Source organism: Nostoc sp. (genome assembly GCF_036919555.1).
Lineage (GTDB): Bacteria > Cyanobacteriota > Cyanobacteriia > Cyanobacteriales > Nostocaceae > Nostoc.
The window spans coordinates 1-57,671 of the sequence record NZ_JBALCS010000022.1 but is presented as its reverse complement, the minus strand read 5'-3'; the positions used below and the strand labels follow the sequence as shown (position 1 = coordinate 57,671).

General features: G+C 41.6%; 55 protein-coding genes and 1 pseudogene (1 of these 56 running past the window's edge). 27 read left to right on the top strand and 29 right to left on the bottom strand.

Annotated features, from left to right (window positions below; translation table 11 throughout):
* Nucleotides 1-104, bottom strand: partial view of a DUF29 domain-containing protein gene (locus tag V7K36_RS07950; RefSeq protein WP_335114651.1) — the 5' portion only. It extends 361 nt beyond the left edge of the window; 104 of the gene's 465 nt are visible here — the first part of the coding sequence; its start codon is at nt 102-104; its stop codon lies off the left edge, out of view.
* Between the two features lie 565 nt (nt 105-669).
* Here V7K36_RS07950 and V7K36_RS07945 point away from each other — a divergent pair.
* Nucleotides 670-1,356, top strand: coding sequence for a glycoside hydrolase family 24 protein (locus V7K36_RS07945; protein ID WP_335114737.1), 687 nt, complete (start codon nt 670-672; stop codon nt 1,354-1,356).
* Nucleotides 1,357-1,363: 7 nt separating this feature from the next.
* On the opposite strand, the gene menH is transcribed toward V7K36_RS07945, so the two are convergent.
* From menH to metG, 5 genes are all read right to left on the bottom strand, one after another.
* Nucleotides 1,364-2,179, bottom strand: a complete 816-nt coding sequence (gene menH, locus V7K36_RS07940) for a 2-succinyl-6-hydroxy-2,4-cyclohexadiene-1-carboxylate synthase (RefSeq protein ID WP_335114649.1) — start codon at nt 2,177-2,179, stop codon at nt 1,364-1,366.
* Nucleotides 2,180-2,578: 399 nt separating this feature from the next.
* Nucleotides 2,579-2,980: a metal-sensitive transcriptional regulator gene (locus tag V7K36_RS07935; protein ID WP_335114648.1), complete on the bottom strand. Its 402-nt coding sequence runs from the start codon at nt 2,978-2,980 to the stop codon at nt 2,579-2,581.
* 132 nt (nt 2,981-3,112) lie between these two features.
* Nucleotides 3,113-4,321, bottom strand: coding sequence for an LPS export ABC transporter periplasmic protein LptC (lptC, locus tag V7K36_RS07930; RefSeq protein WP_335114646.1), 1,209 nt, complete (start codon nt 4,319-4,321; stop codon nt 3,113-3,115).
* A complete protein-coding gene (locus tag V7K36_RS07925) occupies nt 4,321-4,950 on the bottom strand; it encodes a LabA-like NYN domain-containing protein (protein WP_334825812.1) in 630 nt (209 codons plus the stop codon). Before V7K36_RS07925 ends, lptC begins: the two co-directional genes overlap by 1 nt.
* Nucleotides 4,951-5,115: 165 nt before the next feature.
* Nucleotides 5,116-6,720: a methionine--tRNA ligase gene (gene metG, locus V7K36_RS07920; RefSeq protein ID WP_335114645.1), complete on the bottom strand. Its 1,605-nt coding sequence runs from the start codon at nt 6,718-6,720 to the stop codon at nt 5,116-5,118.
* Between the two features lie 388 nt (nt 6,721-7,108).
* Here metG and V7K36_RS07915 point away from each other — a divergent pair, with 388 nt between their 5' ends.
* Nucleotides 7,109-7,834, top strand: coding sequence for a lysophospholipid acyltransferase family protein (locus tag V7K36_RS07915; protein WP_334825816.1), 726 nt, complete (start codon nt 7,109-7,111; stop codon nt 7,832-7,834).
* 78 nt (nt 7,835-7,912) lie between these two features.
* On the top strand, nt 7,913-8,734 hold the full coding sequence (locus V7K36_RS07910; RefSeq protein ID WP_335114643.1) for an alpha/beta fold hydrolase: 822 nt from the start codon (nt 7,913-7,915) through the stop codon (nt 8,732-8,734).
* A 67-nt stretch (nt 8,735-8,801) separates the two neighbouring features.
* On the opposite strand, the gene V7K36_RS07905 is transcribed toward V7K36_RS07910, so the two are convergent.
* Nucleotides 8,802-9,059, bottom strand: coding sequence for a hypothetical protein (locus V7K36_RS07905; protein WP_335114641.1), 258 nt, complete (start codon nt 9,057-9,059; stop codon nt 8,802-8,804).
* A 153-nt stretch (nt 9,060-9,212) separates the two neighbouring features.
* On the opposite strand from V7K36_RS07905, the gene V7K36_RS07900 reads away from it, so the two are divergent.
* Nucleotides 9,213-10,670 carry a helix-turn-helix domain-containing protein gene (locus V7K36_RS07900; RefSeq protein ID WP_335114639.1) on the top strand — a complete coding sequence of 486 codons (1,458 nt, stop codon included), beginning with the start codon at nt 9,213-9,215 and terminating at the stop codon, nt 10,668-10,670.
* 56 nt (nt 10,671-10,726) lie between these two features.
* Nucleotides 10,727-11,998, top strand: a complete 1,272-nt coding sequence (locus V7K36_RS07895; protein WP_335114637.1) for a tetratricopeptide repeat protein — start codon at nt 10,727-10,729, stop codon at nt 11,996-11,998.
* 100 nt (nt 11,999-12,098) lie between these two features.
* Here V7K36_RS07895 and V7K36_RS07890 read toward each other — a convergent pair whose 3' ends face one another.
* Both V7K36_RS07890 and V7K36_RS07885 read right to left on the bottom strand, forming a co-directional pair.
* Entirely contained in the window at nt 12,099-12,374 is a 276-nt protein-coding gene (locus V7K36_RS07890) for a DUF3349 domain-containing protein (RefSeq protein ID WP_335114635.1), read from the bottom strand.
* A gap of 2 nt (nt 12,375-12,376) precedes the next feature.
* A complete protein-coding gene (locus V7K36_RS07885; protein ID WP_335114633.1) occupies nt 12,377-12,784 on the bottom strand; it encodes a DUF1308 domain-containing protein in 408 nt (135 codons plus the stop codon).
* A 164-nt stretch (nt 12,785-12,948) separates the two neighbouring features.
* On the opposite strand from V7K36_RS07885, the gene V7K36_RS07880 reads away from it, so the two are divergent.
* The gene (locus V7K36_RS07880) at nt 12,949-14,115 is read left to right on the top strand and encodes an EcsC family protein (RefSeq protein WP_335114631.1); all 1,167 of its coding nucleotides are present in this window, start codon (nt 12,949-12,951) and stop codon (nt 14,113-14,115) included.
* Nucleotides 14,116-14,767: 652 nt separating this feature from the next.
* Nucleotides 14,768-15,856 carry an aromatic ring-hydroxylating dioxygenase subunit alpha gene (locus V7K36_RS07875; RefSeq protein ID WP_335114629.1) on the top strand — a complete coding sequence of 363 codons (1,089 nt, stop codon included), beginning with the start codon at nt 14,768-14,770 and terminating at the stop codon, nt 15,854-15,856.
* A 386-nt stretch (nt 15,857-16,242) separates the two neighbouring features.
* Here V7K36_RS07875 and V7K36_RS07870 read toward each other — a convergent pair whose 3' ends face one another.
* The 7 genes from V7K36_RS07870 to V7K36_RS07840 form a co-directional block, all read right to left on the bottom strand.
* Entirely contained in the window at nt 16,243-16,611 is a 369-nt protein-coding gene (locus tag V7K36_RS07870; RefSeq protein WP_335114628.1) for a hypothetical protein, read from the bottom strand.
* Between the two features lie 324 nt (nt 16,612-16,935).
* Nucleotides 16,936-17,088 carry a DUF3368 domain-containing protein gene (locus V7K36_RS07865; RefSeq protein WP_335114735.1) on the bottom strand — a complete coding sequence of 51 codons (153 nt, stop codon included), beginning with the start codon at nt 17,086-17,088 and terminating at the stop codon, nt 16,936-16,938.
* Nucleotides 17,089-17,229: 141 nt separating this feature from the next.
* Nucleotides 17,230-17,430, bottom strand: coding sequence for a hypothetical protein (locus V7K36_RS07860; RefSeq protein WP_335114626.1), 201 nt, complete (start codon nt 17,428-17,430; stop codon nt 17,230-17,232).
* Nucleotides 17,427-17,672 (bottom strand): UPF0175 family protein, encoded by a 246-nt coding sequence (locus tag V7K36_RS07855; protein WP_335114624.1) that lies wholly within the window; start codon nt 17,670-17,672, stop codon nt 17,427-17,429. Before V7K36_RS07855 ends, V7K36_RS07860 begins: the two co-directional genes overlap by 4 nt.
* A 15-nt stretch (nt 17,673-17,687) precedes the next feature.
* Entirely contained in the window at nt 17,688-17,858 is a 171-nt protein-coding gene (locus tag V7K36_RS07850; RefSeq protein ID WP_335114622.1) for a hypothetical protein, read from the bottom strand.
* Between the two features lie 346 nt (nt 17,859-18,204).
* Complete coding sequence (locus V7K36_RS07845) at nt 18,205-18,519, bottom strand: hypothetical protein (RefSeq protein ID WP_335114621.1); 315 nt, start codon at nt 18,517-18,519, stop codon at nt 18,205-18,207.
* Between the two features lie 115 nt (nt 18,520-18,634).
* Nucleotides 18,635-20,611, bottom strand: a complete 1,977-nt coding sequence (locus V7K36_RS07840) for a heavy metal translocating P-type ATPase (protein ID WP_335114619.1) — start codon at nt 20,609-20,611, stop codon at nt 18,635-18,637.
* A gap of 249 nt (nt 20,612-20,860) precedes the next feature.
* Between V7K36_RS07840 and V7K36_RS07835 the strand changes: the two genes are divergently transcribed.
* The 8 genes from V7K36_RS07835 to V7K36_RS07800 all read left to right on the top strand — a co-directional run bounded on the left by V7K36_RS07835 (nt 20,861) and on the right by V7K36_RS07800 (nt 29,875).
* A complete protein-coding gene (locus V7K36_RS07835) occupies nt 20,861-22,198 on the top strand; it encodes an Nramp family divalent metal transporter (protein ID WP_335114617.1) in 1,338 nt (445 codons plus the stop codon).
* Nucleotides 22,199-22,579: 381 nt separating this feature from the next.
* Nucleotides 22,580-22,963, top strand: a complete 384-nt coding sequence (locus V7K36_RS07830; protein WP_334830586.1) for a hypothetical protein — start codon at nt 22,580-22,582, stop codon at nt 22,961-22,963.
* Nucleotides 22,964-23,674: 711 nt separating this feature from the next.
* A complete protein-coding gene (gene pipX, locus V7K36_RS07825) occupies nt 23,675-23,953 on the top strand; it encodes a transcriptional coactivator PipX (protein ID WP_334830588.1) in 279 nt (92 codons plus the stop codon).
* Nucleotides 23,950-24,618, top strand: coding sequence for a YggS family pyridoxal phosphate-dependent enzyme (locus V7K36_RS07820; protein ID WP_335114615.1), 669 nt, complete (start codon nt 23,950-23,952; stop codon nt 24,616-24,618). The genes pipX and V7K36_RS07820 overlap by 4 nt, the downstream gene beginning before the upstream one ends.
* Before the next feature lie 633 nt (nt 24,619-25,251).
* Nucleotides 25,252-25,851 carry a cell division protein SepF gene (locus V7K36_RS07815; protein WP_334942664.1) on the top strand — a complete coding sequence of 200 codons (600 nt, stop codon included), beginning with the start codon at nt 25,252-25,254 and terminating at the stop codon, nt 25,849-25,851.
* A gap of 314 nt (nt 25,852-26,165) precedes the next feature.
* On the top strand, nt 26,166-26,984 hold the full coding sequence (proC, locus tag V7K36_RS07810) for a pyrroline-5-carboxylate reductase (protein ID WP_334942665.1): 819 nt from the start codon (nt 26,166-26,168) through the stop codon (nt 26,982-26,984).
* Between the two features lie 10 nt (nt 26,985-26,994).
* Nucleotides 26,995-27,171 (top strand): hypothetical protein, encoded by a 177-nt coding sequence (locus tag V7K36_RS07805; protein ID WP_335114613.1) that lies wholly within the window; start codon nt 26,995-26,997, stop codon nt 27,169-27,171.
* Nucleotides 27,172-27,199: 28 nt separating this feature from the next.
* Nucleotides 27,200-29,875 carry a DEAD/DEAH box helicase gene (locus V7K36_RS07800; protein WP_335114611.1) on the top strand — a complete coding sequence of 892 codons (2,676 nt, stop codon included), beginning with the start codon at nt 27,200-27,202 and terminating at the stop codon, nt 29,873-29,875.
* Nucleotides 29,876-30,173: 298 nt separating this feature from the next.
* Here V7K36_RS07800 and V7K36_RS07795 read toward each other — a convergent pair.
* Nucleotides 30,174-30,299 (bottom strand): annotated as a pseudogene (locus tag V7K36_RS07795) (glycerate kinase); the annotation flags it as partial.
* 164 nt (nt 30,300-30,463) lie between these two features.
* Between V7K36_RS07795 and V7K36_RS07790 the strand changes: the two are divergent.
* Nucleotides 30,464-31,099: a restriction endonuclease subunit R gene (locus tag V7K36_RS07790; protein WP_335114609.1), complete on the top strand. Its 636-nt coding sequence runs from the start codon at nt 30,464-30,466 to the stop codon at nt 31,097-31,099.
* A 72-nt stretch (nt 31,100-31,171) separates the two neighbouring features.
* Here the strand turns inward: V7K36_RS07790 and V7K36_RS07785 are convergent, their stop codons facing one another.
* From V7K36_RS07785 to V7K36_RS07755, 7 genes are all read right to left on the bottom strand, one after another.
* A complete protein-coding gene (locus tag V7K36_RS07785) occupies nt 31,172-31,393 on the bottom strand; it encodes a hypothetical protein (RefSeq protein ID WP_335114607.1) in 222 nt (73 codons plus the stop codon).
* A gap of 1 nt (nt 31,394) precedes the next feature.
* Nucleotides 31,395-33,950: a beta strand repeat-containing protein gene (locus tag V7K36_RS07780; RefSeq protein WP_335114605.1), complete on the bottom strand. Its 2,556-nt coding sequence runs from the start codon at nt 33,948-33,950 to the stop codon at nt 31,395-31,397.
* Between the two features lie 359 nt (nt 33,951-34,309).
* Nucleotides 34,310-34,585 (bottom strand): transposase, encoded by a 276-nt coding sequence (locus V7K36_RS07775; protein WP_335114733.1) that lies wholly within the window; start codon nt 34,583-34,585, stop codon nt 34,310-34,312.
* Nucleotides 34,586-34,623: 38 nt separating this feature from the next.
* Entirely contained in the window at nt 34,624-34,863 is a 240-nt protein-coding gene (locus V7K36_RS07770) for a hypothetical protein (RefSeq protein WP_335114603.1), read from the bottom strand.
* An 11-nt stretch (nt 34,864-34,874) separates the two neighbouring features.
* Entirely contained in the window at nt 34,875-35,369 is a 495-nt protein-coding gene (locus tag V7K36_RS07765; protein ID WP_335114601.1) for a helix-turn-helix domain-containing protein, read from the bottom strand.
* A gap of 355 nt (nt 35,370-35,724) precedes the next feature.
* A complete protein-coding gene (locus V7K36_RS07760; protein WP_335114599.1) occupies nt 35,725-36,777 on the bottom strand; it encodes a glycerate kinase in 1,053 nt (350 codons plus the stop codon).
* A 15-nt stretch (nt 36,778-36,792) separates the two neighbouring features.
* Nucleotides 36,793-37,125, bottom strand: a complete 333-nt coding sequence (locus V7K36_RS07755; RefSeq protein ID WP_335114597.1) for a DUF565 domain-containing protein — start codon at nt 37,123-37,125, stop codon at nt 36,793-36,795.
* Nucleotides 37,126-37,850: 725 nt separating this feature from the next.
* On the opposite strand from V7K36_RS07755, the gene V7K36_RS07750 reads away from it, so the two are divergent.
* Together V7K36_RS07750 and V7K36_RS07745 are read left to right on the top strand one after the other, a co-directional pair.
* Nucleotides 37,851-38,486 carry a hypothetical protein gene (locus V7K36_RS07750; RefSeq protein ID WP_335114595.1) on the top strand — a complete coding sequence of 212 codons (636 nt, stop codon included), beginning with the start codon at nt 37,851-37,853 and terminating at the stop codon, nt 38,484-38,486.
* Between the two features lie 544 nt (nt 38,487-39,030).
* Complete coding sequence (locus V7K36_RS07745; protein WP_335114593.1) at nt 39,031-40,935, top strand: ArnT family glycosyltransferase; 1,905 nt, start codon at nt 39,031-39,033, stop codon at nt 40,933-40,935.
* Between the two features lie 61 nt (nt 40,936-40,996).
* Here the strand turns inward: V7K36_RS07745 and V7K36_RS07740 are convergent, their stop codons facing one another.
* Entirely contained in the window at nt 40,997-44,239 is a 3,243-nt protein-coding gene (locus V7K36_RS07740) for an ATP-binding protein (RefSeq protein WP_335114731.1), read from the bottom strand.
* Nucleotides 44,240-44,914: 675 nt separating this feature from the next.
* On the opposite strand from V7K36_RS07740, the gene V7K36_RS07735 reads away from it, so the two are divergent.
* From V7K36_RS07735 to V7K36_RS07695, 9 genes are all read left to right on the top strand, one after another.
* Nucleotides 44,915-45,496 (top strand): KaiA family protein, encoded by a 582-nt coding sequence (locus V7K36_RS07735; protein ID WP_335114591.1) that lies wholly within the window; start codon nt 44,915-44,917, stop codon nt 45,494-45,496.
* Between the two features lie 104 nt (nt 45,497-45,600).
* Entirely contained in the window at nt 45,601-45,915 is a 315-nt protein-coding gene (gene kaiB / locus V7K36_RS07730; RefSeq protein WP_335114589.1) for a circadian clock protein KaiB, read from the top strand.
* A 77-nt stretch (nt 45,916-45,992) separates the two neighbouring features.
* On the top strand, nt 45,993-47,555 hold the full coding sequence (gene kaiC / locus V7K36_RS07725; protein ID WP_335114587.1) for a circadian clock protein KaiC: 1,563 nt from the start codon (nt 45,993-45,995) through the stop codon (nt 47,553-47,555).
* Nucleotides 47,556-47,659: 104 nt separating this feature from the next.
* Nucleotides 47,660-49,957, top strand: coding sequence for a TolC family protein (locus V7K36_RS07720; RefSeq protein ID WP_335114585.1), 2,298 nt, complete (start codon nt 47,660-47,662; stop codon nt 49,955-49,957).
* Between the two features lie 400 nt (nt 49,958-50,357).
* Nucleotides 50,358-51,461: a C1 family peptidase gene (locus V7K36_RS07715; RefSeq protein ID WP_335114583.1), complete on the top strand. Its 1,104-nt coding sequence runs from the start codon at nt 50,358-50,360 to the stop codon at nt 51,459-51,461.
* 118 nt (nt 51,462-51,579) lie between these two features.
* Nucleotides 51,580-51,957 (top strand): hypothetical protein, encoded by a 378-nt coding sequence (locus tag V7K36_RS07710; RefSeq protein ID WP_292770842.1) that lies wholly within the window; start codon nt 51,580-51,582, stop codon nt 51,955-51,957.
* Nucleotides 51,958-52,080: 123 nt separating this feature from the next.
* The gene (locus V7K36_RS07705; protein ID WP_334830625.1) at nt 52,081-52,590 is read left to right on the top strand and encodes a hypothetical protein; all 510 of its coding nucleotides are present in this window, start codon (nt 52,081-52,083) and stop codon (nt 52,588-52,590) included.
* Nucleotides 52,591-53,121, top strand: a complete 531-nt coding sequence (locus V7K36_RS07700; RefSeq protein ID WP_335114581.1) for a GNAT family N-acetyltransferase — start codon at nt 52,591-52,593, stop codon at nt 53,119-53,121.
* Nucleotides 53,122-53,158: 37 nt separating this feature from the next.
* Nucleotides 53,159-53,938, top strand: coding sequence for a photosystem II S4 domain protein (locus V7K36_RS07695; RefSeq protein ID WP_334830627.1), 780 nt, complete (start codon nt 53,159-53,161; stop codon nt 53,936-53,938).
* 130 nt (nt 53,939-54,068) lie between these two features.
* Here V7K36_RS07695 and V7K36_RS07690 read toward each other — a convergent pair whose 3' ends face one another.
* The 4 genes from V7K36_RS07690 to V7K36_RS07675 all read right to left on the bottom strand — a co-directional run bounded on the left by V7K36_RS07690 (nt 54,069) and on the right by V7K36_RS07675 (nt 57,434).
* A complete protein-coding gene (locus V7K36_RS07690; RefSeq protein ID WP_335114579.1) occupies nt 54,069-54,845 on the bottom strand; it encodes an SDR family NAD(P)-dependent oxidoreductase in 777 nt (258 codons plus the stop codon).
* Nucleotides 54,846-54,951: 106 nt separating this feature from the next.
* On the bottom strand, nt 54,952-55,509 hold the full coding sequence (locus tag V7K36_RS07685) for a hypothetical protein (RefSeq protein WP_335114577.1): 558 nt from the start codon (nt 55,507-55,509) through the stop codon (nt 54,952-54,954).
* 292 nt (nt 55,510-55,801) lie between these two features.
* The gene (locus V7K36_RS07680; RefSeq protein WP_335114575.1) at nt 55,802-56,038 is read right to left on the bottom strand and encodes a hypothetical protein; all 237 of its coding nucleotides are present in this window, start codon (nt 56,036-56,038) and stop codon (nt 55,802-55,804) included.
* A 790-nt stretch (nt 56,039-56,828) separates the two neighbouring features.
* The gene (locus V7K36_RS07675; RefSeq protein WP_335114573.1) at nt 56,829-57,434 is read right to left on the bottom strand and encodes an exopolysaccharide biosynthesis protein; all 606 of its coding nucleotides are present in this window, start codon (nt 57,432-57,434) and stop codon (nt 56,829-56,831) included.
* Between the last annotated feature and the right edge of the window lie 237 nt (nt 57,435-57,671).

Sequence of the window (57,671 nt, the reverse complement as noted above, 5' to 3'; positions counted from 1 at the left end):
TCAATATCTTTGTTTTCTAATTGTTTAAGTGTTGTTTCTACCCATAAATAATAATCTTCGTCGTAAAGGGTAGGTTCAACAGATTTTAATATTTCTGTTGTCATAGCTAATCGCTGGGAAAATTAACTATCTAATTATAACATAGGTAGGCGTAGCTCTTTCTCCTTCATCAACAAAAAGCGATCGCCTTAAGTTTCAGCCTATCATCAATAACAACTAATGTGATTTTGAGGAGGATGATTTTATTGGATCAGTTTTTTGCCATAAGCTAAAAAAATCGTTATGGAATCGTCAAAGTTCTAAACAACAGATTGAAGAATAATTCAGCTATTCTGAATTCAGGAGTCAGAATCAATAATAACAGAATAAATATCTCGGTTATTTCAGATTACCTGTAATTATAAGTTATATTTTCGATATATCTCTTTTTCAAGTTCAAGCTTTTATTCATCTATCTGTATTATCATTGCATCTTCTGCTCCATACTCATAGGTCATGAGTTGATATAGTTCTGATTTACAGCACTCAGAAATAACGGATATCATGTAACTAACAATCAGGTGTGAACTTTGTCAGAATAAGTTCGTCAATCATTGTTGTTAGCAAAGAGAGCGAATTTGAAGGAGTTGGACTCTGAAAGGCTTTGAATTCAAAGGTGTTGAAAAACTTATTGGGCCAATAGCCGCGCTTCTCGGCTTTGTGTATTTGTTGCAATGGTATATTGGAGACTTGCGATCGCCTTCTGATCCCATCTTTGAAAATAAACAGCCGCCTTTGGTGATGAAACAGGGCGACCCCTATATCCGCGCTTTAATGCGAACCATCTCGGCGAGTGAGGCTAGTGGGAAGCGTCCTTATTCGCTGTTGTATGGTGGACAGCAAGTCAACGACCTTAGCCGACATCCTGAGATATGCGTCACAATTGTTATAGGCCCCAACACAGGTAATTGTTCTACAGCTGCTGGCAGATATCAAATTATCAACATTACTTGGTATCGTTTAGCCCCCCGTTATCACCCAAAGCCGATGCAGATGATGTTTTGGACTGGTTATAGTTTTGAAGCAGAATATCAAGATGTAGTAGTTTACCGTTGGTTAAGTGATTCTAAAGTTTGGGAAACTGATATTTCTCAACTGTTGCGTCAGGGAAAGTTAAATGATGTTTTGCGGCTACTCTCTCCCACCTGGACAAGTCTAGGATATGGCATAGAAACTAATTCTGTTAGTAGCTCTTTGTCTAAGATTTATCAGAAAATGTTGCAAGAGGAATTAACCGCAGCGAAGCAACCACCAAAAGTTAACTCAGCCCCAACTCCCCAGATTCAGCCATTAGGTAAGCAGCCAAAGAAGCAGTAAAATCAGTTTACTGCTTATTGAAAAACTCTCGGATATTTTGCACAAATTCTACAGGATTTTCAAAGTGAATGTTATGTGCAGTATTACTAATTACTTTTAGTTGTGCAACTTTACATATATTAGCTATTTCTGTATTTATATCTCGAAACTTTTGATCATTTTCACCAGCTACTAAAAGTAAAGGCGTTGTATTGTATTTGAGTTTTTGCCATAAAGATGGTTGATTCCCAGTTCCCATAAATTGGAGTGATTTTGTTAATTCAATCAGATGATTGTGCAAGCGATTTTCTAGCAATATTTCAAATTCTGGATGATTTTTGATAGAACCAAAAATTGGCTGACTATACCAATTTGATAGAAAAGTAGCAAAATCTGTTTGAATAATACTTCTGCTTAATTTTCTAGCTATCTGAGCATCACGTCTAACTCGTTCTAATCGATCTGCTTCTGTTGCTAAACCTGGGGAAGCTGATTCTAATACAACTTTTATAAAACGTTCTGGGAAATGTATAGTTAAATATAAAGCCAATCTTCCGCCCATCGAATAACCAAATAAGTGGCATTTATCTATTTTTAATTCATCTAATAAATTGATTATTGCTTGAGCGGTTGGTTCCATTTTATAGTATTTATCACCTCCTAAAACTTGGGTTTTACCATGTCCTGGTAGGTCAAGGGTGAGATAAGAAAAATCTTCACCTAGTAATTTTATGGCTTGATCAAATTCATTCATGTTTCCCATGAAACCGTGCAATAAAAGAATTAGAGGTTTGTTAGTATTTACATTTAAATAATAGTTAAATTTATATTCTTTTAAAGTCATTTTTATGAGGATATATATTCCAAGTCTAGTAGGCGATGCCTTCTCTACGAGAGGCTACGCGTAGCTTGCTTCCCTGTAGGGGTACGGCTGGCTTCACTACGAGAGGCTACGCCAACGCCTACGCTTTTTTAATCCTTGGCAAGATAATGCCCTGCTTTGAAACTCCCCAGACCATCTGCTATGACTGTGAGACACTTACAGCAGATTGCAACAAGCGCCTCTGTACAGATTATTGTAAGGGCACAACATTGTTGTGCCCCTACCTGTGTACCTCATTTACCTGAAAAACGCTGTATGTTAATTTTGGCATAAAGAAGCCTGTGCCTGAGTCAGTACACCCAATCTGACATCTCTACAAAATATATTGTCATGCTAGTTAATTTTTTATTTTTCTAATTCTTAAGGTAAAAATCGATCCAAAGCAGCTTTCAACTGTTTAATTTCAACATCAATATTACCTTCTTGTGCGGCTCTAGCAATACAATCAGTTAAATGTTCATCCAAAACAATTCGCGCTACCCGATCTAATGCGCCGCGTACTGCGGCAATTTGCAGTAGAACATCAGGACAAGGGGTACTTTGCTGCACCATTGCCTTAATACCGCGAACATGTCCTTCTATACGGGATAATCGATTGACAATTCGCCGTAAAGACTCTTCGCTATGGACGTGAGCATGAGCCGAATCTCCAGTCCCATGAGTATGAGCTGTATGCTCGTGGTCTGTATCGTCATGGTGGGAATGTTCTGCTTGTTGGGATGTTGGCAAGGATTTCCTACCTAATCGGTTTGATCCATTCATGGGTTATCAAAGGAGTTGTAGTATTAAGATCCTAGCCTACTACTCGACCAAAATTTCTGAGTGGGGGAGTGGGAGGATGAGAGAGAGTTGGAATTTTGTTGATCTCCCCACTTCCCATTCCCTCTAACTCTACTACTGACGATTGGCTCTTTCTTGGGGAATAATCTCTGTTACTACCCTACCGCTAGAACTGCCACCTTTGACAACAATATTTTCTGTTTGCAGATTACCAACGGCTGTTTCACCCGTAAAATTTAACGGTGGGTCAACTTGTCGATAAATTATATTTCCCTGAGCTTCAACTAACTTATTGTCTAAATACCAAGTTAATGTATTAGATTTCAAAGACTGGCGACGCTGACCAATGGCGTTGACATTACCTGTTAAATAAACCGTTTTTTGCGGTATTTTCATTTCACCTTGATTTGCGGTCACAGTAAGATTTTCGGCACGCTGAAACATCCGCACGGGGGAATTTGTACTGACAGTTTCTGCATTCATGTTCCAGATCATAGAGTTACTAGCTATTTGCACTGGTGGGTCTAGTAATTCTAATTGAGCATTCTTTTGAATAGTGGCAATTTTCGTTTTTAAGTTGACTTCGGCAGAATTTCCTTTGCCGCGATCGCTAATTTTATTATCTTTGTAGCGGTCAATTTGTATGGGGCGATCGCCAATCAGTTTTTCTTCTTTAATATTCCAGATCAAATGCTCAGTTCGGATTTGCATCTGGGGATCAGTGGAATTGGCTACTACCCCTCCAGAAAATTCCATGCGCTGTTCGCGGGTTTTAACTCGCGCTTCTTGAGCCACTGCTTGTAGTTGTTTATGAGTACCGTTAATCTGGTTGCGGACAATCAATAAATCTTCTTTAGGACGCCATTCTAATTCATTACCTCGCAACACAATTCCATTACTAGGATCTATGGCAAATATCTTACCCTTAAGAAGCAACTGCTTTCCATCCTGTTCAATGTCTGCTACATCTGCCTTGATTTGGTAAACCACTTTGCCATCTTGGTATAGTTCACCATAAGGACTTTCAGCCTGACCAATTTGTTTTTCTTTGGTGTATTTTGCCCGTGTCGCCCTGACTTTCCAAATCGGTCTTCCTACTTCATCTGCTTGTTCTAGGGTGACATCAAAGAAAGTTAAATTGTTATCTTGATTAGATGAAGACGTAGTATTTTGTTGAGAAGCTGGGGGGGATTTACCCCCGCAAGCAACTAAACCAAATACCAACAAAAAGGTCAATGGTAAAAGAAGGAAGGAGGGAGTGGAGGAGAAATTTTGAATTTTTTTCTTTTCCCGTCTCCCCCTTTGATTAAATTGATGCGCCATTATTCTTGGATTTCTAGGTGTCCATCACTAGTTCTGGGGTCTTCCAAAAAACCGATACCAGATAAAGGCCGATATGGATAGCTTTGGCGAGGGGTTTTTTGAATCTCCTCTTTGATGGCTTCTAAATCAATGTAGCGATCGCTTACATTAATTAAGCTGTCGCTGGTCATCGAACGTAAACTCACGACTTCTACTCGCACGCCACGATAACTGACTGAATTTACCGCATATGCCAAATCTCCATCACCGCTAACTAAAACTGCGGTATCATAGGAATCTACTAGCGCCATCATGTCTACTGCTATTTCTACATCCAGGTTAGCTTTTTTAGAGCCATCTGGTAGCTGTACCAAATCCTTAGCAATGACTCGATAGCCATTACGACGCATCCACAGCAAAAACCCCTGTTGCTTCTCGTTTGTCCGATCTACCCCAGTGTAGAAAAAAGAACGCAGTAATCTAGAACCCCCAGTTAATCGACACAAGAGCTTCGTGTAATCGATTTCGATCCCTAGTTGCAATGCAGCGTAAAATAGATTTGAGCCATCAATAAATATGGCAACCCTGCCCCGATTCTCCAAAACTTGTTCTGGCGTAAAGATTGAATCGTTTTCCAAATTATGCAACATTGTTGTGATACCTCAATTTTTATCCCTGTTATTTTTGATACAAATTACCAACTTTTAGATGCTAGTCACAGCGGCTTATGATAATGTTTCGGGGCTAATTAAGTTAAGCCCCGATAAATTTTTTGAGAGAATAAGAAATTGAACAAAATCAGAGTTTGATAAGGACTAATCGTTTTTCGGGGGTTCTATTCGCTTAAAAACCGGTTGGGGTGTACCCAAGAGTTGTTTGCTAGATAGTATCCCCCATATCGCATGAGTGGCAAAAGGAGCGGTAATTGAACTTTGTATTTGATCGTTAAAGTTTATTCCGAAGCCCAGTTGCTGATAAATATCGCTACTGATGTTCGGAATAATTGGGGATATCAGATAAGCTGCTAGTCTAACTGATTCTAGAACTGCGTAGAGAACCTTTTCTACCGACTCCTGTTGTCCCTGTTTATATAATGACCAAGGAGCTTGTTCATCAATAAACTTATTACTGGCTTGCACCAGTGAAAGGATGGACTCGCAGGCTTGACTGAAAGCTAGCTCCTGGTATGCTTGTTTTACCTGTTGACCTAGACGTAAACCAATTGCTTTCAAAGGATTTTCGTCAGGAATCGCTTCATTGCCGATTGATGGGACATTATTCTCGGCGCAGTATTTCTTCACCATGTTCAAGGTGCGATTGAGCAAATTACCTAAATCATTTGCCAAATCTGCATTCAGAACATTAATGAACCTTACTTCATTAAAATCTCCATCCTTGCCAAATTCGATTTCCTTAAGGAAGTAATAACGAACGGCATCACTACCATAGCGCTGAACTAACGCCACAGGATCAAGGGTATTACCCAGACTTTTGCCCATCTTCTGACCATCTTTGGTCAAAAAACCATGCCCAAATACTCGCTCTGGTAAGGGTAAGCCAGCCGATAATAGCATTGCAGGCCAATAAACTGCATGGAAGCGCAGAATATCCTTACCAATTAGGTGCAAGTTAATCGGCCACCATGTTTCTAAAGCATTTGCTAAAGTCGGTTCTGCATCTGGTTCTAGTAATGCCGTTACATAACCTAGCAGCGCGTCAAACCAGACATAAAGGGTGTGCTTGGGATCAACTGGTACGGGAAAACCCCAATCTAGATTTACCCGTGAAATTGAAAAGTCTTGCAGCCCTTGATTTACAAAGCTGAGAACTTCATTACGCCGACTTTCTGGCTGAATGAAATCCGGTCTAGATTGATAAAATTCTGTCAGCTTATTTTGATATTTCGATAAGCGGAAAAAATAGTTTTGCTCGTCTCGCCACTCGACTTCTTTGTTAGTATGAATCGGGCAACGGTGTCCTTCTAGGAGATCCCGTTCTTCTTTGAATTCTTCGCAGGATACGCAGTACCAGCCTTGTTGTTGTCCCTGGTAGATATCACCAGATTCCCAGACTCGCTCAAAGAATTCTTTAACGATCGCTTCATGACGAGGTGCAGTAGTCCGACTAAAGCGATCGTATTGAATGTCTAGTAACTCCCATAAACTCACGAAGCTAGGGACAATTTCATCACAAAACTCTTGTGGTGCTTTTCCTAAACTTTCTGCCGAGCGCTGAATTTTTTGCCCATGCTCATCTGTACCTGTAATTAGTAATACCTGATGCCCCAGCAGCCTCTGAAATCGCGCGACTACATCTGCTGCGATCGTCGTATAAGCACTGCCTATATGGGGAACATCGTTGACATAATATAGAGGTGTTGTCAGTGCAAATGTCTTTTCTGTTTTATTCACTAGATTCATGCAAAATAAAAATTAACTTATTTATTAAAACGTTTTACATCTTTGTTTTCGTCGGTAAAATCAGAGAAATCATACAATATTATTCCCATTTTTTTCAATAATAACTTAATATTAGCAAATTTCTCAGGTCAAGAATTCTTTTATAATATGCATCAATTCAGCTGATTTTTGCCGAAAAGATAGAAATTAACTAATCATAGTTTTTTTTAATAGTTACTATTAGATAATGTTATTGTGATCAGGAATACATAATCCCAAACGCAGAAAATCTAGCTGCTTTTGTTGATCAGACATTTCTATCTTAAGACGGTGATGGCAATAGTAAAGAAATGTAAAAATTAATTTAAGATAAACTGCCATATTTACCGGAAAAATATATTGATTAGGTATGAGTAGAAATAGCCCCCTGGAGATTTCTCGCGCTTTGGTGGCGGCACTCTCAACGCAAATGTTTCGCTATTATGAAGACCGCATTCCCCACGATGCTAGCGTGTTGGTAGTCAGCAATCACCGCAGCTTTATGGATGCACCGATTTTAATGGCGGCGTTATCGAGTCCGATTCGCTTTGCCTGCCATCACTATATGGGACAAGTGCCAGTAATGCGGGAGATTGTCACCGGACAATTGGGTTGTTTTCCTTTAGAGGAAACTCAAAACCGCCAGCAAAGCTTTTTTTCGCAGTCGCAGGTGCTATTGCAGTCCAAGCAGATGGTGGGAGTATTTCCAGAAGGGACTGAACCAATGGTGAAATTTACTCAGCCAAACCAGGTGGGTGAATTTCATCGGGGATTTGCCCATTTGGCATTGCGAGCGAATGTGCAGGATTTAGCAATTTTACCGATCGCGATCGCCTCCTTAGAAGAGGTAAACACGAATGGCTTCCCCTTAAGTCTTTTGAGTGTATTTGACCCTTCAGAACCTTTATTTAACCAAGGTGGTTGGCATCCTTTGGTAATTTATCGGCGGGTTGCGGTGTTAATCGGTCGCCCTTATTGGATTACGCCCCAACAGCAGAAAAAATATCACGGGAAACAGGCCAAAACTGTTGTAGCTGAACTGACGGAACACTGTCACGGCGAAATTAGCAACTTACTGCGTCAAGGTTGCTATTAAGGTCAAAAGCACCGAAGCTTTTATAAGTAAAAATCAGCAGTCCAAAAGTTTTATACCATTAACTAGTGACAAATAACTATGCCAGAAGTTGAGCTAAATCCTTGTTTCCTGACTCCTGAACGAGTACAGCCAGAGTATCCACTATTGGTATATTTGCCAGGAATGGATGGAACTGGTCAACTATTGCGATCGCAAACTGCTGGATTAGAAGCTGGCTTTGATGTCCGTTGTTTGGCGCTCCCACGCAAAGACCTTAACACTTGGGATGTCTTAGCTAAGAGTGTATTGGACTTGATCCACGCCGAATTAGAAAAAAGCTCTCAGAGGCCAGTTTACCTGTGTGGTGAGTCCTTTGGTGGTTGTTTGGCAATAAAAGTGGCAATCCAAACACCGCAGTTATTTAAGCGAATTATCCTAATTAACCCAGCTTCGTCCTTTCATCTTCGCCCTTGGTTGAATTGGGCATCCCAACTTACTTACTTGGTGCCATCAGGATTATATGATATTGGTGCATTGGGGTTGTTGCCCTTTCTAGCATCTTTGCCCCGCATTTCTCAAAGCGATCGCTATGATCTGCTGAAAACTATGCGTTCTGTACCGGCGGAAACCGTTCATTGGCGGTTGTCTTTACTGCGAGATTTTCATGTTGATGAGGAACAGTTACGTCGCTTAACTCAACCAGTTTTGTTGATTGCTGGTGCTAGCGATCGCCTTTTGCCTTCTGTAACTGAAGTGAAGCGGATAGGGAACATCTTACCAAATAACAAGATTGTGGTGTTACCCCATTGTGGACACGCTTGCTTGCTAGAGCAAGATACTAATCTCTATGAAATTCTTAAGGATAACGATTTTTTAGAAAGTAAAGCTGATATCGGTACGGGGCTAGAGGTAAGAGGATAGGGTGAGGGGTAAGGGTAAGGGCGATCGCTCTTTGAGTGCAAATCGCCCACAAGCATTAGTACTTTAACTACTGAAAGCTATCTGGTTTCAGAACTTGCATTAGGAAAGCGATCGCTCTTTTGCCAAAATGGGTAGGCTTACGCTCAGAAACAGCTGATTTTTCAGAAGTATCCGACTTTTGCTGTAACATCACAGGGCGCAAAACCCAGAGTAAAATTGCGATGCTCAGGATAATCGCAGATGGGCTATTGCTCTGCAATAACGGAATTGGGTCGATAGGTAAAGTAGTTGTTGGTTGGCTAATGATGGGTTGTGCTTGAGACATGGAGTTACTTTTCCTGAAAAACTCTACAGTCCCATATTCTAAAAAGGCTTACTGAGGTCGTATCTGAGGTATCTGAATTGATAGCTGAGTTCATAACTGACTTCAACTCAGTGTGGATATTGCTACAATTTAGACAAATTTTTATGATGAGCGATGGCACGATCAATCAAGATCCATCCTGACCGTAAGAAAGAAGTTCTACTTGCTATAGAACGTAATGGTTTTCTTACTCAGGGAGACTTAGCAGCACATCTAGAGATAGCTCTATCTACAGTCAGTAATTTTGTTAACAACAAGCCAACTTCTATCTCGATATTTGAAAAAATTTGTGAAGCGTTAGGGCTAGACAAGCGAGAAATTACTAAGCCAGTTGGTCAAGCTGGCGATATTGTATCTAAGCTGTCTACTCCCCCAGATGGTTTTTTTGCCTATGATCCTAACTGGGTAGGTCGAGAGCAGCTAGTTACTGAACTGAGTGAGAAGCTTCGAGGATCGTGTCGCCTATTGCTGATCCTGGGACTCACAGGAATCGGTAAAACCGCTTTGGCTGAACGATTGGCAGTAGAGTTACAAAACTGGTTCTCTGGAGACTGGAAAAAAAAGTTCAAGAGAGCGAATTTTGATAACCAGAATAAAACCAAAGATTTTGCTGGTGTTGCTGCTAGATGGCTAGAGGAGTGGGGAGAAAAACTCTCAGCAGAAGATAAAAAGCCAGAACGATTGTGGTGGAGATTAGTCAAATACTTGCAAGAAAATCAGGTGCTAGTGTTGATTGATTCTCTAGAAGCACTATTGACGGGAAATGAAGAAGAAGGCTGGGGAGATTTTGCTGATGAGTGGTGGGGAAAATTCTTTGTCAGCTTATTGTCAGCAGAATCTTGTCAAAGTCGATTAATTGTAACTTCACAGGATTTGCCAGTGAAGTTGGTTGACTACCGCTACAAACTTTTTTGGCATCGTCAAGTACTCTATGGACTAGATGAATCAGAACAAATTACCTTATTCGAGACAACCGGGTTAGATATCAGGCAAGAGTCGCCCGATAGACCCCTACTGTTACGGATTGGAAAGGCTTACAAGGGACATCCTCTAGTTTTGCGAGTGATTATTGGAGAAATTGGCGAATCTTTTAATAGTAATGTGCAAGCCTACTGGAATGAGGTGAGCAGCAAAATAGCAGAAGTAGAAAAAGCTTTAGCAGAAGCTGAAGCAAACGCTAGAAAAATTGTGGGAGCAGATGATGATTGGAAATTACATAAACTGACGCAGAGAGTTCGGTTAGAGGTCAATAGACAACGACTAAAAGCTGTTTTTGAACGATTGGAAACTCAAGTCAAAGATGCTTATATTTTGATTTGTGCTGCTTCAGTGTATCGCGCTCCTGTACAAGAAGAGGGGTGGCTGATGCAATTGGTAAATTTTGTCAAGCGTTTAGAGGATCAGCAGTATAACGAGGAGCGTAAAGAAAGAGCATTAGATGAATTATGTAATCGTTTTCTAGCTGAGGAATCCGTTAACCACAATAATAAACGCGTTTTGGGACAACATAATTTAGTTCGCAGCGTGGCACTGGAACACTATAAAAATTTATTGCAAAGCATAAAACATTAGAGTAGACCAGTATGACAACTAATTCACAAACCATTGGTCAATTGCTTTTTACCCAATTGAAAATAAATTTAGATGAAGTGACAACTGAGCAACTTGCTGATTACACAGCGGTAGAATATTATCTCACTGTTGAGGATGATCCACCGCATGATGCTACTAACTTAGAGAAAGTTCGCCGCTATCTAGAAGCATTTAACCACCTTAGCAAAGTTCAGAACTGGGAAGCATCTGGTAAAGTATTATTAACTCGTCTTGATACTCCAACTAAACAGCTATTACATGATCAGCTAGGTACTTGGGGATACTATAGTGAACAAGTTGATTTATATGAACCACTTATAAAAAATTGCGATTTCATCTTGAAAGCTATTGCCTTAAACGGAATAGCTATGTCTTACCATGCTCAAGGTGAGTATTCAAAGGCTATTGATTATTTAAAAGAAGCTTTAGGAATTAGATTTAACATATTTGATGTTCAAGGTATAGCTATGACTCTTGGACATCTGGGAATAGTTTATGATTCTTTAGGATACTCTGATACAGCAATTCAATGTCACCAAATACATTTAAATACTGCACGGAATATCCAAGACCGTGAAGGTGAAACTATGGCTCTGGGAAACCTGGGAAATGCTTACATGACATCAGGAGATTCTATAAAAGCAATTCAATACCACCACCAACATTTACTTCTGGCGCGGGAACTACAAGATCCCCGAGGAGAGGGAAATGCACTAGGGAGTTTAGGAAGCATTTACAATTCTTTGGTTTATAGTAATAGTGCTATTGAGTATCATCAACAACGTTGGTTGATTGCTCATAAAATTCAAGATCGTGCAGGTGAAATCGAGGCTTTAAACAATTTAGGGCTTGTTTATGAAAGTCAGGGAAACTGCTATAAAGCTATTAAATATTGTGAAAAGGCTTTACTGCTTGCACAGGAAGTGAAAGATCCTGAGTTTCAAGGTAAAATTTTAGCAAATCTGGGAACTGCTTATCGTAAGTTAGGCAAATATGACAAAGCAATTGATTGTCTAAAAAAGTGTGTAAACATCAAGCGAAAACTCCAAGACAATAGGGGTGAGGGAAATGCCCTGAAGTATTTAGGGATTGCTTACTATTGCCAGAGAGATTATGTAAAAGCCATCGAAAACTATCAAAAAAGTTTAAGTATAGTAGTTAAAATGCAAAACAACGAAGCACATGAGCAGCTTCTCATATATTTAGGCATGGCTTACTGTGCTTTGGAAGATTATGAAAAAGCGATCGCCTACAATCAGCAATATCTAACCATCGTTCGAGAAGCGATACAGCAGTTGAAGAAATAGTGATTCTAACTTCAAAGCAAAATACTTGCGTCTTCAAAAACCTTAACCACATATTTTTCAACGACGTGAAAGATAAGCGCTATTCAGCTTCTTTAAGCCACTATTCATAACCACAAACAAGCAAAAGCTGTTTCACCTTGTCAATAGCTTCAGCCTTTGGTACATCAGTTGTTCTCACACGATACACATCATTTAAAACAACACCATAATGCTTTGTTGTGTAGTGAGCCACGACTTCTGCTAAGTTCCGCTCTGACATTTCATCATAAAACAATGCCAACAGTGGCAAATAGTCTTGTGTTTCTATTCCATTGGGAAAAGCACACTGAATCAGTTTATAGGTACTTAAAAGATAAGGTGCAATAGTAATTTGCATGGTTAGTTTCCTGTTAAAGGGCAAGGCATATGGATATACACATTGAACTTTACACCCTGAGAAAGTGCTGCTCTGACCGCTTTAGCATCTGCTGTCATTGTCACAATGCCCAACTGATCCCCTGTTCCTAGAATGATGATATCATTTGTGGCCAAACTCCTAGTCGGCTGTAAGTTTAGGGCTACAGTTGAGGGATTGTCAGGTATGATAATATTTAATCTTTGCAGTAATCTACTTGCTCTCGCCTGTTCTGATATTGCACCTGACCATTGAATAATATCAGTGACTTCTTTCAAGGCTGTTTGAGTTATTATCATTTGTTGTCCTTGTAGATATTGTCGTAATTGATAGCGGACAGGTGAGCCTTCAGAAATAAACGCAAACACAGCGCCTGTGTCTAAATTGACCATTTAAACGCCACACTCAACGCGATTATTTTATGGGAATGAGGTGACTTTCCGTAAAAGCGTGACAGGAATTATTAATCTATAACTTGTACTTGTCGGGAGATGTCAAGCCGCTCAGACTTCGCTACAACTTTAAAGAGAGAGGCTTTACAGGATAGGATCAAACAATGGCAGACAAACCCCAAGAAATAGAGGTGAATAAATTAGTTAATTCACCCAGAGAAACTTCAGAAGTAAAAATCCAGGCTCAATCATCAGTAGAAAATAAACCGTCTGTATTAGAGTCTTTTGTTGAAACTGTTGCTCAGACTGGCAAAGCAGTTTTAGACGCAGCAGTAGGGGTGGGAGAAGCGACGGCGAAACAAACACACAAGTTAATTAAGCAAACAACTCAAACTAGCGGTCAGGTTGTGAATCACCTCAGCGAAAATTGGCTGATTAGAAAACTATCTGGAGTATTAAATCTCAATTGGCTAATTGGTGCTACTAACCTTGTTGATTTGGAAAAAGCAGAAGCGGCGGTAAACAAGTTTAAGCAAAAGTATCCCAATGAATCACCCAGCGAGATTGCTCACCGAATCATGGTGGAAAAAGCAACTCAAGCAGCCACAGTTGGACTAGCCACTAGTATTTTGCCAGGAATAGCAGTGGCATTGTTCGCAATTGATTTAACAGCGACAACAAAATTGCAGTCAGAAATGCTTTATCAAATTGCATCTGTCTATGGGCTAAATTTAAAAGATCCAGCCCGTAAAGGTGAAGTTTTGGCAATTTTTGGTTTGGCTTTGGGTGGAGAGCGTCTTTTGAAAGCTGCGGGATTAGGCTTGTTGCGAAATGTGCCGTTGGCGGGTGTAGCGATCGCAGCTAGTTCAAATGCGACGATGATCTATTCATTGGGGTATGCTGCTTGTCGATTTTACGAAGCCAAGTTGGATGAATCAACTTCGCTCACATCGCCACAGACATTGGCAACATTAAAAGCTGAAAGTGAAAAGTATCTCGAAAGTGCCATCGCTCAACAAGCTCTCATGGATCAAATCTTAGTTCACATGATCCTTGCTAGTCATCCAGAAAAGACTTGGGAAGAAATTTTACCAGAATTACAAGCTGTAAACCTTACTCCTAGCTCGTTGGATGCCATTGCCCAAAATATCAAATCACCTAAGTCTTTAGATATATTGCTCAATCAGCTAAATCGTGATTTTGCCATACCTTTGTTGACTCAGTGTTACAAAATTGCCCAGCTTGACAATCAGACTACACCAGTTGAGCAAGAAATAATAGAAGCGATCGCTAACAAATTTGACATTGATACAAATCCAATTGAGACATAGAGCATCAAGGATCTGACTTTTGACGGGATCTGGAAAACCTCTCTCTAAACCTTCAAGGGGAGAGGCTTTGAATTCTCCCGTTTCCTAATTTTTTGTTTGGTATCAGTAATTTAAATTTTTATCTAATTAGAGATTTTACTAAGTCTTAATTTTTCAAATATCTATTATGAATGGATATTAGCTAAATTTGGCTGATATTTGATTAGCTCAAAGAAACCTCAATCAAGGTTCTGTTACGCAAAAACTATGCTTCTTTGTGAGTTCGGAGAGGGATGTGTTTTCTTGGCAGGTGAGGTTTTTTGTTTTAGGTAATTTGATGACCGAAACAGACTCATGATACAAGCTCCTAAATTTATTTATGGAGAAGAAAAAAATGTATTTCGAGAGGCGCGGCGTGAGAAATAGGGCGTCCGTTGACTTGCCCCTAAATTTATTTATGGGGATTATTAATTTTGAATTTTGAATGCGTGAATTTTGAATTCGGAGCGTTCGCGCAGCGTCTCGTTAGAGAAGCGATGTGACTTGTGTGTACACCGTGGCTTATCCCAAATAGAGAGGTTAACTGTTTGTCATGGTACTGAAAGTAACTGTTTTTTTAAAGTTTCCATGTTACTTCTAGATTAACTGCTTCACTTCAAGTGAAACCATAAAAATGAATCTCAACTCGCAGACTTTTAGCTCAACCCGTAAACCTAAAAATTTTAATAATCCAGAGCATTTTATTGAGGGATGGTATTGGGTAATACCCTCTCAAAATCTGCGGGTGGGTGAAGTAAAACCTGTCACGATTTTGGGTAGAGAATTAGTGATTTACCGTGGTAAAGACAAAAGATTAGTTATCTTTGATGCCTACTGTCCACATATGGGCGCTCATCTTGCTGAAGGTAAAGTTGAGGGTAATGCACTACGTTGTTTTTTCCACCACTGGAAGTTTGATGCTGAAGGGATGTGTATTGATATCCCATGTTTAGATACGCCGCTTTCCTTAAAGTTACAAACTTGGCCTACTGCTGAGAAGTATGGAATGATTTGGGTTTGGACTGGAGAAATACCACAACAACCCCTACCTTTTGTTCCAGAGTTGGAACAAAAAGAGTATGATGTCGCCATCTCTTCTCATTTTCTGATGAACTGTCACCCCAATGTGGTGATGATTAATGCGATTGATGCTCAACACGTCAATGCAGTTCACAAACTGCCAATAGAAATTATTTTTGAAAGAGAGGAACTGAACGAGAATGCAATTATCTTCAGTAATATTACACCCATCAAAGACAATTCCTTTTTCATTAAGCTCATCCCTCTTTTCTACAAAAATGCTATAACTTACAGTATTTGCTATTGGTACGGTAGCATTGGCATTGTGACACTTGGCCCCGATTTCTTCCATGTCCACACGATGTTTGCAGTTCGCCTCCACGAAGGCGGAAAAGCTGAAGGTCAAATCCTGTTGATTACTAAAAAACGTAAAGGATTTTTTGGTTGGTTATGCAATCGAGTTGTGCTATGGCTGACTAAGATTACAGGTAAATACTTTCTCATGGGTGACATCAAGATTGTCCAAACAATCAAGTTTGATTTGAAAACTCCCATCAAAGCAGATCAATCAATCATGCAGTTTATTAACCATGTTGAAAAACAGCAATCCCTAATGTGGGGGACTTGGCAAGAAGCGCGATCGCGCGATGTGGAGAGTAAGCCCAAGCGTGAGAGATGGCAAGATACAATGAGTAATGATTAGTATCATGTCTATATAGCTATAATTCCGTCAAACTGCTTGGTCAATTAAACTGACACGAAATCATAGCATTGTCAACTATCTTTGTAAGAAATGAATCGGTTGTAGAGGCGTACAGTTGCACGCCCCTACTAACATAGATGTAGCAGGTATTTTGTCAAATACTATAACAATTAATAAAAGTTAAAAGTTCAACGAAATTACTTTTAATTTTTAATTTATTACTGGGCTAGGAGATCAATAAAAAGAAGTGGCAAAGCCACTTCCTAATTCCCAGGTAGAACCTAAGTCATGAGTATAACGACTACAAAAAATTGAAATAGTATAAACAAATACCAATTAACTGGATGTTTCTGTTTTTCTTGTTGTCTGGGTTAGGAAATCCTGATTTACATCAGCCAAATAACTGTATATTTACATAAGTCTGATGATTGCAATGCAGACTCAATTTTATCCAGTTCATCGCTAAGATGTGCTAGTTTTGTCTCTTCATCAAGAAGCTGCTGTTCTAATTGAAACTTGACTGCCGTACCAGCCTCAATAGCTACAGCTTTTTTCATCTGCTTAAACTTCTCGCTGCGGATGTCAAATTCTGCCTGAAGTGCGTCAAGCAGTGTGACTTGTTCTGGTGGATAGGCGGCGCGACTTGGGTCAATCAGTATATCTCGTATAGCCGTTGCATCTTTGACAGTGACTGGTAAATCAGCACCTACGCCAAAAAGTAATGCATAACCGTTGGTAAAAGTTTGGTTTGTCATGCGGTGGGTGAGGAATGCGATCGCCTTTTATACTCTATAACTCAATACAGTTCAGTTAAGGATAATTGTAGGTTGGGTTGAACGAAGTGAAACCCAACAAACCCTGCAAAATGTTGGGTTTCGTTCCTCAACCCAACCTACGTGTGTTAAGGTTTTTGGCTCTAACTGAACCGTATTGATCTATAACTAGTGGAGAGGTGTCTAAACGTGAAATGGTGAGGCAGCGTTGCAGGAGGGTTTCCCTCTGTAGGCGACTGCGGTAGCGAGTCATCGAGCGTCACCCGGAGGGCTTATCGCCAGACATCGCATTTGATTTATATGCTACTAATATTCTCCTGCTGCCTTCCAAATCTCAGTATAAAGCTGAATGCTGACTCGAAAACCCGCTTCAGTCATTAAATCATCTATCACTGGTTTGACAATAGGAATTAAACCTCTATGCTTGGCTACCAAGAGAATCCCTAATAATCCGGTAATTGGGACTCCTAATTTAGTGGCTTCTCTTCTACCAAGCCGTTCGTCAATAAGTAACTCGTCTGCATTGAGTTCGAGCGCCAGGGCTATTGCTTCCGATTCACCTAAATCAAGTCTTTGTTCATTTTGAAGCCTTGCAACTACTTATTGATCAGTAGCTTGTCGAATTTCAATCCAATCCAAAGAAAGTACGGCTGTTACTCGTTCATCTTCATCACTTGTGTTTGCTAATTCATTAGCAACTGCTTCAGGAATTATTACTGTGTTGTATATCTGCCGCAAAAGAGATATATACCCAACGATGGCTAAACTGCTCAATGGCGACGTGTCACTGACTACAATCATAGCCAGCCTTTTTCACGCAAGTGCTGGAGGTCTTCTTCAAATTCAGCCACATCATAGTGTACGCAAATACCGCGATTAGCTAGTATCTTTTGAAATTTTAGTTGATTCATTCCAACTAATTTGCTGGCTTTGCCGATGCTAATTTTATCTTGCTGAAAAAGCAAAATTACGATTTCCTGCCATAATTCTTGTTCTGAAAGACCACTGATTTTGAGAAGTTCGTCTGGAATAACTAAGCTCATAAAAGTTTTATTAACTCATGATTGCATCGTAGCATTGGGGTTTGGATGATACTTTAGGATCTGGTGGATGCGATCGCCATCAATCAGTATATCTCCTATGGCCGTTGCATCTTTGACAATGACAGGTAAATCAGCACCTACGCCAATGAGTAATGCATAACCGTTAGTAAAAGTTTGGTTTCTCATGCGGTGGGTGAGGAATGCGATCGCCTGATAATGAAAACTGAATATTTAGCGTTGCACTATTTTAAATAAAAATATCTAGCGACTTCCTGGCTTAGGCATCCAGCTACTAGAATTGCTGGGATTATTAAACGTCAATAATCCATCAATATTTTCAATTCCCGAAATGCGAATAGATGTATTGTTGAGTCTGCCATCTCTTGTTATATAGGAATCCGATTTGATTTCTGAAAACATACTGAGACTGAAAATCCCGTTTGATCAGGGTTTTATCCGAAATCTTGTTCAAAAATCAGATATGAGTCCTATACAAGTTGCTGATAACAAATCTCCCTCTTTAACTTTAATGTTAGAACATTAGACATCGCCCCTGATTTAGGTTTACCTGAGTAGCTGCAAAACTACCAATTCCTTCAGCACCCGAAATGGTTTTATCAAAAAGATGGGATGCGCCAAACAGCTTGACTAAATCTTGTTTAGTGGTTGTGCGTGTAATCGGCCCCACTCTTTCCCCAGGAACAATCAAGGTGTCTATTAATGGTTGCAATTTAGTAACAGTAACTGGATGATTGATTTTCTGGAGTAGTGCAAAGGCTGGGTTTGCTGAATAGTTTAGCAGTAAAGCTAAAGTAGCTGTAGCAATGCCTTTGATTGATGAATTCATGGGTTCTATTTGGGGTAGCAGAATATGAGTAAGAAGCGTTAAAGAAATAACTCCTTACTCTTCAATTTTAACTACTACAAATTCCCAATTATGGATTCCCGATTTTAAAATTTTTTTATTTCATTGCTCTAGTTGCATTTAAAATTGCCAGTAAAGCTACTCCAACATCAGCAAAAACAGCTTCCCACATTGTTGCTATACCTAAAATACCCAATCCAATAAATACACCTTTAATTGCTAAAGCAAAGCCAATATTTTGCCAAACAATTTTGCGGGTTTTTCTGGCTATTTGGATTGCTTCTGCCACTTTTAACGGTGCATCTGTCATAATCACAATATCGGCAGTTTCTATTGCTGCATCTGAACCTAAGCCGCCCATTGCCATACCAACATCTGCTCTAGCAATCACTGGCGCATCATTAATGCCATCCCCAACAAAGATAACTTTACCATGCTTGCCGGCGGTGCTGATTAATTTCTCAATGGCATTAATTTTTTCTTCAGGTAATAACTCTGCTTCATAGGTATCTATGCCAAGCTGTTGAGCAATCCGGGAAGCGATCGCTTGATTATCTCCTGTTAACATTACTGTTCTCTCTACACCCATTTGCTTGAGTGTTTGAATAGCAAGTCTTGCATCTTCTTTTAGTTCATCAGCAATGACTATATATCCAGCGTAAATGTCATCCACTGCTAGATGAATAACTGTTCCTTCTACTAGGCAATTATCATGAGCAATCTTCTCTTTATCTAATAGGCGATCGCTTCCCGCTATCACTACCCTATTTTCAACCTTAGCTCTAATTCCATAACCTGCTATCTCTTCATAATCTCTCACCTCAAATTCATCAATTTTTCCACCATATGCCTTGCAGATAGATTGAGCGATGGGATGATTGGAGTGCGATTCTACTTTGGCAGCTAATTGCAGTAATTCTTGTTGATTAAAGCCATTTAATGGTACTACTTTTGCTACTTTAAATACCCCTTTAGTTAACGTTCCAGTTTTATCAAAAACAACTGTATTGACTGCATTTAAAGTATCTAAAAAAGTAGAGCCTTTAACCAAAATACCGCGTTTAGCAGCATTTCCTATACCTCCAAAGTAACCTAATGGAATACTGATAACCAGTCCACACGGACAAGAGATAACTAGTAAAATTAGGGCACGATAAACCCATTCGGAAGTAGTTGCACCAGAAATTAATAAAGGAGGTAATACTGCAACTGCTAGAGACGTAAAAACTACGATTGGCGTGTAATATCGGGCAAATTTAGTAATAAACTTTTCTGTTTCTGCTTTTTTACTTCTAGCATTTTGCACCAAGTCTAAAATCTTAGCAATAGAAGATTCATCAAAGAGTTTTGTTACTCTAATTCTGAGAACACCAATTTTGTTGATCATCCCAGCCAAAACTGTTTCTCCTAGCCTCACTGTTCGCGGCATAGATTCCCCGGTTAATGCAGATGTATCAACTTGCGAATTCCCATCTATAATTTCGCCATCTAAGGGAATCTTTTCTCCAGGCTTTACAACAATAACATCCCCAATGTTTACTTTTTCTGGGGATACTTTCTTGAGTTCTCCCTCTATTTGGATATTGGCATAATCTGGGCGTACTTCCAATAAAGCTTTAATAGAATTACGGGAACGACTAACGGCAATATCTTGGAACAATTCCCCAATTTTGTAAAATAACATGACTCCGACAGCTTCAGGTAATTTATGAATTGCGATCGCCCCTAATGTCGCTACTGCCATCAAAAATGTTTCATCAAATACTCTGCCTTTGAGTATATTGCGCCCAGCAGTTTTTAAAACACTCCATCCACTTAATAAATAGGCAGGGATGAAAAGCAGATATTCACCTATTGAGTAGAATGTATTGTGTAATTGATTTTCAAAAATTACACCAGGCGCATATAAACTTAAAATCACTACCAAAGGCAATACCTCATTTTTGAGATTCAATTCTCCACCGTGATTGTGGCCATGGTTATGATTCTCATCATGAGCATGGTTATGATTCTCGTGATGCTCATGTTCACAGTTGGAACAACCTGAAGATTCTAAATGTACTTTTTGCTTCATTTTATCTGTTGAGGCTAGTAAATTACTTGATATATGAGCCTGTGATCAAATGTAATCAAAAAAAGAAGTTTTTACAAGTTTATAATTTAAGAACGAGAATCTATATCAATACAAAATTAAGGTTGATTGTTGAATCTTTCTACTAATATTTAGTGGATATCAAAATTTGTAATCTGAATATAAGTACCTATTCTTCTCAGTTTTTTTAGAAATTATGACAGAATTATGAAAAATTGAGAGTGTAAACAAATGCCCTTTCCAGAAAAACCCATCAGGAAGCCCAGCCTACCTGAAGTTCACCGCAGCATTAAAATTCCTAACACCAAAAGCATCTGGCGCAAGATGCTGGCTTATGGAGGGCCAGGATATCTCGTATCTGTAGGGTATATGGACCCTGGTAACTGGGCGACTGATTTAGCTGGCGGGGCTAAATTTGGTTATGCGTTGCTAACGGTGATTATGCTTTCCAACTTGATGGCGATTTTAATGCAATCGCTGTGTGTGCGCTTGGGAGTAGCAACGGGGCGAGATTTAGCGCAGGCTTGTCGAGATCACTTCAGTCCCCGCGTCAACTTTGGGTTATGGGTACTTTGTGAGATAGCGATCGCAGCTTGTGACTTAGCGGAAGTTTTGGGAAGTGCGATCGCGCTGCAACTGCTTTTTGGCATTCCCCTGAGTTGGGGGGTGTGTATAACAGCCCTAGATGTATTTGTATTGTTACTGCTACAAAACAAAGGCTTTCGCTATACAGAAGCTTTGGTAATCTTGTTGGTAGCAACTGTAGGCATCTGCTTTTCAGCGGAAATCATCTTTTCGCATCCTGATTTGGGAGGAGTTTTATTAGGGTATGTTCCCAAAATAGAAATTGTGCAGAATCCAGAAATGCTCTACATTGCTATTGGCATTTTGGGGGCAACGGTGATGCCACACAACTTGTATCTGCACTCATCAATCGTGCAGACGCGGGATTGGGAATCAACATCCCAAAAGAAATGGGAAGCTATTAAGTTTAGCACAATCGATTGTACAGTTGCTTTATGTTTCGCCTTGTTTATCAACTCAGCAATTTTGATTATTGCTGCTGCCACGTTTCATTTTTCTGGTTATCAGGATGTGGCAGAAATTCAAGATGCTTATAAATTGCTCTCTCCCTTATTGGGTGTGAATGCCGCTAGCGCAATTTTTTGCGTGGCATTACTTGCTTCTGGACAAAGTTCAACCCTTACCGCCACCTTAGCAGGGCAAATTGTCATGGAAGGCTTTTTAAATCTGCGTCTGAAACCTTGGTTACGTAGGTTATTAACTAGATTAATTGCGATTATCCCAGCATTAATTTCAATTATGCTTTTGGGAGAAAAGAGTACAGGTGGCTTACTAATTTTCAGCCAAGTTATTTTGAGTTTACAGCTATCATTTGCCGTAGTGCCGTTGGTGATGTTTACAAGTAATAAACGCTTAATGGGTGAGTTTGTCAATCCTTTGTGGTTGCAGATTTTATCGTGGTTAGTTGCGATTGTTATCGGCAGTTTAAATGCTTGGCTGTTATTGCAAACTATTTCAAGCTGGCTGTTCACGAGTCCTAGCTAGAATGTTTATCACCAGCCACCACAAATACCGATCAACCGTCAGAATACTATGATCAGGGGATGCAAAAGCTTCAATAGGGTAATTTTAACGGAGTGATGTCTGACTCGCTACCGCCACGCGTCTACGCAGACTTTAACCAGGAAAGTAGATCAACTTAATTAAACATAAGACGCTCAGGATATAGAAGCGCACTTCTGGCGAAAAGTCGGGGTTCTGGGTGTTATGTTTATTTATACACATCTAAATTTGCGATCAAACTGTGTAGATATGGAACTTCTTTGGGTAAAAAGTGTCAAGCTAGCTATTGTTAGAGGAAATTCACTTGAAGTTTGAAAGTGAATCGAATACCCTAAACTAGTAGACCATTTTCTCAAGGAATCTATGAACAAAAAAATTATCCTGAATTTGCTTTCCACTTCCTCAATTTTTGTGTCGCTGATGTCTACCCTGGCAGTATTTCATCCTGCCCATGCTAGTAGTAGTATTACTCAGCGATTAATGCACACACAAGACGGTCGTACCTGTATCACTAACCCACATGGTGGAACAGATTTTGTGTGTATTCGAGATTCAGAGAGAAAGCAACCCTATGCCTCATCTACACGTTCCTCAACCATTGTTACATCAGTATCAGATCAGAATATTGCCATGTTGAATTTTACTGACGAGGAAAGCGATGCTGCAATCAAGTTATTTAAATGTGACTGTCCATTGTGTATAAATTCTTTGCGTCAGTTGCGCGGTAGTGGAAACTTGGTGTACTAAGATTGAAGAAGGCTGATAGCGAGTATAACTTATGTTAGATACACGCGATTAATCATGTCTAGAAGATATCCGAAATCAAAAAAGCATTTTTAACTACGTACCACTACTATTATTTGGTCAAATGTAAATTCATTGTTGAGGCGGTTTGTAGCAATATTCCAAACCCCTCAAGTTTATATTGACGAAGAGAACGCACAGACAGACGTTCTTACGCAAAGAAATAATCAATAGAGTATAATTTTTTTCTGTACCCACTCCCACTCTTACTCTCCACTCCCCAGTCAAATTAGCTATTTTGCGCCATTAGGCGACATTTGTGGCAATATAGAAACAAGTTGAAAAGTTCGCTATTGCCATTGGGAACTTCAAAAGGGTGTTTTTCCTTGCCACGCCGAACTTTCGACAAGAGGATCAGGACTATTTTGTGCCTTCTCTCCACAGATTGATAAATTGAAGTCACCAAAGTAGATGGTGATGTTTATCAACCAGCCTCTACTCTCTCAATCTACGCTTCGCGGCTTCTGTTGTACCATTTCGCCTCACTACCACTAGCTTCATCTGCCCATTAGAAACTAGATCAAGGTCTTCATAACCGCAGTTTTGTATTTTAAGCAAATATTCTGGCGAAAGGAAGTTATTATCGTCTGAATGTTTGGAATTCACTGCGAAAAGATATACATACTCCCACCTTGACTACACCTTGACTCTTAAATGAATCCAGAAAACGCAGAAACTTACATAAACCATCCAACTTGGGGGTTACTCTACAAAATCTCTATGGTTGATGAGAACCAGGATTTGTTTACCACACTTTATGCCCAGCGCTTATTTTTTTTGGTAACAAATGACGTTAAAGGTGTTAAATTCCAGTCTCTAGGACGTACTGAGGCTAGAATGATGTTGGAAAATCGCTTACGTACCCTGCGGCGCAGTGGACAATCTCAGGAGTACGATCAGCTTCAGAGTGTTTTCCAACGCACCTTCCAATGAGCAGTTCGATTTCCGAACGTATTGTTTCCATTCGCTCCTCACTGCCAACTTCAGTCCGATTGATTGCTGTTAGCAAGCAAGTTTCTGCCCAGGCCATTCGGTCTGCATACTCCGCAGGGATTCGTGATTTTGGGGAGAGTCGTATCCAAGAAGCCGCCAATAAACAAGCCGAGTTGCAAGACTTACCGGATATTACCTGGCACTTTATTGGACATTTGCAAGGCAATAAAGCCAAAAAAGCCATCGAACAATTCCATTGGATTCACTCCGTCGATAATTTGAAGCTGGCACAGCGTTTAGATGAATTGGCGCAACAGCTAGGAGTGAGTCCCCAGGTTTGCCTGCAAGTGAAAATTCTCCCAGATCCTAACAAGTCTGGTTGGAGTGTACCAGAACTGTTGGCTGATTTACCCACACTCAATCAATACAAAAATTTACAAATTCAAGGTTTGATGACAATTCCCCCTTCAGGATTAAATGATTCCGAAATTTTAAGTGTGTTTAATCTCAATCGTGAACTGGCAAAAGAAATCCAGGAGCAAAACTGGTCGGAGATTAAAATGCAGCAGCTGTCTATGGGTATGTCAAACGACTATGAACTGGCAGTGCAAGCAGGCGCAACGATGGTACGATTAGGAACCATATTGTTTGGCGATCGCTCTTAGGGATTTCCAACAAATAAATTATCCAATCTTGTGGGGTGGGCAGCGTTCGACTGAGCGCTGCCCACCCCACAAGAAGTAGTTGAGTATTTTTTTATTTGGAAGTCCGTTAGAGGATGTTTGTCAAGTCTAATTTATGACTCGCCAGACGACTAGAAGGCAAACGTGGGTTAGCAAGCCCTTGATTTTGCATGAGTCCAGGTCGGTGGACGAGAGCTTGTGTAGTAGCGAATTATATTTGCCCAATATTTATTAAAAGATCGCTCTTAGCCTATTGTTCATCAACCTTGCAGGTCAGTATTAATAGAAGCTGAGAGTTTGATCACAAGAATTTTGTCACAGACTGGTGCAATTGGAAACAAAGGATATAGTATTGACAAGAGTAATCGCCAAGGGAAAATGGGGTATAAAGAACTTTCCTTCGGACAAACCTTAGGATATAATCTTGGCTCCTTATTATGTTTAGGCGATGCACAGACCTTTCCAATAAGTGTCAGTTCATCGCCAAAACCCGTAGTATAGGCTACAAATAGCAATAGATTTGCTGAAGTATCCACCGATGTAGCGATCGCTCCTACTCAATCAATCTTAAGCCAAGTCAATGCAGGCTATTCGCATCAGGAGAGTACAGAGACAATGAACAATATCTTTTCCAAACTCAGAGACTTTGTGGGTCTAAATGAGCAAGTGGAATATGAGTATTACGAAGAAGAACCAGAAACAGATAATAATTACCAAAATCTGTATCAGCAAGAAAATCCCCAACCAGCAGCACAAGAGAGCGCAACCGCTCAAAATCGACGCTGGCGGGAACCAGTGCCTACAATGGGAGATGATATAGCAGCAGGTTCAAAGCCAATGGGGAATGTGATTGGTATGCCAGGAGCAATTAACGGAATTTCGGAAGTTTTAGTACTCGAACCACGCACCTTTGAAGAAATGCCCCAGGCAATTCAAGCGTTGCGAGAACGCAAGTCAGTAGTATTAAATCTGACAATCATGGACCCAGATCAAGCTCAACGAGCAGTAGATTTTGTTGCGGGTGGTACTTACGCACTAGATGGACATCAAGAGCGCATTGGCGAGAGCATCTTTTTGTTTACGCCAAGCTGTGTCCAAGTTAGTACCCAAGGTGGCGTTCTTCATGAAGTACCACAACCGCCAGCACGTCCCTCTCGTCCGACAGGTTCTTCAAATCAAACCTGGGGTAACGAAACTAACCGGATGGCACAATAACAATTCAAAATTCAAAATTGTTGGTGCAGCATCTCGTAAAAAAGAGAGTTTCAGTCGGGGTTTAAATCCCCGTCTGAAACTAAATCTACGTGTAGACGTTGGCGTTAGTCTCTCCCTTTGGGAGAAGGGTTCTTAAAGTCTTTGAATTTACAATAAAGTTAAATTAGTTGTTAGTCCTTTGTCCTTTGTCATTTGTCCTGGGTTTTGATTTCTACAAGCCGCAGACTCGTGACTCTAGTTATAAGTTATTAGCTCCTTGACATTCTCCCTGACGTAAACGTACAGGGATTCCTATGACGAATGACGAATAATCAATGACTATAAAATTTGGTTTAATTGGTGGCGGGGTAATGGGAGAAGCGCTCTTATCCCGCCTTATTGCGCGTGGAATTTATCAATCCTCAGAAGTCATAGTTAGCGAACCGCTATCTTCACGCCTAGATTTTTTAAAACAGCAATATGATGTTGCTGTGACGACAGATAATAGCCAGGTTTTCACCCAAGCAAAAGAAGTTGTCTTTTTGGCAGTGAAACCGCAGGTATTTAGCGCGATCGCTCAAGAACTAGCAGATATTGATATTCTGAATACAGAACACTCACCCCTGATCATTTCCATCTTGGCGGGTGTACCTTTAAGTCAGCTAGAAGCTGCATTTGTGCAATTGCCAGTGATTAGAGCAATGCCCAACACCCCAGCAATTGTGGGAGCAGGAATTACCGCGATTTGTTCAGGTGCATACACCAGCCCCAAGCACCACGAAATAGCACAGCAAGTTTTTTCTGCTGTAGGCGAAGTAGTGGAAGTGTCAGAAGCGCTGATGGATGCAGTCACAGGGCTATCTGGTAGCGGACCAGCTTACGTGGCGCTGTTGGTAGAAGCACTTGCTGATGGCGGAGTAGCCGCAGGTTTACCTAGAGCAATTGCCAATCAACTAGCCTTGGAAACCGTACTGGGAACAGCGAAACTGTTGCAGGAAACCAAACTGCACCCAGCAGAACTCAAAGATCGTGTTACCAGTCCCGGCGGTACAACCATTGCGGGGATTGCCAAACTAGAACAGGCAGGATTTCGTTCCGCTTTAATTGAAGCAGTCAAAGCTGCCACAGAGCGATCGCAAGAACTGGGAAAATAAGAAATGGGGCATGGGACATAGCGCATGGGAAATGAAGACTCAGGAAGAGTTTTTCAATACCCAATGTCCAATCCTCAATGCCCAATGCCCAATCCTCAATGCCCAATCCCCAATCTCCAATGCCCAATCCCCAATCCCCAATCCCCAATCCCCAATTACGAAGTTGACAAAAGACTCGTTAGTATAGTAAACAATCTGGTTGCAAATGTGATTGAGTGAATTATCCTGCACCGTCTCCAGAACTTGACTTAGGGACTATATTTCCCTTTGAACTGGATCAGTTTCAAAAAGAAGCGATCGCGTCCCTAAACGCCGGACGCTCGGTAGTCGTTTGTGCGCCCACAGGTTCGGGCAAAACATTAGTCGGGGAATATGCTATTTATCGCGCCCTAGTGCGAGGAAAACGCGTATTTTACACGACTCCCCTGAAGGCGCTGTCGAATCAAAAATTACGTGACTTTCGAGAAAAATTTGGGTTTGATCAAGTCGGACTGTTAACTGGAGATGCTTCCATTAACAGGGACGCACCGATTTTGGTGATGACCACCGAAATTTTCCGAAATATGCTCTATGGCACACCCATTGGGCAAGTCGGCATCTCATTAGTAGACGTTGAAGCGGTGATACTTGATGAGTGCCACTACATGAACGATCGCCAGCGCGGTACAGTTTGGGAAGAATCAATCATCTATTGTCCCCGTGAAGTGCAACTAGCAGCCCTTTCAGCAACCGTTGCCAATAGCGATCAACTCACTGACTGGCTAAATCGGGTTCACGGCCCAACTGACCTGATTTACTCCGATTTTCGTCCAGTCCCCTTGGAATTTCACTTTTGCAATCCCAAAGGGTTATTTCCCCTGCTGAATGATAGCAAAACTAAAATTAACCCCCGCCTTCAGAAAAAGAAGGGGAGAGGGGGAGAAAGGGAGAAGGGGAGAAGTGGAAGACCTGAGGCTCCTGGCATAATTTTTACCCTCAGCCAGTTAGAGCAACGGGATATGTTACCAGCGATTTACTTTATCTTCAGTCGCCGGGGATGTGATAAAGCAGTGGCGGAAGTAGGTGATTTATGGCTGGTAAATAGTGAAGAGTCCCAAATTTTACGGGAACAGATTGATGACTTTTTAGCGCGCAATCCCGATGCCGGACGTTCTGGACAAATTGCACCCCTGTACCGGGGAATTGCTGCCCACCACGCCGGAATTTTGCCTGCTTGGAAAGCACTGGTAGAAGAACTATTTCAGCAAGGGCTGATTAAAGTCGTATTCGCCACCGAGACACTGGCGGCGGGAATTAATATGCCCGCCCGGACAACGGTAATTTCTACCCTTTCCAAGCGTACCGACACTGGACACCGCCTGTTGAACGCTTCGGAATTCTTGCAAATGGCAGGACGGGCAGGCCGTCGGGGGATGGATAAACAAGGTCATGTGGTGACAGTCCAAACTCCCTTTGAAGGAGCCAAAGAAGCGGCGTATTTGGGAACATCCAAGCCTGATCCCCTTGTAAGCCAGTTTACGCCCAGTTATGGCATGGTACTCAATTTGCTGCAAACCCATACCCTAGAGCAAACCAGGGAACTGATAGAGCGCAGTTTTGGGCAGTACATGGCCACCTTGCATTTAAGACCAGAATACGATGAGATTGCCGAACTGCAAACACAATTAGCTCAACTTCATGAGCAAATCGTCGCAGTTGATGAAAATGAACTGGCTGTTTATGAGAAATTGCGGCAACGCCTGAAAGTGGAACGCCAGATATTGAAAACCCTGCAAGAGCAAGCACAGTCAGACCGACAAGAAGAATTGGGGATGATGTTGGACTTTGCAGTGTCAGGAACTCTGTTGAGTCTCAAGGGCAAAAATATCACAGTGTCTTCACCCGTAACCGCAGTGTTAGTGGGAAAATCGCCAGGTTCTGGTCAAGCTCCTTACTTGGTATGCTTGGGACATGATAATCGCTGGTATGTAGCAACGACAGGGGATGTAGTCGATTTGTATGCCGAACTCCCACGAGTTGAGGTGCCGCCCGATGTACTACCACCGCCAGAGATGCCTTTGAAACCAGGACAGTCGCGCCGTGGCAATGAAGAAACATTTGCGATCGCTGGACGTATTCCTGATCCGATAGAATCTTTGCATCTGGCACCAGAAGTAGCAGAACAACTCAGTCGCACTACCGCCGTCCAAGAGCAATTAGAAGCTCATCCCCTACATGAATCAGGCAATGCTGCAACGCTTTTCAAGCGCCGGGCCCGCTATGTCGAACTAGAAGCCGAACTTGAACATTTGCAAGGGCAAGTAGAGCAACAGTCACAACGTCATTGGGAAGAGTTTCTGAATTTAATCTCAATTCTGCAACACTTTGGCGGTTTGGATAACTTAGTACCGACAGTATTAGGGCGAATCGCTGCCGCCATTCGAGGTGAGAATGAATTGTGGCTGGGTTTAGTATTTGCTAGTGGTGAATTGGGCAATTTAGATCCGCAGCATTTAGCAGCAGCAGCAGCAGCTTTGGTGATGGAAACGCCTCGTCCAGATAGCAAGGTTAACTTTGACCTCAGTAATGAAGTGACAGAAGCCTTGAAAAAATTGCAGGGAATTCGCCGCCAAATGTTCCAACTACAACGGCGTTATAACGTAGCTTTGCCTATATGGTTGGAGTTTGAGTTAATTGCGATCGTAGAACAATGGGCGCTAGGAATGGAGTGGACACAACTCTGCGAGAACACCACCTTGGATGAAGGCGATGTGGTGAGAATTTTACGGCGGACGTTGGATTTATTATCGCAAATACCCCACGTTCCCCATTTGCCAGACTCTTTCCAACGCAATGCCTATCGGGCGATGCAGTTGATTGATAGATTCCCTGTGAATGAGGTAGTTGAATGAATAGAAACTCTTACGCGCTTACACGGGGACGCACAGAGAGTATTTGATTTCTGCCCTACGCCACTCGTGACTTCCAGTCATGAGTTATTAGCTCACGCCAACGAGTTCTCTAAAGGAGTACGTTTGTGTAGGGGACTTCCAAGAAATAAATTATCCAATTTCACTTAAATCTTAACGATTTTCTCTCCCCCAGCTAAGAGCTCCCTGCCCCCTGCCCTAAAAGCGATGGGATATTTTTTTATTTGGAAGTCCCTAGTAGGGAATTCTATTTGCCCAATACTTTTAAAACAATTACGAATTACGAATTAATCCGATCGCAATACACTTCACCAAAACTATGATCAGCATGAATTTCAATCATCATATCAACCACTATTGCATCTTTCGCCAACGGCTTGATGAATAATTCTGGATGAAGCGCTCGCCCTTCTAAAAAGCTGCGACTATAATTTTGCTGTAGGTTAATATTTGATTAAATGACAAATCTTTTTCGTTGTAGCCTAACGAAGCTGGTCAGTCAACCAAGGGTTAAGATAGGTTTTATATAGGGAATTTGGATTGGGTTGCACCTTAATCAAGCAAAAATATATGACAATTCTCAACGCTCGTAATTTATCCTTAGAAGAAGTTCAGCGTCTGTTTGGCTTTCAAGAACAATACAGGGACTCATTTTCTAACTACTTATCTCTAGAACCTCTCCTCGAAGTCGAACAACAAGAACTTCTGCAAATTAGAAATGACTTTCGACGCTACCTTACAGCAGGCAAAGTTTCTGAAGGTCAAGTAAAGTTTCTTGCAGTTGCGCCTTTATTAAGATTAGCTGGTTTTTATCGCTATCCTATCGAGATTGTTTTGGAGGAGAATATTGCTGATATTGAAGTTGAAGATGAAGATATCAAAATTAAAGGAAGATTTGATATTTTAGCTATTAGTAAAGCTAAACATACAAAACCTAAAATATATTTCTGGGTACTGTTAATTGAATCTAAAAATAGTCAGATTGATATATCAACAGGTTTACCTCAGTTACTCACATACGCTTATAAAAATTTAGATAATCAAAAATCAGTTTGGGGATTAACGACTAATGGTAGAAGTTATCAGCTTGTTTATATTGAACAAGGAAATCCGCCTATTTATTATCTGTTGCCAGAATTAAATTTAATGGAAAGAGAGCGTTCAAGTCAGTTGCTACAAGTTTTAAAAGCAATTTGTCAGCTTTAGAGCAATACGCTTGGAGTTGGGGGTTAGGTCTGTATTGGACTCAACTGCAAACTGCTATAAATACTCATTAGCTTAGTAAAGGATTCGTTTCAAAGCTCCCGCCAAGGCATTTGCTGCTTCCGCCAAGGCGTTTGTTGTTTCCGCCAAGGCATTTGCTATTTCCGCCAAGACGTTTGCTGTTTCCGCGAAGGCGTTTGCTATTTCCGCCAAGACGTTTGCTATTTCCGCCAAGACGTTTGCTATTTCCGCCAAGACGTTTGCTGTTTCCAGCTTGGAATTCGGTATTTTAGACAAACTACGCTTGCAGCACAAAATCACATGCGGTGAGAGTCGGCGCACCAGTTAGAGTTGCAAATAGACCACCGCTACCAAAACCCGCGGCATCGCCGTTTTCGTTGTAGAACAATTGCCCACTCACACCGTCGTAGACAATTTTCGCTGTGCTAGTCTCTGGTGAATTCGTGACTTGAAAATCACTCAAGTTATTAAAACCTGTTCCCGCACCAGAGGTAATTGCACTAAAAGTAGTCTTATCTAGTACAATCTTGTCACCTTGGCAACAGTTGAAGTCGCTAATGGTATCTACACCAACAGCAGTCAGGTCAAAAGCAGCATCGGTGTTGTAAAGGAATCTGTCAGCACCTATACCACCAACGAGAATATCATTGCCGACACCACCCACAAGAGTATCATTACCTTCTCCACCGATGAGAATATCATCGCCACTACCGCCCCGCAACAGGTCATTGCCACTTAAGCCATTAATGATGTCATTACCCCCTTGACCATTAATCACATCATTAGAGTTGTCAAAACCGACAATATTATTGTTTAAGTCATTCAGGAAAGTGACAGTGTTTTTATTGAAAATGCGCGTTTGAGTCGAATTGGCATTAATCACATCAAAGCTGTCGGCAATCCTGGTTTGCCCATCAAATAGGATATTACCAATTGCTTCTCGTGAAGAATTTGCTGGTAGATTATCCAGATTTTCTAAGAGGAAGTTTTGCAGAGTTACTTTGGTGGATGCCACATTTTCAAAGGTGACTTCTAAGTTGTTACCATTTTCAGTGAGTTGCAGATTTTGGGCAGTCAAGCCGTTACCTGTAAATTGCAGTGTATCAACATTGTTAATTACTGCTGCTTTGAGAGTCACAGCCTCTAATGGATTTGAGCCTTTACCTACGCCAGCAAAATCGGTGATAATGTCATTGCCATCGCCTGGACGAATAATAAACTTATCTTGACCACCGTTGCCTGTCAGGGTATCATTACCAGCTTTGCCGTCGATTATGTTGTTTCCACTTGTACGTACAAGAGTATCTGTACCAGCAGTTCCCGTCAGGTTATTGGTGCTGCCCCTACCGATATTTTTCCCCCCAAATACCACGTAGCTCTGCCCCGACGGGGACGAGTCGCCGTTGAGGTAGACATTAGGTGCCCCGATAATCAGGTCAGCGATGCCGTCACCGTTGACATCTCCGGCACTGCTGACAGGAAAACCTGAACCGGAACCCACGATGCCGTTGATGGCGAAGCCATTAGCGCCGTTGAGGTTCAAAAGGTTGAAAGTCGGGCTAAAGCCTGTGCTCTTGCCAAATACCACGTAGCTCTGCCCTGAATCATAACCGTTGGGGTCGGCATTTGGTGTCCCGATAATCAGGTCAGTGATGCCGTCTGAGTTGACATCTCCCGCACTGCTGACAGAAATGCCTGAGTTGTCACCTGACTTGATGCCGTTGATAGCGAAGCCGTTAGCGCCGTTGAGGTCTAAAAGGTTGAAAGTGGGGCTAAAGCCTGTGCTCCTGCCAAATACCACGTAGCTCTGCCCTGAATCATAGCCGTTGGGGTCGGCACCAGATGCCCCGATAATCAGGTCAGCGATGCCGTCACCGTTGACATCTCCGGCACTGCTGACAGATTCACCTGAGTAGTCCTCTTTCTTGATGCCGTTGATGGCGAAGCCGTTAGCGCCGTTGAGGTCTAAAAGGTTGAAAGTGGGGCTAAAGCCTGTGCTCTTGCCAAATACCACGTAGCTCCGCCCTGACTGGAAGCCGTTGGGAGAGGCACCAGATGCCCCGATAATCAGGTCAGTGATGCCATCGTCGTTGACATCTCCGGCACTGCTGACAGATTCACCTGAACCGTCACCCGCGATGCCGTTAATGGCGAAGCCGTTAGCGCCGTTGAGGTCTGAGAGATTGAGAGTGGGGCTAAAGCCTGTGCTCTTGCCAAATACCACGTAGCTCCGCCCAGAATAATCGCCATTCGGGTCGAAACCATATCCCCCGATAATCAGGTCAGCGATGCCATCACCATTGACATCTCCGGCACTGCTGACAGAATAACTTGAATTCTTACCCGCGATGCCGTTGATAGTGAAGCCGTTTGCGCCGTTGAGGTCTGAGAGATTGAGAGTGGGGCTAAAGCCTGTGCTCTTGCCAAATACCACGTAGCTCTGCCCTGAGCGGTAGCTGTTGGGAGAGGCACCATATGCCCCGATAATCAGGTCAGTGATGCCATCGTCGTTGACATCTCCGGCACTGCTGACAGAAATGCCTAAGTTGTCACCCGCGATGCCGTTGATAGTGAAACCGTTAGCGCCGTTGAGGCTAGAAAGGTTGAAAGTGGGGCTAAAGCCTGTTCTCTTGCCAAATACCACGTAGCTCCGCCCTGACTGGAAGCCGTTGGGAGAGGCATCGGGTGCCCCGATAATCAGGTCAGTGATGCCATCGTCGTTGACATCTCCGGCACTGCTGACAGATTCACCTGAAGCGTCACCCGCGATGCCGTTGATAGTGAAACCGTTACTGCCGTTGAGGTCAGAGAGATTTAATGATGAATAAACCATGATTTTCTCCTGTGTTTGTAGTGATTGAGTAGGTAGGCGTAATTAAATATAAGATCAAACCTCACCCTCAATCCTTCTCCTTAGTAAGGAGAGGGAAGCCGGAGTTCGGAGAGGGAAGCCGGAGGCAGGGTGAGGTTTTATATTTAATTTGACCCACTTATCCCTCTTCTGTCACTTTCCGGGAGGGCGATCGCTAGAAGCCTCATGAGGCAATCAATACAAGCTATACTATTAGAAAAAAATTGGTCTTGTATTTGTTATTAGAAAATAATCGCGCGATCGCTTCATATACAAAAGCTCTAGAATTCAGAAATGGCAAAAGTTTTCGGAGAGTGACAGAAGAGGGTTATACCAATTCTTTATGAAGCTGGGCTAAATAAAGCTTCAAGAATAAAGTCGTAAGAGGTGAGAGAAACAATTGCTTCTGGTGTAATAGTTTCTAGCGCCTCAGCTAATTTCTGACGCAGTTGAGCAAGGGTTTTACAATTCTGCCATCGTAGTTTGCTCTTCAGAAACTCCCAAAACCTCTCAATTGGGTTCAATTCTGGAGAGTGGGGTGGTTGGAAAATCGGTATAATATTTTCTGGACAATCAAGGGTTTTAATTCTGTGAAATGAACCTTGGTCAAATTGGATAACTGCAACGTCCTCGCCAAGTTCTGCCGACAGCAGCTCTAAAAACCTCTGAAAACTGTTTCCCCGTCAAGATGAGAAAACTCGTAGAAAAAACTGTATCCGCTTAAAGGTTCAACAACACCATACAAGTAAAAATTATCACGTTGCCACTGACTTAAACCTATAGGTTTTACACCGGGAGTGGTAATTAAACGTCCCGCAATAGTCTTTAATCCCAGGCGGGTTTCGTCTTGGCACATATATCTGAGTCGTTTACCCTCTCCAAATTCTTCTTGCAAGAATTTGAGTGCTAAAGGGAGTTTTTTTGAAAGTGAGACTGACTTTCCGGATGTTGTTTCCGACTTTTGGGACGAGGAACTTTTAGTTTGACACCTAAAGAATAGCGTACAAGCTGATAAACCGTTTTGTAGGCGATCCTTAGTCCCAGTTCGTTCTCCAGCCATTGTTGAATCTGATTGTAGCTGTGAAATCCTTGTGGTTCCTCCAATCGCTGTTTCAACCGTTCCAAGTTTTCTCCACTAACTATAGATTTTTTACCAGGCGCATGTTTCACACATAGCAACCCACTTCGTCCCTCGTCTTTATACTTTCTTAACCAACGAGTTATGGTTGCTTCATTTGGTCCTAAACGTTTTGCCATCGCTTGCCGATTTGTGACTTGACCACTTTTAAGCCAGTAGAGCATTTGTAATCGCTCTTTGCTACTTGCCTTTGTCGCATATTTAACGGCTTTTTCCAATTCTTCAAGGCTTTCTTTAATCTCGACTTGCAATCTCAGACCCATCACGTTTAAACCAAACGCACCTTTTTTTTAATTTAGCGCAGCTTCATACAGAAATGGTATTACTTATTCGTCAGCTTTGCTCAATGGAATTCGCGGCTAGACAAACTTGAATTGCCTACGCAAATTCACAAAAAATTCCCGTTTTCAAACCTCTTTCCCGTTTGTAATTCGTAATGACGCTCGCGGACTCACTATAGCGGTTCTCGGTTGAGTCAGGTACAAGAACCCCACCCCCAACCCCCTCCCCGCAAGCGAAGAGGGGGCTATGATATACCTTATTATGATTAGGAAACGCCTCCTTCCTTACGGGACGCTGAGCGAACGTGGGTTAAAAATCTTTAATTTTGTATATGAATTACAAATTAGCCCGATCGCAATACACTTCACCAAAGCTATGATCAGGATGAATCTCAATAACCAAATCAACCACTGTTGCATCTTTTACCAACGGTTTGATGAATAATTCCGGGTGAAGCGATCGCCAAAAATAATTGACAAATTGCTCTATCTCTGAATTGCTCATCCCCGATTTACCCGCAGCAATCATCTGCTTTTCCGCTTGTTTGCGCCACTCCAAAGAACAACGGTAATCGGTTGGATAGAGCAAAATTAAACTGTCTAATCGCTCCCACAGTGGTAGATAATTATGGAGGCGAAGATTAATATCACGGGCAAATGCTCTATCCTCATTTGTGAGAATTGGTGGCGGTGCAGCAACAAATACATCTGGATTAATTGGTCGCACACCCACAAACCAACCTTCAAATAGTACAATATCTACACCTGTAACCATTTCTGGAGTCGTGCGATCGCCAGCGCCTCTGTATGCAGATTTATCAAAGCGGGGAACCATAACAGGACTTTGCAACTGGCGGATTTGATCTAGTACATTTAAGCCTAAATCTACATCGTGGGTTCCTGGAGGTCCTCGCCAAATCAAGCGGGGATCTTGCTGTGTTAAAATCAAGCGATCGCTATAAGTTTTATACAAGTCATCCAAAGATAAACTCAGAGTCCGGTATCCCAACTGATCGAGAATTAAACTGAGAACCTTAGACATTGTGGTTTTCCCAGTACCTTGTCCTCCCAATATTCCCTGAATTAGCGGGCGTCCCAACTGTTGGCGCCCCGATGCTAGTTTGATTCCCAAAGGCAGCCACAAGTCCCACAATGCCTGTAACATTTCCTTGGGTTGTACTTGGAGAGTAGTCTGGCAAAATTGGCTAAAAGCTGGTAGGATAGATTTTAGTAAATGCGATCGCCTTTCTATCACTTCATCAACGTTTTCCGGCGTAATCCCAAAAGCTTTAGCTCTTAACCGATCTGCCAGCGCTGCTGCTCTTGCTTCTTGCTGCCAAGTTTCCCCCACGGCATCCGTTGCCAAAATCCCACCCAGCCACAAATTCATAAATTCCCTATCTCCCTACGATCCCAGCTTAAAGGCTTCGAGAAACAGGCTGTATGTGAAACCAACTTTGAGGAGATTGAGTGAGTCTATTAAGAGCGATCGCTTGGCGAAAAAGCTCTGACTGTAAAATATCCTACTAGTAACTTCCGTCAACACTACTAGAAAACCAGCTACCACAATATCTAATTCTGCCCGTTGACCAGCTGTAGTGGAAACTGCGTTTCCCAGAAAGAAACCGAATAAAAAACTAATTATCAGCAACGATAGTCGCCGCCAAGGATTTAAAAACCATTGCCCTAAGCGTGTAGCAATGGCATCCAACAAGTTATTCAGACGAGTGTTTTGCATCAGATAGACTTCTGGGGAAAAGTCAAGATATCAGGACTTACGCAAACAATAGCCGCAAAGAAAGATTTTCTCTTTAGGGACAATTCATGAATTGCCCCTACAGCGCGTCTAGTTTTGCGTAAGTCCTAGATATCTTAAAATATTCTCTATATTAAAGAGGATATTGGTTTTAGCCTAAGCTTGTTTGTTAATATTATAGATATAGCAATCCGATTTGACTGGGGAAAAAATTTAAGTATATTTTGGTGTGTTATCGCGTAGCATAACGCAGAAAAGTATTCATTAGGTGCGTTACAGTTTGCTAACGCACCCTACGTGTATTTCAAAAATAAAATATTTTTTTATCCAAATGAATTGGCTGCCTCGGTATCTAAGTTTTCTGTTCCCAGTTAAGAGTTCCCTTTCATTCAAAATGATACTGATAATACATTCGTATCCCTAGTTTGAGGAAAGTCTATATTAGGCTACTTTGTATGATTGTATTTTGGGATAATAGGCTACTATTTGGTCAAGCCCAAGGCTATTTCATTCTCATTTAACCCGCCTCAGAATAAATTCTGAGTCTAATAGCGAAAGTCGTCTAAAGACGACTAATAAAAGGTTATAGTCCGTTTTAACGGACTTTAGCTATTAGCCCGGAACTTTAGTTCTGGGCGGTTTATGTCTAGAACGAAATAGCCCTGAGTCAAGCCTAGACAAAATATTTATTTCTAATAATTATCAATATGAAATCTTCAGTATATCGTAACGCCGGTGTTACAGCTTGTTGCTTGGGATTATTTGTTGCTCTGCTAGGATGCTTTGGAGTGAGCGTATCCTTTGAGTCCACAAACCCAGATACATCTTCACAACTGCCAACTGAAACTCAAGCGTGGGAGACAAGTTCATCCACACCTGTTTCACCTGAAAAAGGTATTTCCGCTAGTCTATCTACTCCAGCAAATACCCCAACCAATCAAGTAGAACATAGCAGCAAAGAGAATACTCATCCTGTCTTAGCAGATCGTGATAAATCAGCTAGCAAAGGCAAGGAGCAAGGGACTTTACGGGTGAGCAATCAAACAAATCAGCCTGTGCGGCTGGCTCTACTGGCGCGAGAGTCGGTAGCAAAAGGCTCTGGTACTAAACAAACTAACTATGATGTACCAGCACATTGGGATTTTGCTCCCCAAGAGGGTAGTGATAAGGGACTGATTCTATCCCTACCTCAGAATAATTTAAAGCTGGAGAAGGGAGATATTTTAGTTGCTTTTGCACAAGATGGTTCCCGTCGTTACTGGGGTCCCTATGTTGTCGGCGAAACTCAATTACCTAAGTGGAATTCCCAAAATAGAGAATGGCAACTAGTGCTGAGTCAATAAATAGTGCTGAGTGCTGAGTGTTGAGTACGGAAGCAATTTTTGTAAGCTGGGCATTAGACCTCTTGCAAAAGTCCTAAACACCGCACCCCCAACCCCTCCCGAAGAGCCTACGGTGTATACACAAGTCCTAAAATCCTTGCCTGGTAAGATACAAGCCTTAATGGGCAAGGTTTTGATTTGATCAAGTTGATTATCAATAGTGTCAGATTATTGATAGAGGCATAACGGAAAATCAAGGATTTTAAAAATAATTTTCCGTTCTTTTCTGTCCATTTGATTGCCAACTAGACTTGTGTATACACGGTAGCCCCGCTCTTCGGGAGGGGAGACAAAGCGTAGCTTTGGCGGGGTGGGGTTCTTATTTTTGATTTATGCAAGAGGTCTATTGTTTACCCTTTGCTCAAATTTTTATTTTTACATCCCTACCCTACAGTTGGTAAGGTGTAGAGTACTGAGTAGAGGAAAATTGTTTAATTTAAAACTCTGAAGAACAAAAGATAGATAACCAACGACTATTGATTAGTGATTGTTGACTATTGACTAAATGACAATGAAATTGAGTGTTAAGCGCACTGTTGATCAGTGGTTCAACAAAATAGCAAAGAATCCAGCCCTTAGTGTAACTGTGTCGATTTTGTGGTTAATGGTGATTGGCTGGGTAGCTTTTGGGTGGAATTTGGGCAACACTGGCTTGGTTGATGAGACAGAGCCACTGTTTGCCGAAGCTTCCCGCCAGATGTTAGTCACAGGTGATTGGATAACCCCATTTTTCGATGGTGAGACTCGTTTCGATAAACCTGCTTTAATTTACTGGTGTCAGGCGATCGCCTATAAAATTATTGGGGTGAATGAGTGGGCAGTACGCCTTCCTTCCGCGATCGCAGCCTTAGGCTTAATTTGTTTAGCTTTTTACACCGTACACTGGTATTTGACTAAACAAGATGAATTAGAGCAAGTTTCACGTCCGACTCGCCGCTACTTAATATCTTTTATCGCCGCAGCGCTCATGGCACTCAATGCCGAAACTATTATTTGGGCGAGAACCGGTGTCTCTGATATGCTGCTCACCGGATGTATGGCATCAGCTTTATTATGTTTCTTTCTAGGGTACGCAGGGAAGGAAGAGAGCAGGGGAGCAGAATTAATCACCAATGCCCAATCCCCAATGCCCCATGCCCTATTCTTAAATAAGTGGTATTTAGCTTTTTATGTGCTGATTGCTGGCGCAATTTTGACTAAAGGCCCAGTGGGAATTGTCTTACCAGGGCTAATTGTTGCCGCCTTTTTGCTTTACGTCGGAAAGTTTCGAGAGGTATTGCGAGAAATGCGCCTCCTCGTAGGTATACTGATAATTATCGGTTTATCAGTGCCCTGGTATGCTTTAGTGATTTGGCGCAATGGCTGGAATTACATTAACTCCTTTTTTGGTTATCACAACCTGGAACGCTTTACAGAAGTAGTTAATGGTCACTCAGCACCTTGGTATTTTTACTTTTTAGTGGTGTTGCTGGGTTTTGCACCATACTCAGTGTATTTACCAGTGTCTATAGTCAGACTAAAGTTTTGGCAGCGATCGCACTGGCGATCCCTTGAACGTTTTCAGCAATTTGGTTTATTTGCCTGGTTCTGGTTTGCTAGCATCTTTGGCTTTTTCACCATTGCTGTCACCAAACTTCCTAGTTACGTCTTGCCTTTAATGCCAGCAGCTGCAATCCTGGTAGCCCTGTTGTGGAGCGACCTGTTACCAAACATGGAGAATGAAAATGACACCGAGAGAGTATTTGATCATCTCCCCGCGTCTTCTTCCATCTCCCCCTTACTCGTCTGGAGTGGTTGGCTGAATGTAGTGTTTTTATCATTTTTGGCGGCAGCACTGTTTAACTTAACCCACATATTAGGTACTGATCCAGCTATAAGTAACTTCCACGAACTAATTCAACAATCTGGTATACCAGTAATAGCGGGCGTAATTTGGCTGGTTTGTGCTGTTTTGGTTGGGGGTTTATTACTGGGTCGCCGATGGAACTACATTATCAGTATTAATTTAATCGGGTTTGTGGCGTTTTTAATTTTTGTTTTAACGCCGGCTTCGTTTTTTATTGATCGAGAACGTCAATTACCCTTAAGGGAGTTGTCTGCGGTCATCCTAGAAGCAAAACAACCAGGTGAAGAATTGATCATGCTTGGCTTCAAAAAGCCTAGTGTAGTCTTTTATAGCCACATCCACGTAAATTATTTAGGATTTCCCCAACAGGCTGTAGATCATATTAAAAACCAGGCTGCTAAGGCACTACAACCTCCCTCACTGCTGCTGTTGGCTGAACAGACAAAGTTTTTACAAATGGGCTTACAGCCAGATGATTACAAGAGTTTATCGACCAAGGGTGCTTATAACTTGGTTCGAGTTCCTTTTAAGAAAAAGAAAAATCAAAAAATAGATATATCATAATTGGGCATTGGGCATGGGGCATGGGGCATTGGTTGTTTCTCCCTCATCTCCCCACTCCCCATTAACATTTGCCATTGTAACCGTTGACAGCTAAAGCTTGATTGATCTGGTTTAAGAGGTCTTCCATTGATATCGATCGCGGTAATATTTGGGTAGCGATCGCGCCAACAACAGTTTCTATCGATTCCAAACCATTCTTCTTCTGCTTGTCAATTTCCTTGTAAGCTACCCCAGGCTGAAAAGTGGTTTTTGGGCGATTTAATCGCTGATTAAGTACCAAAATTGGTGGTAATTTGTCAGGTGAATCTCCCAATGTCTTCAGTGCTTTTAGCAAGTCTTTGTGGATAACGGATTCTCCTAAACAAATTAGCAATAAGTCAACGCTTTGGTGGCGAATTTGTTGTAACACTTCTGCCCAACAGGGACTCATCGCCGCTTTGAAGCCTGCTGTTTGTAGGTACTGAATTAAAGCTTGAAACCACTCAGAACCCCGTTCAGCAGTTTCACTAATAATTGAGCAATTTTTTTCTGTCTGATAACCCTTAACTTGCTTGCGTCTTACCTGTGGAAAATCACGCAGCATTGTCAAATCCACTACCAAGATGTTGGGAGGGTAGCAAATACCAGAAGCAATTTGCAGTACTGATAATAAGGCATCTGTTTTCTCGGTACGACTGCTGTTGTCTTTAGCAAATGGTTTTAAGTAAGGAAATACAGATAGCCCTGGTATTTTAGAAGCTATTAGGGTGGTTGCAACATCGCAAGTAACCAGTGGTATAGCCGCCAAACGTGGATGCCCGATTAGTTGTTGCAGGTAAATTTGGGCAGTGTTACTTTCCACATCTAGCAAAATGACATCAAACTGCCATACCCGTGCCAACAGTTCTGCCTGATTTAGGTCATCTACTTCAATCACTCGGTGTTCTCGAAGTGAGAGGTGGGGATTGACCGATTCCAACTGGGGATTCACCAACCGGAGAATTCGCAGTGGGGTCTTAGTTGGGATAATTGCGCTATTGTCTAACCCTAGCTGTAAAACTGCTTGTGCAGTACATAATTTTTCTAAAACTGGTGCTAATACGTAATGCTCTACTGGCAAACTTAAGAAACCATCAGCTCGGTTAGCAAATGCTTGCTCCTTTTCGGCTGCCGTCGCTGTCACAATTACAGATATATGACGGGTTGCGGTGTCAGATTTCAGTAAAGTCAGCACATCCCAGCCTGATAGCAGGGGTAGCAACGGATTCAAAAATATCGCTATTGGTTGCAAGCGCCGAGCTTTTTCGACTGCTTCTGTCCCTGATCGCGCAATCACTACCCGATATCCTAAACCTTTGAGTTGTTCGGTCAAGTCTTCAATATATCGGGCTACTGCCTCGACTACCAAGACCAAGCGTTGCGAACTAACGGCATGATGCTGTGTGGGGGTAATCTGCTGACGAGCAACTGCGGGCTTTTGCCGTGTCTGTTGGAGTCGTGTTTCTTCCTCTTCTCTGATTCCCATATCTGGTTCAGAAAAGCCTGTTTTCGGGGGACTGGGCGGCAGAAGTAGGGTAAACTGGCTACCTTTTCCTTCACGAGATAAGAAGCTGACATCTCCTCCGTGGAGACGAGCCAAGGCGCGAGTTAATACTAGCCCCAGACCAGTGCCTTCAAATTGGCGGGTGAGGGGATTTTCCAGTTGTTGAAATTTTTGAAAGATTAAGTGTTGCTGGTGTTCAGGAATGCCAATGCCTGTATCCCAAACTGTAAAGGCAATCCATCCTTCCCAACGATTCACCCGCAATCCAATTTCGCCAGATATTTCGGTGAATTTAAAGGCGTTGGAAAGTAGGTGTACTAGCATCTGGCGTAAGCGCAATTCATCTGCCACCATCTGATCTAAGCCTAGTTCAATGGAGAGGCAGAATTGAGGGGCAGATAAACGGGCATTTTGAGTTGGTGAAGCAGATGTCGTTTTGGTACTTTGAGTGTGGATGGCTTTGGCCTCGGATAGGGCGCGATCGCACACAGCCCGAATTCTCACCGGAGTCAGCGTCAAATCCATTTGTCCCGTCTCCATCCGGGTCAAATCCAAAATATCATTAACCACACTCATCAGGTGGCGTCCACTTTGATGAATCAGTCCTGCATAACGGGCTTGACGCTCGTTGAGTTCTCCTAACTGCTGATCCACGAGCAAGCGCGATAATCCTAAAACGGCAGTTAGGGGAGTTTTGAGTTCATGACTAATACAAGCTAAAAATTCATCCTTCAACCGATTTAGTTGAATTAAATCGGCATTTTTTGCTGCCAATTCTTTGCAAAGCTGTTGCTGCTGGGTCACATCAGTAGCTAAAACTAACCACAAATCATTACTGAGTACAACCTCAGATTCAGCGCTCATGACTTTAAACTCAGGACTATCTAAGGGAATTTTGGCAAACTGCCAGATTTGCTCCTGACCATTTTCCACTTCGACAACGCAGGTACAAGTACCCACCTGACTATCCAAATAGCACCGACTGTATACAGCCTCTGGTGATGCTTCTTGTTGAGTCGGTTCTTGTTCACCACCATCCTGATCCTCGCTACCATTGTGATGAACCTTGATTGCTTGTTGGGTGACATATTCTGGATTTTCGGAGGGTTTAGGGACAAGTATCGCCTCCACTTGTTGCCTAACTCCTTCTGGATCTTTCAAGGCTCCTAATTGCTGCCACCAAGCCGGATTTCGTGCTATTACCTTACCAGTAGCCGTTTGCAACATCAAAGGCCAAGGCAGTCTTTCTAGCAAGTGTACTAGTGGCTGGTGTCCCAATGATTTGGGTTCATTTGGTGTCTGCACACCAGCATCATACTCATGGCGATGCTCACCTGAGCTTTGTAACCCAGCCATGCGTTCCTTAGTCAGCGATCGCAACAGACGTGAACTATCCAGCAGCCCCAAATATCGACCATCAGAGTCAATCAGCGCCCAATCTAAGTTCTGATGTTTTTCGGCTTGGGGATAACACAAGCGCAAGCTTAATTGCTCTACAGACTCAGAAGCTGATATTGTTTGTATTGGCTCAATTAGACCTTGACCCCAGATCGAGAGTGATTGGTGTAAATTTAGATTTTTATTGTCACTATCTGCTAATAATTTTGGGATTAAACGGGCAGAATACAGCAATCCGATGGGACATTGCTGTTGATTCACTACTACCAAGCGATCGCACTGCTCTTGCTCAAAAATCTCTAACACCACTGCCAGAGAACTTGTTTGGGGGCAGCTAGGTACGGTTGCCTGAAAGTCATAAAGCGGGTAATCTAGCATTAACATAAGGCTTTGGGGGTCATTCTTCCTATGGAAACCTCCGGCATTTCCATCTCCCAACTGTTGATGGTTTTTTTGCCTGAAGCCATATCCTCTAAGAAGACTCATATAAGCAACTCTGGTTATTTCAACGCCATTAAAACAACGGAATTTCCGATCACGGACACTTGCTTGCGTCCGAATGCATTTTTCCAAGACGCGACGTTTCTCATTTCTAGCAACTAGCCTCCCCAGTCTCTTACTGGTATTTAAACTCCTGATCGATAGCGACAGCTAAAACAATTATGACCCCAAAGATTCGCTTTAGAACCTTGAGGAATTATAATGATTTAGAATGCGACAAAGGTTTAAGTTGGTTTAAGTATCTTATCAAGGAGCAAAATAAAAAAATCTATCTATTTATATAAGATATGCAAATAATAAAGTAGCTAATGTGTCTTGCTATGCTGACATATACCTCATCATCAAAGACCTACTAAGTCCTACCACTCAATTGCTGCACTAACAATTGCTGCACTAAGTTGTTGAGTGAGTTGCTAGCATTATCTGCTAACACAGAGCGTTATTTTGGGGGATAATTACTAGTTTACTGCACATCAAGTATTACCCTAGAAGCGTTAGCCAAACTTACCAGCCCAGGTTTCATGGTCAGGGCGATCAAGGAGATAGATTAAAAAGTAAATGTTATTACCAATATTGATTCTGCAACCTAATGTTAACAAATGTTTAGATAATCCAGTTGACTTAGCTAACCAAAAAGGTTTGAGTGCGTGGGTGTGGAAATTCATTGAGGCAATTATTGCCCAATTTTGCTATCTACCTGTTGCTGCAACTACCTTTGGGAAAATCAACTATTTACCAAATTGGTTGCAACAAAATCCTAGTCAGGCATCTACTGGCAGACACGTCTATGTATTTGCCAGTCAGACGCAAAAAAGCCAACAGCATTTCCAGGAGATGACTCCAGCAGAAAGGCAAGGATTATTAAGACGGCTTAAATCAGATTACAGCCTGATTCTGATAAATTATTTTACCACAGACAAAACACTCAAAGAAAAAATTGATAAATTTATCAATACTATATTTTATGCTAATATTCCTGTGCCCCAAATCATCGAGATTCACATGGAGGTAATTGAAGAATTTTCTCACCAGCTTCAATTAGAAGGAAGGAGGAATGAAACGTTACTTGATTACCGCCTAACGTTGATAGATATCCTAGCTCACCTGTGCGAAGTCTATAGGAGTTCGATTTCTAAATAAATTAAGTTTATTGATGTTCAACTTGGAAAAAACTACTGCTGTTAGTGACTCCCAATGCGCGAAAGAATATTGTATTTGTCTGATCATGACTAGTTATTAACTATATGATTAAAGCCAGAAAAACCTACGTTCTCAAGCTTTACGTAGCAGGGAATACCCCTAATTCAGCTCGGGCATTAAAAACACTTAAAGATATTTTAGAACAGGAGTTTGAAGGTGTTTATGCTTTAAAAGTGATCGATGTCCTGAAAAGCCCGCAACTGGCGGAAGAAGATAAAATATTAGCAACGCCAACATTATCTAAAATTTTGCCTCTACCCGTTCGCAAAATTATCGGGGATCTTTCAGATAGAGAAAGAGTATTGATTGGATTAGATTTGCTCTATGAAGAACTGAGTGAAGAAGATTTTGAAGAGTAAAATTTTAATCATAAAAAAATTCAGTCCAAACTTTAGTAATAAAAAAACCGGGTTTAATACCCTTTTGTGATCAAGCAATGAGTGAAAACGAGCAAGAAAAACCAAAGCAACCACCGATAATTGGGGGTGTAGAAAAAATTCGGACGATGATCGAAGGATTTGACGATATTAGTCATGGTGGTTTCCCAATTGGCAGAAGTACCTTGATTAGTGGCACATCCGGCACAGGCAAAACTTTATTCTCTCTTCAGTTTCTCTATAATGGTATCACCTACTTTGACGAAGCAGGAGTATTTGTTACCTTTGAAGAATCACCCAGCGATATTATTAAAAATGCCCATATTTTTGGTTGGAACTTGCCACGCCTAATCGAAGAAGGCAAGTTGTTTATTCTTGATGCATCTCCCGATCCTGAAGGTCAAGACATCATTGGAAATTTTGACCTTTCTGCACTTATTGAGCGCTTGCAATATGCCATCCGCAAATACAAAGCTAAACGAGTTTCAATCGACTCAATAACAGCAGTATTTCAGCAGTATGAAGCGATGGGAGTAGTGCGACGCGAGATTTTTCGCTTAGTAGCACGTCTCAAACTACTGAATGTCACCACTGTAATTACCACTGAACGTGGTGAAGAATATGGGCCAGTTGCCTCTTTCGGAGTAGAAGAATTTGTTTCCGATAATGTAGTAATTGTTCGCAACGTTTTAGAAGGAGAACGCCGCCGTCGCACAATTGAAATCCTCAAGTTGCGCGGTACAACTCACATGAAAGGCGAGTATCCCTTCACGATTACTAATGAAGGAGTTAATATTTTCCCACTGGCAGCAATGCGCTTAACTCAACGGTCTTCTAATGTCAGAGTATCTTCTGGTGTCAAAACCTTAGATGAAATGTGCGGAGGTGGTTTCTTTAAAGATTCAATTATTTTGGTAACAGGAGCCACAGGTACTGGCAAAACCCTGTTAGTTAGTAAGTTTATTCAAGATGGCTGCCTGAATGGAGAACAGGCAATATTATTTGCTTATGAAGAATCACGCGCCCAACTGTCTCGTAATGCTTCCTCTTGGGGAATTGATTTTGAAGAATTAGAACATCAAGGTTTACTCAAAATCATCTGTACCTATCCTGAATCAACTGGTTTAGAAGACCACTTACAAATTATTAAATCAGAAATTGCTGTCTTCAAACCAGCTCGCATCGCCATTGATTCACTATCAGCACTAGCTAGAGGTGTTACCAATAATGCATTTCGGCAGTTTGTAATTGGTGTGACCGGTTATGCTAAACAAGAAGAAATTACTGGTTTCTTTACCAACACAACTGACCAATTTCTGGGGGCGCATTCGATTACTGACTCTCATATTTCCACGATTACCGATACAATTCTGATGTTACAGTACGTAGAAATTAGAGGAGAAATGTCGCGGGCAATTAACGTGTTTAAAATGAGAGGCTCTTGGCATGATAAGGGCATTCGTGAGTATAATATCACTGCTGATGGTCCCGATATTAAAGATTCTTTCCGAAACTACGAACGGATTATCAGCGGTGCTCCTACTCGCGTTAGTATCGATGAAAAGGCGGAACTTTCTCGCATTATTAGACGTTTTGAAGACAAACAGAGTTCCGAACCCTAAATTTAGTATCGTAGTATATTCTTTCCTAAGTTTAGTATCGTGCTATATTCTGTGGTGAAGAAAGGTTTTCTGCCGCTAGAGTGATTTTCGTGTGAGGGGATGCGGTGAAAGGACAGCAATTATTTTATAGCTTCTTACCTGGTTTGACAGCAGCGGTCTTAACAACTCAGCCTGCTTGGGCTGGTACTGTGAAACTAACAGGGGTACAACTGGCGTCTTCTCCTAGTGTTTTGACTTCTACTTCTGGTCAAGACTTGATTGTGGATACCACGAATACGCAACTGCCTAACGGTGCAGATGTTAGTGTTCCAACCTTAGTACCTGCTTTTGGTTTTACTAAACTTAGTGTGAAGCCTTTAAGGAATAACAGTATCCCAGTGTTAATGACTGGAAGTACTGGTGTACCCATAGAACAAATTCTTAAGAAAGATGAAGGTAGATTCTTCAGTTTCACATCTACCTCTAATCCTTCGCAACAGCCAGATGTCAGCCTTTCTGCTCAAAATAACCAAAAAAACAGTAATTCAGATCCGAATGCGCAGAAGTTAAAGAGGGTAGTAGTTCCTAACTACACTTCAAAACCTGCTTCTGTCCAAAAAGAAATTTTGTCCCTGTCTACTTTACAGCAGCCAGTGGTTCAACAAATAAATACTGTTAATCAGTTGCAGACATTTTTACAAGCTTCAGGCACAGGGGCAGGAGCAGCAAAACTATTGTCAGCGCAGAGGTGTCCACAGGAGTTGAGGAAAAGCAAAACTGATTTCTCGGCTTCTTTGCTGCTGGCCTCAAGCACCTGCTTAGGACAAAATGCGGCTGGGGAACGTGTGGCTCAGAGTAATCCTCAGACTCCGGCAGATTCGGTGCAACCTCAGATTGTGCCGGGAACCGTAACTCCTGCACCAGGCGGTTCAGTACAACCTGAGATTGTACCAGGAACCGTAACTCCTGCACCAGGCGGTTCAGTCCAACCTGAGATTATACCAGGAACCGTAACTCCTGCACCAGCTGGTTCAGTGCCACCTCAGTCTGTGCCAGGAAACGTAATTCCTCCGCCATCAGATTCGCTAAAAATTCCCGATAACCTGACTCCAAGCTCAAATCCCCTGCTATTTCCCACTAAACCGGAGGAAGTGAGACTTCAGGGAAATCAGCCGATTACTTTAGCACAGGCTCTGGAGCTAGCACGGCGTAACAATCACGATCTACAGGTGTCGATATTGCAGCTAGAACGCAGTCGCGCTGCTGTACGCCAGGCACAAGCTGCTTTGCTTCCCAGTCTTAATATTAGTGGTGATATTACTCGCAGTCAGACTCCTTCTGGTCAGCTTGAGGACGAATTATACAAACAGCAAGGTTTAGTCTCTCCGAACGCAGGTGCACCTAGTACAGGTTTCAACGGTCAAGCACAACTGACATATAACCTTTATACTTCTGGGAGTCGGCAAGCTACTATCAGACAGGCTGAGGAACAGGAGCGTTCCGATGAGCTGGCTGTAGAAACTCAGTTTGAAACAATCCGTCTGAATGTTGCCACTGACTACTACAATCTGCAACAAGCGGATGAACAAGTACGTATTGCTCAGTCGGCTGTGGAGAACTCCGAAGCCAGTTTGCGTGATGCAGAAGCTTTAGAGCGAGCTGGGGTTGGTACGCGGTTTGATGTGTTACGATCGCAGGTGAATTTAGCAAATGCCCAACAAGATTTGACTAATGCCAGATCCCAGCAGGCAATTGCCCGTCGTCAATTAGCAACTCGGATAAGTTTGGCGCAGACGATAAATATCAGTGCAGCCGATCCTGTACAATTAGCTGGTCTTTGGAACCCAACATTAGAACAAACTATTTTGCTGGCTTTTCAAAACCGTTCGGAATTGCAACAGCAATTGGCACAACGTAACATTAGCGAACAACAGCGACGGCAAGCACTTGCAACTTTAGGCCCTCAAGTTAGTTTGGTAGCCAGCTACAGCCTACTAGATCAGTTCAATGATAATGTCAGCGTGACTGATGGTTATTCAGTAGGAGTTAGAGCAAGTCTAAATTTGTATGATGGGGGAGCAGCAAGAGCGCAGGCAGCTCAGGCAGTAGCTAATATTGCGATCGCAGAAACTCAATTTGCGGAACAGCGCAACCAAATTCGCTTTCAGGTAGAACAAGCCTATTCTACCCAACAATCTAATTTGACCAATGTTCAAACCGCTAATACTGCTTTAGAACAGGCTAGGGAAGCTCTACGTTTAGCGCGTTTGCGATTCCAAGCTGGTGTAGGCACTCAAACTGATGTCATTAACTCTGAAAACGACCTCACAATAGCTGAAGGTAATCGGGTAACAGCAATTTTGAATTACAACCGTGCTTTAGCTCAGTTACAACGGTCTGTTACCCTCAGAGCACTACGCTAGTTAGCCGAAACTCAACTGTCAATACTTTTGAGTGCTGTTGTGTTTTTTAATACACTTTGCACCTATCATCAGGGGATCACACAGTCCAGTAGTATTTTTTATGAAAAGCTCCAAGAAGCCTCATTTCTCAGTAATTACACTGAATAATGAGGCTTTATTGGTAATAAAAGCTATACTAAAACAAGTCTTGGCGCTAATTGTATAAATTGAAGACAGTTCCGTGGGTAATAAGAGACGTTGCATTGCAACGTCTCTTATTAGGTCATTGGTGGTGCAAATGATTTTATCTAAACCGTATTGGGATAAAAGCAGCTTATCTTCAGGTAAAGTCTCGCCCCCGGAAACTGTCTGAGTCAACACAGCGCTTCTACCGTGTGTGGTTCTAAGAGAGATTATTTATATGTCAATTTCCGATGTGCTTCGTACAGTCTCATTCTTCCACGATTCCAGAGGCAAACAGTTAAAAGTCGGCGGTTATCGACCAGATCCTATTGATTCAAGAGATAGAAAATACAGTGTTGGACGTTATCAACCACAACAGTTACCGCCAATGGTCGATTTACGTCCGCACATGACAAAAGTGGAACAGCAGGGAGAATTGAACAGTTGTACAGCTAACGCGATGGCGGGAGCTTACGAGTATCTGGCCATGCGTCAATTTGGCTCGGCAGAGGATGTGAGTCGCTTGTTTATTTATTACAATGCCAGATTGTCTGATGGAACCGTTGAGCAGGACGAAGGAACTTATTTACGCAGCTGTATTAAGGTACTGCGAAAATACGGTGCTTGTATAGAGAAAACTTGGCCTTATAGTCAAAATAGGGTATTTGAAAAACCCCACGAACAAGCTTATGAGGAAGCAGAAAGCTTCTTGATCGATGAGGCTGAACGAATTAACTTGGATTTGTACGCAATGCGCCACTGTTTAGCGGAAGGTTATCCCTTTGCCTTTGGTTTGCAGCTATTCAGTTCCTTTGAGCAAGTTAAAGATACTGGACGAGTACCAATACCAAATTCAAGCAACGAGAAACTTTGTGGCGGACACGCAATGCTGTGCGTAGGATATTCTGATCAAGACCGCATGTTTTTGGTTCGTAACTCTTGGGGTCCAAACTGGGGAGACAAAGGCTACTGTTATATTCCTTACGATTACATTACCAATTCTGAGTTAAACGGTGATTGCTGGACTATTAAAAGTGTAACCGACCTCGACTTAAGTCAGGATGTCTGGTGCGATGAAGGCTCCTTCTTTGATATGGTTCTCTCTCGGGCTATTAGTCAACTAGGGTTTGCACAGGACGAGGATGAAGATGAATCTGAGGACGAGGATGAAGATGAATCTGAGGACGAGGATGAAAATGAATCTGAGGACGAGGATGAAAATGAATCTGAGGACGAGGATGAAGATGAATCTGAGAACGAGGATGAAGATGAATCTGAGGACGAGGATGAATCTGAGGACGAGGATGAAAATGAATCTGAGGATGAGGATGAAGAATACTGAAGGCAGCTAAAGCCACTACCGACTTATCCATTCGTCTAAATCCATTGGCTCTGCATCTAGTTTTTGGGTCAAAATTGGACTAACATAACTGAGTGTTCGCTCGCCTTGTCAAACACTCATGACTAAAGTAACATCTCAAGAGATTGCACAGTTTCGCTCTCAATTGGCAGATGATCCCAGCGATATGGAAGCGCTGGATTTGATTGAAGACTGTGATGGAGATTTAGAAGATGCGGCGATGACGCTAGCTATCCGAGCCGGACAACAACCAGAAAGAGCAAATTCCGAGTGGTTAGATGCCTTGGCTAGGAAATGGCGTGTGGTGATTTGTGAACAAGAATATCGGGAAGATTTGCTTAATACTTCACTTCAAAAGATGATGGAACATCTAAAAGCAACGCCGACCTTTCCGAAGATTTTGGCAACGCCAGTTTTGATATATGTCCTCAAGCAAGGCGTGAACAATTTTTGTGAGCCACTAGATTCCCTAAAGTGATCAGCCCATGTAGATTTAACTTGTGCGCTGCGGCGCTTCGCTATCGCGGTTTGCAATTGATTCGACCAGGACTGATACGCTGTTAGTTAAGGCAAAACTTCTATTAGACAAATTGTAAAACCAATGAATTACCTTGTTGCCGTATTACCAGATCGCATTCAAGCCGAAGCTGCTTATTTAGCTTTAGAAAAAGATGGCATAAACAGTACTATCCTGGGGAGGGGGTATAAAACGGCTGACGAGTTTGGCTTAATTGACCCTAAAGACCAAGCTAAAAAGCAAGCAAAACTGATGGCAACCTGGCTGATACCATTTGGCTTTTTTGCAGGTTTTACTTTCAGCCTGATCACTGGTTTGGATACTTTTGCCTGGGCGGGTGAAGTTGGTAATCACATCGTTGGTGGACTGCTAGGTGCTGCTAGTGGTGCTATGGGTGGTGTAGTTGTCGGTGGTGGAGTCGGTTTACTCGTAGGTAGTGGTGATGCTTTGCCTTATCGCAACCGCTTGGATGCGGGGAAATACTTAATAGCTGTTCAAGGCTCTGAAACTCTCACTCGCCAAGCAACCCGAATATTACGTCAGTTTGATCCAGAAAATATCCAAGGTTATGCTGACACAAATACCGTGTATTGAATGAATCATAGGTTACACGTCAGGACACAGCGACTTGAGTTGCTTTCCTGTTCTTTGGAAGTGGCGCAAGCGGTGATTACAAGAAACAAATCCCAAGTAGAAAGGCTCTTGGGGGTTAGGGTTCCTGATGATTGGTATGCATCTGAGGTGTTAGACATTTTCCCAATGTATGCTCAGATGCTAATAGATGATCCTTCCCAGTTGGGTTGGGGTGTCTGGCTAATGATTCACATTGCCGATTCTATTTTAATTGGCGATTTGGGTTTTATTGACAAACCTGATCAGACGGGAACTGTAAAAATGGGTTACGAAGTGCTATCAGCATATCGCCAGCAGGGATTTGCTTTTGAAGCACTAAAAGCATTGGTCGATTTTGCTTTTAGTGGGCGGGAACTCAAGAGAATTATCGCTCATTCCCCAGACGATCATGTTGCCTCGATTCGCATTTTGGAAAAACTAGGGATGCAAGAAATTGGTAGAGATGAAAATCTGCTGAAATGGGAATTAAAGCTAGAATCAAGACAGTTATAGAACTTAATTCTCAATTCATAACTCATAATTTTTAAGAATGTTGCCACGAGAAGAACTTTTAAAAGGTGTTGAAAATCGAGATAGTGTAGCTCGTGTAATTGACCAAGCCGAACAAGCCATCAAAACTTGGGAAGTGGTTTTGACTGATTTTCTATCTCCCCCAGAATTGGCGGAAATTCAACGGGTATTTAACCGATTAACAGAAGTGCAATTGGCGGCGTGGGGTGGATATCCGCAAGCTGAACGCCAAAGAATAGCGATCGCTCGTTCAGAACTTCCCTTAGATCAATCTCAAGTCAGTCTTGTCGCCGTGGAAATTGCTGGTAATTTCCTATTTGATACCGCCTCTCACCGCGACTTTTTAGGCGCAATGTTGGGTACAGGAATTGTTCGTGAAAAGACGGGAGATATTATAGTTTTGGGAGAACGAGGGGCGCAGGCGATTGTCGCACCAGAGTTAGTGGAATTTTTGTCAATCAGTCTTAAACAGGTGCGATCGGTTCCTGTGAAAACTCAGCAGATTGAGGTAACTGAATTAAAAGTCCGGGAACCCAAGAAAAAAGAATTAACTACTGTGGAGGCTTCTTTGCGATTAGATGCGATCGCATCTGCTGGTTTTGGGATGTCCCGCAGCAAAATGGTTGATTTCATTGATGCTGGTGATGTCCGCGTCAATTGGAAGGAAATTACCCAAGCTAGTTCTCAAGTGAAATCAGGCGACTTAATCGCCATTCGCTCTAAAGGACGTTTAGAAGTTGGGGAAATCGCCGTTACAAAAAAAGACCGTTACCGAGTTCAATTAACAAGGTATATTTAATAATTGAGGAGTGAGGAATGACGAGTTAAGAGTTTTAAATTCATCAGTTTCTTTAACCCCTAACTCCTAACTCCTAACTCCTAACAGACGCGATTAATCGCGTCTCTACTCCTAACTCCTAACTATATAATTAGGCTCCAAAGTGTTTTGCTAACATATTCAGCAGAAGTTTGCGCGGTACGAGCCGAGATAATTTGCTTCTAATTTGAGTGTTAGTATCAGAACTAATAACAGTTGGATACCCTTTTTCCAAAGCCTCTAAAGATTCCCAAACCACTTTTTCGGAAGAATAGACTTTATCTGTACTGCTTGCCAGCGCTGGAGGAAAATTAGCTTCTGCAAAAAAGTTTGTCTCTATTGGCCCTGGACAAGTGACTAAAATACGGACACCATACTGACGATTTTCTGCCCATAATGCTTCACTAAAGCTGAGAATAAAAGCTTTACTGGCAGCATAAACAGAAAGGTATGGTATCGGTTGAAATGCGGTAATAGAAGATACGTTAATAATACTTCCAGAACGACGTTGCCGCATCAAGGGTAGAAATTTATGGGTTAAATCTACCAATGCTAAAATATTTAATTGTACGATTTTAAGTTGTCTTTCTCCATCTCCTTCAGCAAAGTCGCCATAGTAACCAAAACCTGCATTGTTGATTAATAAGTCAATGGTTAATCCCTTTTCTTTAGTAACATCAAATACAGCAGATGCTGCATTAGGTTCTGTGAGGTCTTTTACTATAACGTCTACTTGAATTTTGTGTTGTTCTTGTAGTTGTTTAGCTAATTCGCTTAGTTTCTCTTCAGAACGAGCAACGAGTACAAGATTTGTCTTGCGTGCAGCTAGTTCCTGGGCAAAAGCTTTCCCTATACCACTAGATGCACCAGTAATTAAAGCAGTTGGCATTCTACATATTAAGATAGTTTTTGAGCACCATTAAAATCTTAGCTATGCTGGCTAGAAGTTTTAACTACCCAAAGTGATATACCCAAAAGGGTAATTAAATTGCTAATTACCATTTTTCAGACCAATAAATAATTTCTGAGGCTGAACTATTAATTGCGACACCGTAGCTATCTCCATGATTCCACTTGAAGCCAGGTCTACCTTTGTCTTCTGCATTTAATACCAATATTTCATAAGTAGCTGGAAAAGATTCTGTATGAGAGTCACTGGTATAGAAGAAAGTTGTCGGCACACCGTCAGGCTGGTTTATATGGTCGTTTGTGTTACCACCCTTATATTTGTGCTTTGCACTATTTCTGTATTGTGACAGTAATTTTTCTATTTTTTTTTGTGGCTCTTTCAGCCTAATTTGAAAAAAACTACCTGCTGGCAAAATTTCGGGATAGTAAGCAATATGAATGTCTTGGGCATCAGTGGGAATCTCATTAGGAAAATGTTTTACTTGGTCATTATTAGACCAGAGTTGATTACGAATTTCTTTGTAGCGTGATGTATCAGTTATTATTTTAGGTTCGCTAGTATTGCTAAAAGTTGTTCTCAGAAAAAAGCTTCCCCCGACAATACTAAGGCTAGCAAGGGCTAATATAAATTGCGATCGCTTCATCAAGTTGGGTGCGTCTAACTTTCATAGTCATATACCCAACTAATAAACTAAATTCGTACTATTGCGGATATTCCATCAGAGATATTAACAGAAACTTTGCGTATCCAAGGAAAATTCGAGGTAATTGTAAAATTACTGTGAAGTTGGTCAATGATTACCTAGTCAAATACCACAGGCTCTCCTCCGGTAAGCTAGGGTAGTTATTGTTACTTAAGTGAAAGTAGGGAAGTAGAAATAAATTTTATCTTTGCTCAAGATAATCAAATCATACCGCAAATATGCAAGACCAAAATTACCATTCTTCTTCTTGCCAAAACCAATGATATTGGATTTTTATCACTTCTTTAAAAGATGGTTTTGCATAGGTTGTTGATTTGTCTCGAAGTTGCTGATATTGTTCAGGAGTAATAGAAATATCTTGATTATCTGAGCGATAGACTATATCTGCACCACCATCACCAAATCCCCAGCTATATCTAGGAAAATATACTTCAAAAGCATTTCCATATTGTTTGACCTGAACCCGCATACTGTTTACAGTTATTTGAGAAGTAGAAGTGGGCTTGAATTGATAATTTACTTGAATTTTTGCGACTACTAAATTCCGTGGTATATAATAGATAAAAAAATCAGTTTTAACTGGGTCTATTAAAGGACTAATAAAAGCAATAATTAGAGTAATTATTGAAAGAATTGAAATTTTGAGCCGTACTCCTTTCCTACAAAACGCTCCGCGAACAAAGAAGCAAGCTACGCAAAGCGTTTACCACAGGAGAAGACAGACTTTCGACCATCAAACTTCAAAGAGGCAGAAGGAATACCGCTTGTATAGTAAGCTTTTTAAGAGACTATATAGTTATTTTCGCTAACCTCCACTAGTACTAGTGTTGTATATAAAAAAAATCAATCCCACAGCCATCCATTTTTTTTCAATTCTTCCTGATGCAGCAATAACTAAGGCGGATATATAAATAGTAGATGCACCTTAATTAAATTACAGCCCTCAGCTTTTAGTTGGGGGCTTTTTTATTGCTGATATTTTTTAATTTGGAAATAAAATAAATTTGCTTATAAGTCTAATTTTCCCGGATATGGCAATCAATAAAGCGGATTATTAAATGGTAGATGCACCTTAATAAATTACAGCCCTCAGCTTTTAGTTGAAGGCTTTTTTATTGATGATATTTTTTAAGGAGTGAATAAAATAATTTTCTACATAAGTCTAATTTTCCCGGATATGGCAATTAATAAAGCGGATTAATAAATGGTAGATGCACCCTAATAAATTACAGCCCTCAGCTTTTAGTTGAAGGCTTTTACTATTTAAATATAGATGGCAGCAAACTGGGAGCTAACCATACTGCATAACCAAGAAATCCAAACAACAAGGTAATCAGGACAGTAATGCCATAGCTGATGCAAATTAATAAACCGTCAGATTCGATCGTGGCAACAGTCAAAAGTAAAATACCGACAGTGGGGATGGGATTTGTAAACGGAATTGGTAATATTAGTAATATTGTTAATAAAGAGATGCAAAACCCATTAATTCGCCAAATCAAAGGATTCTGGGCTATTTTTGCCAATCGGGGACGGGCGATTTTCTGTAAAACTTTGGTAAAACGTCCCAAATTTTGCAAAAGTAACTGGGCGAAGGGACGAGGAAATTTGTAGTTAGCGATTCTTTTCGGTAGCCAAGGCGATCGCTTCCCTAAAACCATTTGCATTGACAACAATAAACAAGCACCACCAAAAGGGCCAGTTAATCCCGGTGGCATCGGAAATAAAAAGGGCAAAACTAATAATGTAATTACTAGACAGAACCCTCGTTCTGAGGTTTCTGCCAGAATATCACCTAGAGTTAGCGGTTGTTCAGCTAGGCGTTGCAACAGGGACTTTATATCTTGAGAAAATCTCAGATGCATTTGGCGTGAGTTGATACGAGTTCCCACATTTTTAGCAGAGGAAGAAATCAATCAATTTTAGATTTTGAATTTTGGATTGAAGGAAAATCTAAAATCTAAAATTTAATAATTACGCGATCGCATAACTAGCAACTTGGGTTATTATCCCTCTTCTGTCACTTTCCGGGAGGGCGATCGCTAGAAGCCTCATGAGGCAATCAATACAAGCTATACTATTAGAAAAAAATTGGTCTTGTA

Excerpts from the sequence above, each read along its gene's own strand:
- V7K36_RS07915 (WP_334825816.1), top strand. The coding sequence starts at position 7,109 with ATGAGTAGAAATAGCCCCCTGGAGATTTCTCGCGCTTTGGTGGCGGCA.
- V7K36_RS07715 (WP_335114583.1), top strand. The coding sequence starts at position 50,358 with ATGTCAATTTCCGATGTGCTTCGTACAGTCTCATTCTTCCACGATTCC.
- V7K36_RS07680 (WP_335114575.1), bottom strand. The coding sequence starts at position 56,038 with ATGCGGGTTCAGGTCAAACAATATGGAAATGCTTTTGAAGTATATTTT.
- V7K36_RS07840 (WP_335114619.1), bottom strand. The coding sequence starts at position 20,611 with ATGAAGCAAAAAGTACATTTAGAATCTTCAGGTTGTTCCAACTGTGAA.
- V7K36_RS07905 (WP_335114641.1), bottom strand. The coding sequence starts at position 9,059 with ATGTCTCAAGCACAACCCATCATTAGCCAACCAACAACTACTTTACCT.
- V7K36_RS07790 (WP_335114609.1), top strand. The coding sequence starts at position 30,464 with ATGACAATTCTCAACGCTCGTAATTTATCCTTAGAAGAAGTTCAGCGT.
- V7K36_RS07780 (WP_335114605.1), bottom strand. The coding sequence starts at position 33,950 with ATGGTTTATTCATCATTAAATCTCTCTGACCTCAACGGCAGTAACGGT.
- V7K36_RS07820 (WP_335114615.1), top strand. The coding sequence starts at position 23,950 with ATGAGCAGTTCGATTTCCGAACGTATTGTTTCCATTCGCTCCTCACTG.
- V7K36_RS07900 (WP_335114639.1), top strand. The coding sequence starts at position 9,213 with ATGGCACGATCAATCAAGATCCATCCTGACCGTAAGAAAGAAGTTCTA.
- V7K36_RS07745 (WP_335114593.1), top strand. The coding sequence starts at position 39,031 with ATGACAATGAAATTGAGTGTTAAGCGCACTGTTGATCAGTGGTTCAAC.
- V7K36_RS07750 (WP_335114595.1), top strand. The coding sequence starts at position 37,851 with ATGAAATCTTCAGTATATCGTAACGCCGGTGTTACAGCTTGTTGCTTG.
- pipX (WP_334830588.1), top strand. The coding sequence starts at position 23,675 with ATGAATCCAGAAAACGCAGAAACTTACATAAACCATCCAACTTGGGGG.
- V7K36_RS07700 (WP_335114581.1), top strand. The coding sequence starts at position 52,591 with ATGAATCATAGGTTACACGTCAGGACACAGCGACTTGAGTTGCTTTCC.
- V7K36_RS07880 (WP_335114631.1), top strand. The coding sequence starts at position 12,949 with ATGGCAGACAAACCCCAAGAAATAGAGGTGAATAAATTAGTTAATTCA.
- V7K36_RS07735 (WP_335114591.1), top strand. The coding sequence starts at position 44,915 with ATGTTATTACCAATATTGATTCTGCAACCTAATGTTAACAAATGTTTA.
- V7K36_RS07695 (WP_334830627.1), top strand. The coding sequence starts at position 53,159 with ATGTTGCCACGAGAAGAACTTTTAAAAGGTGTTGAAAATCGAGATAGT.
- proC (WP_334942665.1), top strand. The coding sequence starts at position 26,166 with ATGACTATAAAATTTGGTTTAATTGGTGGCGGGGTAATGGGAGAAGCG.
- V7K36_RS07760 (WP_335114599.1), bottom strand. The coding sequence starts at position 36,777 with ATGAATTTGTGGCTGGGTGGGATTTTGGCAACGGATGCCGTGGGGGAA.
- V7K36_RS07870 (WP_335114628.1), bottom strand. The coding sequence starts at position 16,611 with ATGACAAACCAAACTTTTACCAACGGTTATGCATTACTTTTTGGCGTA.
- V7K36_RS07830 (WP_334830586.1), top strand. The coding sequence starts at position 22,580 with ATGAACAAAAAAATTATCCTGAATTTGCTTTCCACTTCCTCAATTTTT.
- V7K36_RS07740 (WP_335114731.1), bottom strand. The coding sequence starts at position 44,239 with ATGTTAATGCTAGATTACCCGCTTTATGACTTTCAGGCAACCGTACCT.
- metG (WP_335114645.1), bottom strand. The coding sequence starts at position 6,720 with ATGAATCTAGTGAATAAAACAGAAAAGACATTTGCACTGACAACACCT.
- V7K36_RS07910 (WP_335114643.1), top strand. The coding sequence starts at position 7,913 with ATGCCAGAAGTTGAGCTAAATCCTTGTTTCCTGACTCCTGAACGAGTA.
- kaiB (WP_335114589.1), top strand. The coding sequence starts at position 45,601 with ATGATTAAAGCCAGAAAAACCTACGTTCTCAAGCTTTACGTAGCAGGG.
- V7K36_RS07690 (WP_335114579.1), bottom strand. The coding sequence starts at position 54,845 with ATGCCAACTGCTTTAATTACTGGTGCATCTAGTGGTATAGGGAAAGCT.
- V7K36_RS07710 (WP_292770842.1), top strand. The coding sequence starts at position 51,580 with ATGACTAAAGTAACATCTCAAGAGATTGCACAGTTTCGCTCTCAATTG.
- V7K36_RS07890 (WP_335114635.1), bottom strand. The coding sequence starts at position 12,374 with ATGCAAATTACTATTGCACCTTATCTTTTAAGTACCTATAAACTGATT.
- V7K36_RS07805 (WP_335114613.1), top strand. The coding sequence starts at position 26,995 with ATGGGACATAGCGCATGGGAAATGAAGACTCAGGAAGAGTTTTTCAAT.
- V7K36_RS07885 (WP_335114633.1), bottom strand. The coding sequence starts at position 12,784 with ATGGTCAATTTAGACACAGGCGCTGTGTTTGCGTTTATTTCTGAAGGC.
- V7K36_RS07845 (WP_335114621.1), bottom strand. The coding sequence starts at position 18,519 with ATGAATTCATCAATCAAAGGCATTGCTACAGCTACTTTAGCTTTACTG.
- V7K36_RS07855 (WP_335114624.1), bottom strand. The coding sequence starts at position 17,672 with ATGAGCTTAGTTATTCCAGACGAACTTCTCAAAATCAGTGGTCTTTCA.
- V7K36_RS07925 (WP_334825812.1), bottom strand. The coding sequence starts at position 4,950 with ATGTTGCATAATTTGGAAAACGATTCAATCTTTACGCCAGAACAAGTT.
- V7K36_RS07935 (WP_335114648.1), bottom strand. The coding sequence starts at position 2,980 with ATGAATGGATCAAACCGATTAGGTAGGAAATCCTTGCCAACATCCCAA.
- V7K36_RS07875 (WP_335114629.1), top strand. The coding sequence starts at position 14,768 with ATGAATCTCAACTCGCAGACTTTTAGCTCAACCCGTAAACCTAAAAAT.
- V7K36_RS07765 (WP_335114601.1), bottom strand. The coding sequence starts at position 35,369 with ATGGGTCTGAGATTGCAAGTCGAGATTAAAGAAAGCCTTGAAGAATTG.
- V7K36_RS07675 (WP_335114573.1), bottom strand. The coding sequence starts at position 57,434 with ATGCATCTGAGATTTTCTCAAGATATAAAGTCCCTGTTGCAACGCCTA.
- V7K36_RS07815 (WP_334942664.1), top strand. The coding sequence starts at position 25,252 with ATGAACAATATCTTTTCCAAACTCAGAGACTTTGTGGGTCTAAATGAG.
- menH (WP_335114649.1), bottom strand. The coding sequence starts at position 2,179 with ATGACTTTAAAAGAATATAAATTTAACTATTATTTAAATGTAAATACT.
- kaiC (WP_335114587.1), top strand. The coding sequence starts at position 45,993 with ATGAGTGAAAACGAGCAAGAAAAACCAAAGCAACCACCGATAATTGGG.
- V7K36_RS07835 (WP_335114617.1), top strand. The coding sequence starts at position 20,861 with ATGCCCTTTCCAGAAAAACCCATCAGGAAGCCCAGCCTACCTGAAGTT.
- V7K36_RS07860 (WP_335114626.1), bottom strand. The coding sequence starts at position 17,430 with ATGATTGTAGTCAGTGACACGTCGCCATTGAGCAGTTTAGCCATCGTT.
- V7K36_RS07850 (WP_335114622.1), bottom strand. The coding sequence starts at position 17,858 with ATGAGAAACCAAACTTTTACTAACGGTTATGCATTACTCATTGGCGTA.
- V7K36_RS07685 (WP_335114577.1), bottom strand. The coding sequence starts at position 55,509 with ATGAAGCGATCGCAATTTATATTAGCCCTTGCTAGCCTTAGTATTGTC.
- V7K36_RS07705 (WP_334830625.1), top strand. The coding sequence starts at position 52,081 with ATGAATTACCTTGTTGCCGTATTACCAGATCGCATTCAAGCCGAAGCT.
- lptC (WP_335114646.1), bottom strand. The coding sequence starts at position 4,321 with ATGGCGCATCAATTTAATCAAAGGGGGAGACGGGAAAAGAAAAAAATT.
- V7K36_RS07755 (WP_335114597.1), bottom strand. The coding sequence starts at position 37,125 with ATGCAAAACACTCGTCTGAATAACTTGTTGGATGCCATTGCTACACGC.